Origin of the sequence: Cupriavidus sp. AU9028 (assembly GCF_019795295.1) — a bacterium.
Taxonomy (GTDB): Bacteria; Pseudomonadota; Gammaproteobacteria; order Burkholderiales; family Burkholderiaceae; genus Cupriavidus.
The window spans coordinates 115344-173014 of record NZ_JAIMCG010000008.1; the positions used below are offsets into that span (position 1 = coordinate 115344).

The 57671-nt window shown below is 67.2% G+C and carries 40 protein-coding genes and 3 tRNA genes (2 of these 43 cut by a window edge); 25 read left to right on the forward strand and 18 right to left on the reverse strand.

From position 1 onward, the window contains the following. The 3 genes in view from tssM to K6V06_RS11070 are tightly spaced (each overlapping or abutting the next) and all read left to right on the forward strand, a layout consistent with a single transcriptional unit that may run on beyond the window. Nucleotides 1-530, forward strand: partial view of a type VI secretion system membrane subunit TssM gene (tssM, locus tag K6V06_RS11060; protein ID WP_222243290.1) — the final stretch only. Its footprint begins 3376 nt before the window's first position; 530 of the gene's 3906 nt are visible here — the last part of the coding sequence; the start codon falls outside the window, past its left edge; its stop codon occupies nt 528-530. Continuing rightward, nucleotides 527-1543 carry a type VI secretion system-associated protein TagF gene (gene tagF / locus K6V06_RS11065; RefSeq protein WP_222243292.1) on the forward strand — a complete coding sequence of 339 codons (1017 nt, stop codon included), beginning with the start codon at nt 527-529 and terminating at the stop codon, nt 1541-1543. The genes tssM and tagF overlap by 4 nt, the downstream gene beginning before the upstream one ends. Next, the gene (locus tag K6V06_RS11070) at nt 1540-2382 is read left to right on the forward strand and encodes an OmpA family protein (RefSeq protein WP_370637445.1); all 843 of its coding nucleotides are present in this window, start codon (nt 1540-1542) and stop codon (nt 2380-2382) included. Before tagF ends, K6V06_RS11070 begins: the two co-directional genes overlap by 4 nt. Before the next feature lie 75 nt (nt 2383-2457). On the opposite strand, the gene tssA is transcribed toward K6V06_RS11070, so the two are convergent. From tssA to K6V06_RS11090, 4 genes are all read right to left on the reverse strand, one after another. Continuing rightward, nucleotides 2458-3546, reverse strand: coding sequence for a type VI secretion system protein TssA (gene tssA, locus K6V06_RS11075; protein ID WP_222243303.1), 1089 nt, complete (start codon nt 3544-3546; stop codon nt 2458-2460). Between the two features lie 129 nt (nt 3547-3675). Then, nucleotides 3676-7722: a phosphoribosylformylglycinamidine synthase gene (gene purL, locus K6V06_RS11080; RefSeq protein WP_222243305.1), complete on the reverse strand. Its 4047-nt coding sequence runs from the start codon at nt 7720-7722 to the stop codon at nt 3676-3678. A gap of 372 nt (nt 7723-8094) precedes the next feature. Then, nucleotides 8095-11742, reverse strand: a complete 3648-nt coding sequence (locus K6V06_RS11085; protein WP_222243307.1) for a hydantoinase B/oxoprolinase family protein — start codon at nt 11740-11742, stop codon at nt 8095-8097. Nucleotides 11743-11819: 77 nt separating this feature from the next. Continuing rightward, nucleotides 11820-12446: a winged helix DNA-binding protein gene (locus K6V06_RS11090; RefSeq protein ID WP_222243309.1), complete on the reverse strand. Its 627-nt coding sequence runs from the start codon at nt 12444-12446 to the stop codon at nt 11820-11822. A 327-nt stretch (nt 12447-12773) separates the two neighbouring features. Between K6V06_RS11090 and K6V06_RS11095 the strand changes: the two genes are divergently transcribed. From K6V06_RS11095 to pgi, 8 genes are all read left to right on the forward strand, one after another. After that, on the forward strand, nt 12774-14129 hold the full coding sequence (locus K6V06_RS11095; protein WP_222243311.1) for an amidase: 1356 nt from the start codon (nt 12774-12776) through the stop codon (nt 14127-14129). Between the two features lie 86 nt (nt 14130-14215). Beyond that, nucleotides 14216-15205 carry a TRAP transporter substrate-binding protein gene (locus K6V06_RS11100; RefSeq protein ID WP_222243313.1) on the forward strand — a complete coding sequence of 330 codons (990 nt, stop codon included), beginning with the start codon at nt 14216-14218 and terminating at the stop codon, nt 15203-15205. Between the two features lie 135 nt (nt 15206-15340). Continuing rightward, nucleotides 15341-15853 carry a TRAP transporter small permease gene (locus K6V06_RS11105; RefSeq protein WP_222243315.1) on the forward strand — a complete coding sequence of 171 codons (513 nt, stop codon included), beginning with the start codon at nt 15341-15343 and terminating at the stop codon, nt 15851-15853. A 92-nt stretch (nt 15854-15945) separates the two neighbouring features. Then, complete coding sequence (locus K6V06_RS11110; RefSeq protein WP_222243317.1) at nt 15946-17244, forward strand: TRAP transporter large permease; 1299 nt, start codon at nt 15946-15948, stop codon at nt 17242-17244. Nucleotides 17245-17251: 7 nt separating this feature from the next. Further along, complete coding sequence (locus K6V06_RS11115; protein ID WP_222243319.1) at nt 17252-18553, forward strand: D-amino acid dehydrogenase; 1302 nt, start codon at nt 17252-17254, stop codon at nt 18551-18553. Between the two features lie 113 nt (nt 18554-18666). Continuing rightward, entirely contained in the window at nt 18667-20268 is a 1602-nt protein-coding gene (locus K6V06_RS11120) for an NAD(P)H-hydrate dehydratase (RefSeq protein ID WP_222243321.1), read from the forward strand. Further along, nucleotides 20265-21221, forward strand: a complete 957-nt coding sequence (locus K6V06_RS11125; RefSeq protein ID WP_222243323.1) for a DMT family transporter — start codon at nt 20265-20267, stop codon at nt 21219-21221. Before K6V06_RS11120 ends, K6V06_RS11125 begins: the two co-directional genes overlap by 4 nt. Nucleotides 21222-21314: 93 nt before the next feature. Continuing rightward, nucleotides 21315-22946 (forward strand): glucose-6-phosphate isomerase, encoded by a 1632-nt coding sequence (pgi, locus tag K6V06_RS11130; protein ID WP_222243325.1) that lies wholly within the window; start codon nt 21315-21317, stop codon nt 22944-22946. Nucleotides 22947-23098: 152 nt separating this feature from the next. Here pgi and K6V06_RS11135 read toward each other — a convergent pair whose 3' ends face one another. Continuing rightward, nucleotides 23099-23797, reverse strand: a complete 699-nt coding sequence (locus tag K6V06_RS11135; RefSeq protein ID WP_222243327.1) for an ABC transporter ATP-binding protein — start codon at nt 23795-23797, stop codon at nt 23099-23101. Here K6V06_RS11135 and K6V06_RS11140 point away from each other — a divergent pair. After that, nucleotides 23796-24488: an arylesterase gene (locus tag K6V06_RS11140; RefSeq protein WP_222243328.1), complete on the forward strand. Its 693-nt coding sequence runs from the start codon at nt 23796-23798 to the stop codon at nt 24486-24488. The two genes, K6V06_RS11135 and K6V06_RS11140, sit on opposite strands and share 2 nt — an antisense overlap. 66 nt (nt 24489-24554) lie before the next feature. On the opposite strand, the gene K6V06_RS11145 is transcribed toward K6V06_RS11140, so the two are convergent. The 8 genes from K6V06_RS11145 to mnmC form a co-directional block, all read right to left on the reverse strand. Beyond that, the gene (locus K6V06_RS11145) at nt 24555-26516 is read right to left on the reverse strand and encodes a SurA N-terminal domain-containing protein (protein WP_222243330.1); all 1962 of its coding nucleotides are present in this window, start codon (nt 26514-26516) and stop codon (nt 24555-24557) included. Nucleotides 26517-26688: 172 nt separating this feature from the next. Further along, nucleotides 26689-26765 (reverse strand) — tRNA-Asp (locus tag K6V06_RS11150). A 60-nt stretch (nt 26766-26825) separates the two neighbouring features. Beyond that, nucleotides 26826-26901, reverse strand: a tRNA-Val gene (locus tag K6V06_RS11155). 256 nt (nt 26902-27157) lie between these two features. After that, on the reverse strand, nt 27158-29569 hold the full coding sequence (gene lon, locus K6V06_RS11160; RefSeq protein WP_222243332.1) for an endopeptidase La: 2412 nt from the start codon (nt 29567-29569) through the stop codon (nt 27158-27160). Nucleotides 29570-29815: 246 nt separating this feature from the next. After that, nucleotides 29816-31090, reverse strand: a complete 1275-nt coding sequence (gene clpX / locus K6V06_RS11165) for an ATP-dependent Clp protease ATP-binding subunit ClpX (protein ID WP_222243334.1) — start codon at nt 31088-31090, stop codon at nt 29816-29818. Between the two features lie 236 nt (nt 31091-31326). Beyond that, the gene (clpP, locus tag K6V06_RS11170) at nt 31327-31977 is read right to left on the reverse strand and encodes an ATP-dependent Clp endopeptidase proteolytic subunit ClpP (protein ID WP_222243336.1); all 651 of its coding nucleotides are present in this window, start codon (nt 31975-31977) and stop codon (nt 31327-31329) included. A 55-nt stretch (nt 31978-32032) separates the two neighbouring features. After that, a complete protein-coding gene (gene tig, locus K6V06_RS11175) occupies nt 32033-33391 on the reverse strand; it encodes a trigger factor (RefSeq protein WP_222243337.1) in 1359 nt (452 codons plus the stop codon). A gap of 172 nt (nt 33392-33563) precedes the next feature. Beyond that, complete coding sequence (mnmC, locus tag K6V06_RS11180; protein WP_222243339.1) at nt 33564-35624, reverse strand: bifunctional tRNA (5-methylaminomethyl-2-thiouridine)(34)-methyltransferase MnmD/FAD-dependent 5-carboxymethylaminomethyl-2-thiouridine(34) oxidoreductase MnmC; 2061 nt, start codon at nt 35622-35624, stop codon at nt 33564-33566. A gap of 212 nt (nt 35625-35836) precedes the next feature. Here mnmC and K6V06_RS11185 point away from each other — a divergent pair, with 212 nt between their 5' ends. From K6V06_RS11185 to K6V06_RS11195, 3 genes are all read left to right on the forward strand, one after another. Further along, complete coding sequence (locus K6V06_RS11185) at nt 35837-36703, forward strand: 23S rRNA (adenine(2030)-N(6))-methyltransferase RlmJ (RefSeq protein ID WP_222243341.1); 867 nt, start codon at nt 35837-35839, stop codon at nt 36701-36703. Between the two features lie 129 nt (nt 36704-36832). Beyond that, the gene (locus K6V06_RS11190) at nt 36833-37810 is read left to right on the forward strand and encodes a diguanylate cyclase (RefSeq protein WP_222243343.1); all 978 of its coding nucleotides are present in this window, start codon (nt 36833-36835) and stop codon (nt 37808-37810) included. Nucleotides 37811-37999: 189 nt separating this feature from the next. Next, on the forward strand, nt 38000-39055 hold the full coding sequence (locus K6V06_RS11195; protein WP_222243345.1) for a hypothetical protein: 1056 nt from the start codon (nt 38000-38002) through the stop codon (nt 39053-39055). A 97-nt stretch (nt 39056-39152) separates the two neighbouring features. On the opposite strand, the gene K6V06_RS11200 is transcribed toward K6V06_RS11195, so the two are convergent. After that, complete coding sequence (locus K6V06_RS11200) at nt 39153-39347, reverse strand: hypothetical protein (protein WP_222243347.1); 195 nt, start codon at nt 39345-39347, stop codon at nt 39153-39155. 181 nt (nt 39348-39528) lie between these two features. After that, a tRNA-Leu gene (locus tag K6V06_RS11205) sits at nt 39529-39615 on the reverse strand. A 688-nt stretch (nt 39616-40303) separates the two neighbouring features. Here K6V06_RS11205 and K6V06_RS11210 point away from each other — a divergent pair. The 7 genes from K6V06_RS11210 to K6V06_RS11240 all read left to right on the forward strand — a co-directional run bounded on the left by K6V06_RS11210 (nt 40304) and on the right by K6V06_RS11240 (nt 47824). After that, nucleotides 40304-41944 (forward strand): ABC transporter substrate-binding protein, encoded by a 1641-nt coding sequence (locus K6V06_RS11210; protein WP_222243541.1) that lies wholly within the window; start codon nt 40304-40306, stop codon nt 41942-41944. 110 nt (nt 41945-42054) lie between these two features. Next, nucleotides 42055-43005 carry an ABC transporter permease gene (locus K6V06_RS11215; protein ID WP_222243349.1) on the forward strand — a complete coding sequence of 317 codons (951 nt, stop codon included), beginning with the start codon at nt 42055-42057 and terminating at the stop codon, nt 43003-43005. A gap of 52 nt (nt 43006-43057) precedes the next feature. Then, a complete protein-coding gene (locus K6V06_RS11220; protein WP_222243543.1) occupies nt 43058-43957 on the forward strand; it encodes an ABC transporter permease in 900 nt (299 codons plus the stop codon). Further along, on the forward strand, nt 43954-45090 hold the full coding sequence (locus K6V06_RS11225) for an ABC transporter ATP-binding protein (protein ID WP_304524123.1): 1137 nt from the start codon (nt 43954-43956) through the stop codon (nt 45088-45090). Before K6V06_RS11220 ends, K6V06_RS11225 begins: the two co-directional genes overlap by 4 nt. Beyond that, on the forward strand, nt 45087-46157 hold the full coding sequence (locus tag K6V06_RS11230) for an ABC transporter ATP-binding protein (protein WP_222243351.1): 1071 nt from the start codon (nt 45087-45089) through the stop codon (nt 46155-46157). The genes K6V06_RS11225 and K6V06_RS11230 overlap by 4 nt, the downstream gene beginning before the upstream one ends. Nucleotides 46158-46214: 57 nt before the next feature. Then, a complete protein-coding gene (locus tag K6V06_RS11235; RefSeq protein ID WP_222243353.1) occupies nt 46215-47405 on the forward strand; it encodes an amidase in 1191 nt (396 codons plus the stop codon). Then, a complete protein-coding gene (locus K6V06_RS11240; RefSeq protein WP_222243355.1) occupies nt 47402-47824 on the forward strand; it encodes a DUF3830 family protein in 423 nt (140 codons plus the stop codon). The genes K6V06_RS11235 and K6V06_RS11240 overlap by 4 nt, the downstream gene beginning before the upstream one ends. 46 nt (nt 47825-47870) lie before the next feature. Here the strand turns inward: K6V06_RS11240 and K6V06_RS11245 are convergent, their stop codons facing one another. The 3 genes from K6V06_RS11245 to K6V06_RS11255 all read right to left on the reverse strand — a co-directional run bounded on the left by K6V06_RS11245 (nt 47871) and on the right by K6V06_RS11255 (nt 54346). Beyond that, nucleotides 47871-49484 (reverse strand): hypothetical protein, encoded by a 1614-nt coding sequence (locus K6V06_RS11245; protein WP_222243357.1) that lies wholly within the window; start codon nt 49482-49484, stop codon nt 47871-47873. Between the two features lie 614 nt (nt 49485-50098). Next, nucleotides 50099-53221 carry an efflux RND transporter permease subunit gene (locus K6V06_RS11250; protein WP_222243359.1) on the reverse strand — a complete coding sequence of 1041 codons (3123 nt, stop codon included), beginning with the start codon at nt 53219-53221 and terminating at the stop codon, nt 50099-50101. Between the two features lie 18 nt (nt 53222-53239). Then, the gene (locus K6V06_RS11255) at nt 53240-54346 is read right to left on the reverse strand and encodes an efflux RND transporter periplasmic adaptor subunit (protein ID WP_255581772.1); all 1107 of its coding nucleotides are present in this window, start codon (nt 54344-54346) and stop codon (nt 53240-53242) included. 387 nt (nt 54347-54733) lie between these two features. Here K6V06_RS11255 and hpnC point away from each other — a divergent pair, with 387 nt between their 5' ends. The 3 genes in view from hpnC to hpnE are tightly spaced (at most 25 nt apart) and all read left to right on the forward strand, a layout consistent with a single transcriptional unit that may run on beyond the window. Further along, complete coding sequence (gene hpnC, locus K6V06_RS11260) at nt 54734-55624, forward strand: squalene synthase HpnC (RefSeq protein WP_222243363.1); 891 nt, start codon at nt 54734-54736, stop codon at nt 55622-55624. A 25-nt stretch (nt 55625-55649) separates the two neighbouring features. After that, entirely contained in the window at nt 55650-56486 is an 837-nt protein-coding gene (hpnD, locus tag K6V06_RS11265; RefSeq protein WP_222243365.1) for a presqualene diphosphate synthase HpnD, read from the forward strand. Next, a protein-coding gene (gene hpnE / locus K6V06_RS11270) for a hydroxysqualene dehydroxylase HpnE (RefSeq protein WP_222243367.1) crosses the window boundary here: on the forward strand, nt 56459-57671 show its 5' portion. It continues 221 nt past the right edge of the window; only the first 1213 of its 1434 coding nucleotides appear in the window; it begins with the start codon at nt 56459-56461; the stop codon falls past the right edge of the window. Before hpnD ends, hpnE begins: the two co-directional genes overlap by 28 nt.

The window sequence follows — 57671 nt, forward strand, 5'->3', positions numbered from 1 at the left end:
CCGCGGCTGCGGCGCCGCAGACGGTGTTCCAGATCCTGCCCTCGCCGGCGGCCGGCACCACGGAGTACACCATCGAGATCGACGGGCAACAGCTGCGGTACCGCAATACGCCGCCGCAATGGGCGAACTTCGTCTGGCCCAACCCGCAGGGTACGCCGGGCGCGCGTATCACGGCGACCACCTTCGATGGGCGCACGGTCGAGGTGCTCAGCGAGCCGGGCCGCTTCGGTCTGGAAAGGCTGATCGCGACCGCAACACGCAAGCGCCGGCCCGATGGCGCCTTCGAGCTGTCGTGGACGCAAGGCGGCACCACGGTTGCAGTGGCGCTACGCATCGTCAGCAGCCCGCAGACGAGCGCAAACTCGGACGCGCCGCAAGGCCAGGGCCTGCGCGGCCTGAAGCTGCCGCAGACCGTTGCCGACGCCACGGTCCCCGCCGCCGCGCCGGCGCAGCCGCCCTCCGCAGCCTCCCCGGCTTCCGCCCCGCTGGCGCACGCCGCCGACGCTGTCCGCTCGGGAGATGCGCGATGAACCAGGCCACCCAGTTGCAGCTCGCCTATTTCGGCAAACTCCCGTCCCGTGGCGACTTCGTCAAGAGCCCGAACCAGACCCGCCTGCTCGACACGCTCGATCGCTGGCTGTCGCAGGCCATGGAGCTGCTGGCCGAGGACGCGGGCTGGAAGACGCTCTACGATGCGTGGCAGCCGGTGCAGTTCGCCTTCCTCGGTTCGCAGAGCCGGCTGGCGATCGCCGGCGCGATAATGGCCAGCAGCGACCAGTCGTCGCGCCGCTTTCCCTTCCTGGCCGCCGCTGCGCTGGAGATCGACCAGCCGCTGCCGTTCATCGCCCGCAGCCCGATGGCGCTGACGCGGCTTTGGACGCGCGCCAGCCAGCAGATGCGCCAGTTGGTGGACGCGGCCGATCCCACCGAGGATCTGCGCAGCCTGGCGCAAACCCAGTTCGCCGTGGAGATTGGCGCCGGCGCGCAGGCCTACGACGCGAGCTTTCGCGATTTCACCGAATTCCAGACCGTGGCGGGACTGGAGCAGTTGCTGCGCGCGGACGGAAGGTCGCTATCGCTGCGCCGCCTGCTGCTGGCGCTGGGCATCCTGCTCGAGCCGGTGATGACGGCCGGCACCGCGCGCCTGGACAAAGGCCTGACGCTGCCGCTGCCGGCCGATCCGCTGTACCGGAGCCTGGTCGCCAGCTTCTGGCTCGAACTGGTCTCTGGTTTCCTGAAACGGGGGGACTTCGAGCTCGCGCTGTTCCTTGGCAAATTCGGCGGCACCGCCGCCCCTGGTGGGCATGCGCCCCGCGACCGGCTGGTAATCGGCTTCAACGGCGCGTCGTCGCGGACCTTGCACGGCGTGATGTCGCCGCTCGCCTATGGCGATGTCAATATCGACATCGACGATGCGCAGTGGGTCGATCAGCACGCGACGTCGCGCTACGGCGTCGCCAAGCTCGCCAGCTATCTGGAACAGCCGCAACTGTCGCTGCGCGCGGCGCTCGACACGTTCCGCGAAGTCTTCCTCGGAGAATGAACATGTCCTCGGAACTCATGGCAGGCGCTGCCGCGATCCTCGCCGTGTCCCTCGGTCTGCTGACGGCCACCGGCGCACTCGCGCAGACCGGCCCGGCCCCGGCCACGCCGGCTGCGCAGCCAGCCATTGCGCCCAGCAGCACCAGCGGACGCGTGGTGGCTGGCGGCGCCGTACCGGACGAAGCCACCAAGGCGGAGGTGCTGGCGCGCCTGCGCGAGCTGTACGGCGCGGCGAACGTGGTGGATCAGATCGAAGTCGGGGGCGTGGTGTCGCCGCCGAACTGGAGCGCCAACGTGCGCAAGGTGCTGTCCCCGCAAATCAAGCAGGTTCGCCGGGGCCAGCTGAGTGTCAACGGGACGCAGATCGCCGTTTACGGCGATGTCGCCGACGAGGGACAACGCCAGCAGATCGTCACGGAGATGTCCGCGGGGCTCGGGCAGACGTATACCGTCAAGAACGGTCTGCGCGTCCCTGCCACGAACGGGCAGGATCTGCTGGACAAGACGCTGGCCAACCGCATCATCGAATTCGAGACCGGCAGTGCGACGCTCACGCCGAAGGGCCGGCTGATTCTCGACGAGATGGCCGGCGTGCTGCCCAGGTTGACCGGTCGCAAGATCGAGATCGTCGGACACACCGACAATTCGGGCAATCGCGCGCTGAACCTGACGCTGTCCCAATCGCGTGCCGAAACGGTCAAGAGCTATCTGGCCGGCAAGGGGGTCGACCCGGCGTCGCTGTCCGCCGTGGGCGTGGGGCCGGACCAGCCGATCGCGCCGAACGACAAGGAAGAGAATCGCGCGCGCAACCGCCGCATCGAGTTCAGGGCAAGCCAGTAACGGAGCTGGCGAGGCGGGGCCGGACGACATCGCCGCGGCGCCGCTGCCGGCCGCCCCGCCCGATCGCCGGCCCGCTCAATCGCTGCCTTCGGTGTCGGGCATCACGCCCAGCAGTTCCTCGATCTGCGACAGCGTCGCATCGTCCTTGACCACCGTGCGCAGCCATGCGTGCAGCGGCATCTCGCCCCACTTCGCGGCGCGGGCGGCCAGATACGCCACCGGGCTGTGCGGCTCGGTACGGCGGAAGAAGTCGGCCACCTCGCGCAATTGCGCCAGCGCCTGCTGGCGGTTGCGGATGGGGCCTCCGCCCACTGCCGCCGATTCGGCCGGAACGGCGGCAACGGCGGTCTTCATCATCGCTGCGTGCCCCATCGCATCGCCCTCCTTCTGCTGACCGGCGCCCCCGAGGGGCTTGCCGACAAAACGTTCAAGCAGCGCCCTGACCGCCTCCAGCGCTTCCCTGGCCTGGCGGAAGGTGGGCGAATCGTCCCCTGCCCTGGCGTCCAGGACATCGGCCAGCCGGCTCAGCGCCTGCTGGCAGCCGACCACATCCTGCAGCAGCCCGGCATGGACGCCGGCCGCCGTCGCCTTGCGCGCGGCCTCGAAGGCGTCCTGCGTGACCTTGCCTTGCGACAGCTCGTCGGCATGGTCCGGGTCGCGCCGGATCGCCTCGGTCAGCGCCGTCGCTACCTCCCAATCCACATAGCCATAGCCGCCGGCCGTCTCGTCCACCAGCGGAATCTCGCGAATCAGCGCGCGGGAGCGCGCCGCCAGCCAGGCGACGCTGCCCGTGCGTACTTCGAGGTCGTCGTCGTCGGCGCGGGGATGCAGCCGGTCCCAGAAGCTTTCGCACAGCCTGGCGCACAGCGTGTAGCCATCGGCGAGGCCAGCGAAGCCGCGGGTCCTGGCCAGTGCTTCGGTCAGCCACACCGCCAGGCGCAGGTCCTTGGTGCGCTCGGCCAGCAACTGCGAAGACAACTCGACCACCAGCCGCCAGTCCGCCTCCTTCAGCTCGGTCACCCATTCGCCCTGGTCCAGCGAGGGGTCGTCGAAGCGGCGGGCCTCCTGGATGCGGTCGAACTCGGCGGAAAAGAGCAGATCCTCGCCGCACGGGTCGGCGCCGGCAATCGGTTGAAGCAAACGGTCGAAAGGAAGAGTCGCCATATCAGCCAGCCAGGATGGAATTGGCGGCTAGTGTAGCGTGCGCGTGCTGTGCAGCCAACGCCATGAAAAAACCCCGGGGCCTGTCGGCTCCCGGGGTCGGATACGGCAAGCGCGTCGCGGCGCCGAGCCTTAGCCCACGAACTTGCGGGCGTTGCGGAACATCCGCATCCACGGACTGGAGCCGTCGGCGATCTGCTTCCACTCCTGCGGCGCCCAGCTCATCGTGGCGGCGCGGAACACGCGCTCGGGATGGGGCATCAGCACGGTGAAGCGTCCATCCGGCGTGGTCACCGAAGTGATGCCGTCCGGCGACCCGTTGGGGTTCAGCGGGTAGGTCTGCGTCACCGCGCCCCGATTGTCGACGAAACGCAGGGCGACCGCGACCTGCTCCTTGTTGCCCTGCTGCGAGAAGTCGGCGTAACCCTCGCCGTGCGCAACGACGATGGGGATGCGGCTGCCTTCCATGCCGGCGAAGAAGATCGACGGCGACGATTGCACTTCGACCGTGACGAAGCGCGCCTCGTACTGCTCGCTCTGGTTACGCGTGAACTTCGGCCAGGCCGCCGCGCCGGGGATGATCGGCGCGAGATTGCTCATCATCTGGCAGCCGTTGCAGACGCCCAGCGCGAAGGTATCGGCCCGGTTGAAGAAGGCCGCGAACTGCTCGGACAGCCCCTGGTTGAACAGGATGCTCTTGGCCCAGCCCTCGCCCGCGCCCAGCACGTCGCCATAGCTGAAGCCGCCGCAGGCGACGAAGCCGGCGAAGTCGTCCAGCCTGGCGCGGCCGGCGATCAGGTCGCTCATGTGAACGTCGTGCGCATCGAAGCCGGCCTTGTCCATGCTGTAGGCCATTTCCAGGTGCGAGTTGACACCCTGCTCGCGCAGGATCGCCACGCGCGGCCTCGCTCCGGTGGCGATATACGGCGCGGCAATGTCCTCGGCAGGATCGAAGGTCAGCGACGGCGACAGCCCCGGATCGGCGGCGTCCAGCAGCAGCTCGTACTCGCTGTCGGCGCAAGCCGGGTTGTCGCGCAGACGGGCGATGCGCCAGCTGACTTCGGTCCAGACGCGCTGCAGCTCGGCACGGGATGCGCCGAACACCTTCTTCGCGTCGCGGTAGATTTCGATCTGGTCGCTTCCGTTCGGCTTGCCGACCACATGGCTGCACGCCGACAGGCCGGATTCGCGCAGCGCCGCGAACACCGCGTCGCGCTCGTCCAGGCGCACCTGGATGACCGCGCCCAGTTCCTCGGAGAACAGCGCCCGCAGGGTCTGGTCGTTGCGGCGCTCGGCGATCTGCTGCGCCCAGTTCTTGGCGTCGCCGAAGTCCTGCTCCTGCACGGGATCGAGCGCCAGCATGTCGACGTTCAGCGACACGCCGCAATGGCCGGCGAAGGCCATTTCCGCCAGCGCCGCCATGAAGCCGCCATCGGAGCGATCGTGATAGGCAAGCAGCTTGCCTTCGCGGTTCAGCCGCTGGATGGCATTGAAGAAGTTGCGCAGGTCGTCGGCATTGTCGACGTCGGGCGCGGCATCGCCGACCTGCTGCGTCACCTGCGCAAGGATGCTGCCGCCCATGCGGTTCTTGCCGCGGCCCAGGTCAATGGCGATCAGCACGGTATCGCCGCAATCGGTACGCAGCTGCGGCGTCAGGGTGCGGTTGACGTCGTCCACTGCAGCGAAGGCCGAGACAATCAGCGAGACCGGCGCGACCACTTCCTTCGCCACGTCGCCGTCCTGCCAGCGCGTGCGCATCGATAGCGAATCCTTGCCGACCGGGATGCTGATGCCCAGCGCCGGGCACAGTTCCATGCCGACCGCGCGCACGGTGTCATACAGCCGGGCGTCCTCGCCTTCGACGCCGCAAGCCGCCATCCAGTTGGCCGACAGCTTGACCTTGCCCAGGTCCTTCACCGGCGCGGCGGCCAGGTTGGTGAGCGCCTCGCCCACCGCCATCCGGCCCGAGGCGGGCGCGTCGATCACGGCCAGCGGCGTGCGCTCGCCCATCGTCATTGCTTCGCCAGCAGTGCCGCGGTAGTCCAGCGTGGTCACGGCGACGTCGGCCACCGGCACCTGCCACGGGCCAACCATCTGGTCGCGGGCGTTCATGCCGCCCACGCTGCGGTCGCCGATCGTGATCAGGAACGACTTGCTCGCCACCGTCGGATGACGCAGCACATCGCGCACGGCCTGCTCCAGCGCGATGCCGGTAACGTCCACCGGCGGCAGCGACTGCTGCACGCGGCGCACGTCACGATGCATGCGCGGCGGCTTGCCCAGCAGCACGTCCATCGGCATATCGACGGGGAAGGCGTCCTTGCTGCCCTGCTGCGCGTCGGTATCGATCAGCTGCAGCTGCTTCTCTTCGGTCGCGACGCCGACCACCGCGAACGGCGCGCGCTCGCGCTCGCACATCGCGGCGAACTGCGGCAGGGATTCGGGCAGGATCGCCAGCACATAGCGCTCCTGCGACTCGTTGCACCAGATTTCGGCCGGGGACATGCCCGACTCTTCCAGATGGATCTGACGCAGCTCGAAGCGGGCGCCACGGCCGGCGCCGTCTACCACCTCCGGGAACGCATTGGACAGGCCGCCCGCGCCCACGTCGTGGATCGACAGGATCGGGTTGTCCTCGCCCAGCTGCCAGCAGGCGTTGATCACTTCCTGGGCACGGCGTTCCATTTCGGGGTTGCCGCGCTGCACCGAGTCGAAGTCCAGGTCGGCGGTATTGGTGCCGGTGGCCATCGAGCTGGCGGCGCCGCCGCCCATGCCGATGCGCATGCCGGGGCCACCCAGCTGGATCAGCAGCGCGCCCGGGGGCAGCGGCTCCTTGTGCGTGTGCGTGGCGTCGATATTGCCGATGCCGCCGGCGATCATGATGGGCTTGTGGTAGCCGCGCACCATGCCCGCGACGTTCTGCTCGTAGACGCGGAAGTAGCCACCCAGGTTGGCGCGGCCGAACTCGTTGTTGAACGCGGCGCCGCCCAGCGGCCCCTCGATCATGATCTGCAGCGGCGAGGCGATCCGGTCCGGCTTGCCGGTAACGCCGGCGCGCTCGTCCGGATTGCGGTGCGCCAGCGGCTGCGCGGCATCGCGGGCGTTCTCCCACGGCTCGATCGCATCGGGCAGCATCAGGTTCGACACCGTGAAGCCGGTCAGGCCAGCCTTGGGCCGGGCGCCTCGGCCCGTCGCCCCCTCGTCGCGGATTTCGCCACCGGCGCCGGTCGAGGCGCCCGGGAACGGCGAAATCGCGGTCGGGTGGTTGTGGGTCTCGACCTTCATCAGCGTGTGGGTCAGCGCCTCGTGGCGGCCATACTGCTGGCTGTCGCCGCGGGGGAACCAGCGCTCGGCGACATCGCCCTCCATCACCGCCGAGTTGTCCGAATAGGCGACGATCGAGCCTTGCGGGTTCAGTTGGTGCGTGTTGCGAATCATCGCGAACAGCGACTTGTCCTGCTCCTCGCCGTCGATGCTCCAGGTGGCATTGAAGATCTTGTGCCGGCAGTGCTCGCTGTTGGCCTGCGCGAACATCATCAGTTCGACATCGGTGGGGTTGCGGCCCAGTTTGGCGTAGGCGTCGACCAGATAGTCGATCTCGTCGTCGGACAGCGCCAGGCCCATCGCCACATTGGCTTGCGCCAGGGCGTCGCGGCCGCCAGCCAGATCGACGAACTGCAGCGGTTTGGCGGGCAACTCGGTGAACAGGCCGGCTGCCTCATCGCGCGAAGCGACCACGATTTCCGTCATGCGGTCGAACAGCGTGGCCGCAACCGCCTCGCGCGTGGCGGCGTCCAGCGTCTTGCGGCCGCGCAGCAATCCCTTCTTGCAGACCACGGTGAATTCGACGCCGCGCTCGATCCGGTGCACATGCGGCAGGCCGCAGTTATGCGCGATATCGGTGGCCTTGCTCGCCCAGGGCGAGATGGTGCCGAAACGGGGGATCACCACGAAGCGGTCGCCGTCCGGCTGCGCGGCGAACGGCGCGCCATAGGTCAGCAGTGCGCGGACACGCTCGCTGTCGGCTTCGCTCAGCGGCTGATCGCTGTCGACGAAGTGCAGGAATTGCCCGTGCACCGATTCGATATCGGCATCGATCTGTTGGAGGGTGGCAAGCAGGCGTTGCTGACGGAAGGCCGACAAGGCCAATGCGCCGGGGAAGCACGAGAAATGCGCCATGATTCGAGCGGTCGGGAGGCGATGGAGGTGGGACTGCGGCCGGGGGACCGGCCGTGGCGCGGGTGGTGATCCGGCGGATCGGACCCCTGCGCCAGCCGGCGGAGCCGGCAAAACCGCTATTGTACCCTGCCGGGGGGAATCGCTGCCGGGGGCGAGGTGGAGGGAAGCGGCGGGGGCGGCACGTGTGGTGCTGCCATGGGGCTTGCTTGAGCGCCGTGCGGGGAATGGGCGCCCAATGCCCTCTCCCCCGCCCCCTCTCCCGCAGGCGGGAGAGGGGAGAACACCGGCGGTTAAGCGCAACGCTGGCGGTTCGCTCCCCCCTCCCGCTTGCGGGAGAGGGGCCTGGGGAGAGGGCAACGGGTGCCCGCCACCCTACTGCGCCCCGTACCCCCCGCCGCCCGGGGTTTCAATCACGAATACATCCCCCGCCGCCATCTCCGTGCGCGCCACGTGCGGCAGCACTTCCTCCCGGCCGTCCGCGCGTACCACCAGATTGCGCCCCAGCGCCCCCGGCTCGCCCCCGGCCATGCCGAACGGCGCATAGATCCGGTTGTTCGACAGGATCGACGCCGTCATCGGCTCCAGGAACCGCACGCGCCGCACGCCGCCATTGCCGCCATGCCAGCGCCCCTTCCCGCCCGAGCCGTGCCGGATCTCGTAGCTGTCCAGCCGCACCGGGAAGCGCCATTCCAGCACCTCCGGATCGGTCAGCCGGGAGTTGGTCATGTTGGTCTGCACCACATCGCAGCCGTCGAACCCGTCGCCCGCGCCGCTGCCGCCCGAGATCGTCTCGTAGTACTGGTAGCGATCGTTGCCGAAGGTGAAGTTGTTCATGGTCCCCTGGCTGGCCGCCACCACGCCCAGCGCGCCGTACAGCGCGTTGGTGATGCACGAGGACGTCTCCACGTTGCCTGACACCACCGAGGCCGGGTAGCGCGGATTGAGCATCGACCCTTCCGGAATGATGACGTGCAGCGGCTTCAGGCAGCCGGCGTTCAGCGGAATATCCTGATCGACGAGCGTGCGGAACACATACAGCACCGCCGCCATGCACACCGCCCTGGGCGCGTTGAAATTGTTGGCAAGCTGCTCCGAGGTGCCGGTGAAGTCGACCACGGCCTCGCGTCGCTCCCGGTCGACGCTGACCTTCACGCGAATCTGCGCGCCGTTGTCCAGCGGATAGCAATACTCGCCGTCCTTCAATGCCGTGATCACGCGCCGCACCGCCTCCTCGGCGTTGTCCTGCACGTGGCCCATGTAGGCGCGCACCACGTCCAGCCCGAAATGGGCCACCATCTTGCGCAGTTCCTCGACGCCCTTGGCGTTCGCTGCCACCTGGGCGCGCAGGTCGGCCATGTTCTGCTCGGCATTGCGGGCCGGGTAACGCGCGCCGGCCAGCAGCGCGCGCATGCCGGCGTCGTTCAGCACGCCGCCATCGACCAGCAGGAAATTGTCGATCAGCACGCCCTCCTGCTCGACCTCGGTGGAATCCGGCGGCATCGAGCCCGGTGTAATGCCGCCGATGTCGGCGTGATGCCCGCGCGAGCCGACGTAGAACAGCACCTCGCGCCCGCCCGCATCGAAGACCGGCGTGATGACGGTGACATCGGGCAGGTGGGTGCCGCCGTTGTACGGGTCGTTGAGCACGTACACGTCGCCGTCCTTCATCCGTCCGGCATTGCGCGCGATCACCGTCTTGATGCTCTCGCCCATCGAGCCCAGATGCACGGGCATGTGCGGCGCATTGGCGATCAGGTTGCCATCGCCATCGAAGATGGCGCAGGAGAAATCCAGCCGCTCCTTGATGTTGACCGAATACGCCGTGTTCTGCAGGCGCAGTCCCATCTGCTCGGCGATCGACATGAAGAGGTTGTTGAACACCTCCAGCATCACCGGGTCCGCACCGGTACCGATGGCACGCCGCTGCGGGCGGGGCACCACCCGGGTCAGCACCAGGTGATCGAGCGGCGTGACCTCGGCCAGCCAGCCCGGCTCGACCACGGTGGTCGCGTTCTGCTCGGCGATGATGGCCGGCCCCGGCAGCCGGTCGCCCGGACGCAGCGTCTCGCGCAGATACAGCGCGGTGTCGTGCCATTGCCCGCCGCTGAACATCCGCACGGTGCTGGTGGCGGCTGCCTCCCCACTGCGCGGCGACTGCGCCGCCGGGCGCTCGTCCGGTGCCTGCGCCACGCCGATCGCTTCCACCGACACCGCCTCGGCGATCAGCGCCTTGTCCGGCATCAGGAAGGCGTAGCGCTGCCGATAGGCGGCCTCGAACGCGATGCGCATGGCGGCGGCATCGCCGAACGGCACTATCAGCGCGGAGTCGGTGCCGTCATAGCGCAGATGCACGCGGCGCAGCACCTCGATGCGTCCGGCCTCCTCGCCCTGCTCCAGCAGTTCGTCGCGCGCCTGCTGCGCAAGGATGTCGAGACTCGACGCCAACGACGCGACCGCGTCCTGGTCCAGCCGCGCCTCGATGGTCAGCTCCCGCATCGCGGTGCGGTCGGCCAGCCCCATGCCATAGGCCGACAGAACGCCGGCAAGCGGATGCACGAACACCGTTTGCATGCCCAGTGCATCGGCCACCAGGCAGGCGTGCTGACCGCCCGCGCCACCGAAGGTGGTCAGGGTGTAGCCGGTGACATCGTGCCCGCGCTGCACCGAGATCTGCTTGATCGCGTTGGCCATGTTGCCCACCGCGATCTCGATGAAGCCCTCGGCCACCTGCTCGGGGGTGCGCGCGTCGCCGGTCGCCTCGGCGATCCGCGCCGCCAGTTCCTCGAATCGTGCCACGACGGTGTCGCGGTCCAGCGGTGCATCGGCGGCCGGTCCGAACACCGAGGGGAAGTGCGCCGGCTGGATCTTGCCCAGCATCACGTTGCAGTCGGTCACCGCCAGCGGCCCGCCGCGGCGGTAGCTTGCCGGTCCCGGATTGGCACCGGCCGAATCCGGGCCGACACGATAGCGGCTGCCGTCGAAATGCAGGATCGAGCCGCCGCCGGCCGCCACCGTATGAATGCTCATCATCGGCGCGCGCATGCGCACGCCGGCTACGCTGGTCTCGAACACCCGCTCGAAATCGTTGGGGTGGCTGCCGCTGAAGTGCGACACGTCGGTGGAGGTGCCGCCCATGTCAAAGCCGATGATGCGCCCGAAGCCAGCGCGCTGCGAGGCCCGCACCATGCCGACGATCCCGCCCGCCGGGCCGGACAGGATGGCATCCTTGCCCTGGAAGCGGTGGGCATCGGTCAGGCCGCCGCTGCTCTGCATGAATTGCAGGTTGACGCCAGGCATCTCGCGCTCGACCTGCTCGACATAGCGCCGCAGGATCGGCGACAGGTAGGCGTCGACGACCGTGGTGTCGCCACGCGGGACCAGCTTCATCAGCGGCGATACTTCATGCGACACCGAGACCTGGCCAAAGCCAAGCTCGCGGGCGATCCGCGCCGCCGCGGCCTCGTGCTCGGTATGGCGATAGGCATGCATGAACACGATGGCAATCGAACGGATGCCGCTGGCGAGCACCGCCTGCATCCGTGCACGCAGCGCGCTCTCGTCGAGTGGCTGCACCACGTCGCCATGCGCGCCCACGCGCTCGTCGACTTCCACCACCTCGCTGTAGAGCAGCTCGGGCAGCACGATATGCAGATCGAACAGGCGTGGCCGGTTCTGGTAGGCGATCCGCAGCGCGTCGCGAAACCCGCGCGTGATGAAAAGCGCGGTCGGCTCGCCCTTGCGCTCCAGCAGCGCATTGGTCGCCACCGTGGTGCCCATCTTGACCGCCGAGACCCGTGCCGGCGTGATCGGCTCGTTCGCCTGCAGCCCCAGCAGATGACGGATGCCGGCCACCGCCGCATCGGCGTACTGCTCGGGGTTCTCCGACAGCAGCTTGTGCGCCACCACGGCGCCATCGGGCCGCAGCCCGACGATATCGGTGAAGGTGCCGCCACGGTCGATCCAGAACTGCCAGCGGGGATCGGGCAAGGATGCGGACGACGAAGCAGAAGAAGGCGCCATGGGCGATGCGGAATGGGACACGCGGATAGTCTCTGTGGTGGTTCAGTCAAGCCTGGATGCGGCGACGATGTGGGCGGCTACAACGACGTTGCCGATCTCGCCGCCTGCTCGTATAGCCCGGTCAGCACGCGCAACAGCCGCGCCAGTTCGCCGATCTCGTCGTTCTCGGCGCTGCCCGCGGTGAAGTTGCTGGTCAGGCATTGCTCGCGGATTTCCCGATAGCGGGCACAGGCCTCGCTGCCGGCGGCGGTGGTCAGATAGGTCGCTTCCTTGCCGATGCGCTCGCCGGCGACCAGTCCCATGCCTTGCAGCTTCTTCAGCGAGTAGGTGACCAGGTGCGTGTCCTCGACGTTCAGGACAAAGCAGATGTCGGCCAGGCGCTTGGCGCGGCCGCGATGGTTGACGTGATGTAGCACCAGCACGTCGAGGAAAGTCAGGTCGCGCACCCCCGCCGCTCCCATGCAGCGAACCACCCAGCGGCTGTAGGCGTTGTAGGCGGTGTTCAGGCCGAACTCGAACTCGGACAGCTCCGGGCTGCGGGGCGACACCAGGTGGGACGAGGAGACGATGCTGGGGCCGCGCCGGGGCGCCGCCGCGGTAGCGGTGGCGGTCGTGTTGGCGGTCGTGTTGGCGGTCGTGTCGGCGGTGGTGGCGTCAGCCTCGGGGGCGCCGGCTTCGTCGCGACTGCTGGACTTGCGAGCCATGGGACAACACTCCTGCAATCGGTGGTTGCTGGCACAGGCGGCGGGTCGCCACGCTGGGGATCGGTGTCGCCGGCCGGCGCCTCGTAGGTAGTTCCCCGGAGGGCACAGCCGCAATTTCGGCTTGACAGTTTATAAACAAATTATGAGGATGAATACCCGGCAGCGACAGAATTTTGCTGCGGCCTCGCGGAATAATTTCCCGGCGTTTTCAGGTGCATTTCATGCACAAAACCCGGGCCGGTTTCGTCGGCCGCACCTTGAAGGGGCGCGGCGCCGACCCAGCGCTATCGCCCTGCTGCCCAATCCATCCGCTTCAACCCGGAGACCATGCCGATGTCCGCAGCCATGCTGCACAGTATCGAGGACCTGAACCGCGCCCTGCGCGAGACGCGCTGCACGCGCGCCGCCCTGCTCGACGAGGCGGCCCAACGCGCCGCGCAGCCCGAGGCCGACGCGGTCTTCCTGCAGACATCGTTCGACTCGGCGCGCGCCGTTTGCGCGGCTGCCGACGCGGCGGCGCTGGCCGGCAAGACGCTGCATCCGCTGGCCGGACTGCCGGTATCGGTCAAGGACCTGTTCGACATCGCGGGCGACGTGACCCGCGCGGGTGCCGTGGTGCGCGACGACGCCGCACCGGCAAGCCGCGATGCGCCGGTGATCGCCCGTTTGCGGGCGGTTGGCGCCGCGCTGGTCGGCCGCACCAATATGACCGAGTTCGCGTTTTCGGGCGTCGGGATCAACCCGCATTTCGGCACGCCGGTCAATCCGCACGACCGCGCCACCGCCCGGATCTGCGGCGGCTCGTCCTCCGGCGCGGCCGCCTCGGTCGCGCTCGGCACCGCCGTCGTGGCGCTGGGCAGCGATACCGGTGGGTCGATCCGCATTCCCGCCGCCCTCTGCGGCCTGACCGGCTTCAAGCCGACCGCGCGTCGCGTGCCGCTGCAGGGCGCCTTCCCGCTGTCCTACTCGCTCGATACCGCCTGCGCCATGGCGCGCACCGTCGCGGATTGCGTGGTGGTCGATGGCGTGATCGCGGACGCGCCGGTCCTGCCGGAACTGCGCCAGCCTCGCGCGCTCCGGCTGGCGGTACCCAGGCAACTGATGCTCGACGATATGGACGACACCGTGGCCGCGGCATTTGACCGCGTCATGGCACGGTTGCAGGCGGCGGGCGTGACGGTGGAGTCCGTCGATCTGCCCGAGTTGCTGGAGCTGTCGGTCCTGAATGCACAAGGCGGCCTGACCGCCGCCGAAGCGTATGCGATTCACCGCGGCACACTGTCACAGCGCCGCGCCGGCTACGATCCACGCGTAGCGGCCCGGATCGACCGCGGCGCGTCGATCGGCGCAGCCGACTATGTCGACCTGGTCCGTGCGCGCGCCGACTGGGGCCTGCGCATGCAGGCCAGGCTCGCGCCCTACGACGCGCTGATCTGCCCGACGGTGCCGGTGATTGCGCCGGAGCTGGCCCCGCTGATCGAGGACGACAAGCTATTTGCCCGCACCAATGCGCTGCTGCTGCGCAATCCGTCGGTGATCAACTTCTTCGACGGCTGCTCCATTTCCATACCGTGCCACGCGCCCGACACGCTGCCAGTCGGCGTCATGCTGAGCCACGGGCCGATGCAGGACGGACGGCTGCTGGGCACGGCGCTTGCATTGGAATCACTGATTCGCCACTAGGCACGCCGGCATCCCGCCCGCCTTGCCGTCAGCCGGGACCGGAACACAACGACGGCGCAAGCCGCATCGAACCAAGGAGAAACACCATGCAGCGCAGGGGATGGCTCAAGACAATGTGGGCGGGCGGCGTGATGGCCGGCGCCATCGCGCTCGCGGCGCCAGTACAGGCGCAGGTCAAATGGGATCTGCCGACCGGCTACCCGGTCAACAATCCGCATACGGCCAACCTCGAGCAGCTGGTCAAGGACGTCAACACCGCCACGCAGGGCAAGCTCGTCATCACGCTGCACCCCAACGGCTCGCTGTTCAAGGCCAACGAGATCAAGCGCGCCGTGCAGAGCAACCAGGCGCAGGCGGGTGAAGTCCTGATGTCGCTGCTGGAGAACGAGAATCCGCTGTTCGGTGTGGACGCCGTGCCGTTCCTCGCTACCGGCTTCGATGCCTCGTACAAGCTGTGGCAGGCCCAGCGGCCGGTCCTGGAGCGCCTGCTCGACCGGCAGAACCTCAAGCTGCTCTACGCCGTCGCCTGGCCGCCGCAGGGCATCTACGCGAAGAAGGAAATCCGCTCGGCGGCCGACATGAAGGGCCTGAAATGGCGCGCCTACAATCCGGCCACGACAAGGATCGCACAGGCCGTTGGCGCGCAGCCGATGACCATCCAGGCCGCCGAACTGTCGCAGGCGCTGGCCACCGGCGTGGTGGACAGCTTCATGTCCTCGGGCGCCACTGGCGTGGACAGCAAGGTCTGGGAAAGCCTGACCCACTTCCACACGGTCGATGCCTGGCTGCCGAAGAACATGGTGATCGTCAACAAGCGCGAGTTCGACAAGCTCGACAAGGCGAGCCAGGACGCGCTGCTGAAGGCCTCGCGCGAGGCCGAAACGCGCGGCTGGCAACGGATGCGCGAATACACGCAGCAGTCGCTCGATACGCTGGCCAAGAACAAGATGACCATCGTCAAGCCGACGCCGCAGCTGCAGGCGGACATGAAGAAGATCGGCGACGAGCTGCTGGCCGAATGGGAGAAGAAGGCCGGCGCCGACGGCAAGGAAATCATCGCCGCCTACCGCAAGTAAGCCGCGTGGGGGACGCCGGATCCCCAGCGCCAGTCCGCGCCGTACCGTACCGCGCAGCAGCCCGGTCCGGTACGGCGCGATTGCGTATGCCGGCGCCCTCCGCTTTCCTGCCCAACCCTTGCCCGTATCCCCGACATGATCTCGCGCTTTCAATGGCTGTACCAGGGCCTTGCGGCATTGGCCGGCTTCTTCATTTTCCTGACACTGGCGATCGAGATCGCCATCATCGTCGGACGCTTCGCCAACTTCCAGATCGATGGCGGCGATGCCTATGCCGGGTACTTCATGGCCGCGGGCTCCTTCCTCGCACTGGCCGCGACGCTGCGCCAGGGCGACCATATCCGCGTGACGCTGTTCCTGCAGCGCCTGCACGGCAAGCCGCGCGTCTATGTGGAGATCTTCTGCCTGGCCGTCGCCACGCTGCTCTCCGCGTACTTCACCTACTACGCCGGCAAGCTGGTCTACGACTCGCACCTCTACCATGACATCTCGCAGAACACTGATGCCACGCCGCTGTGGATTCCCCAGCTGTCGATGGCGATCGGCCTGTTCGGGCTCTTCGTCGCCTTCGCGGAAGAGCTGGTCTACGTGCTGCGCACCAGACGGCTCGCCAAAGAGGACAGCGACGAACTGGCCCGCACCGAATGACGCCGGCACAGAACGATGCCTGCACCGCAACTGCCCGCCCTGACAACTGATCGGCGCCCGGCCACGCAGCCCGGCGCCCTGGAATGACCGCCATGGATCTCTGGATCACCCTCCTCCTGATCGTCGCCATCTTCGCCGTGCTTGGCTCCGGCGTCTGGATCGGTATTGCCATCCTCGGCGTCGCCTGGGGGGCGATGGAGCTGTTCACGGACCGGGTCGCGGGCGAATCGATGGCGCTGACGGTATGGGGCTCGCTGTCCAGCTGGACCCTGACTGCGCTGCCCCTCTTCATCTGGATGGGCGAGATCCTGCTGAAGTCGCGCCTGTCCGAAGGCATGTTCCGCGGTCTTGCGCCCTGGCTGCAACGGCTGCCCGGGCGCCTGCTGCATGTCAACGTGATCGGCTGCACCATCTTCGCCGCGGTGTCCGGCTCCAGCGCGGCCACCTGCGCGACCATCGGCAAGATCTCGCTGCCGGAACTGGCGCGACGCGGCTATCCCGAATCGATCGCAATCGGCTCGCTGGCCGGCGCCGGCACGCTGGGCCTGCTGATTCCGCCGTCGATCATCATGATCGTCTACGGCGTCACCGCCGATGTATCGATCGGCAAGCTGTTCATCGGCGGCGTGCTGCCCGGCATCCTGCTGGCGGCGCTGTTCATGGGGTATGTCGCCTTCTGGGGATGGCGTCACCGCGACCAGATTCCGGTACCGGAACATCGTCTGGACCTGCATGCCAAGCTGGTCGAATCGCGCCACCTGGTTCCGGTGGTGCTGCTGATCGGCGCGGTGCTCGGCTCGATCTACGCCGGCTTTGCCACCGCCACCGAAGCGGCGGCGGTCGGCGTGGTGGGCGCCCTGATCCTCGCTGCCTGCCAGCGTACCCTCAGCTGGCAGACTTTCCGCGACTCGCTGATGTCGGCCACGCGCCTGTACTGCATGATCGCACTGATCCTGGCCGGTTCGTCCTTCCTGACGCTGGCGATGGGCTTCATCGGCCTGCCGCGCAACCTCGCCGAGTGGATCGTCAGCCTGCAGCTGTCGCCCTTCATGCTGATCGTCGTGCTGACGGTCTTCTTCATCCTGCTGGGCTGCTTCCTCGACGGCATCTCGATGGTGGTGCTGACCATGGCGGTGCTGCTGCCGACCATCCAGGCGGTCGGCATCGACCTGCTGTGGTTTGGCGTGTTCATCGTCATCGTGGTGGAGATGGCGCAGATCACGCCGCCGGTCGGCTTCAACCTGTTCGTGCTGCAGGGGATGACCAGGCGCAATATCACCTATATCGCCTGGGCCGCCTTCCCCTTCTTCCTGATGATGGTGGTCGCCGTGCTGCTGATCTGGACTTTCCCCGGGCTGGTGACATATCTGCCCGCGCAGATGAAGATGTAGGCAAACCATGCATGCCATCGTGATCGGCGCCGGCGTGATCGGCGTCTGCTCGGCCTGGTACCTGCGCGAAGCCGGCTTCGAGGTGACGGTGATCGACCGTCGGCCGACGCCGGCGCAGGAGACCAGCTTCGGCAACGCGGGCGTGATCGCCCCCGGCTATGTCACCCCCTGGGCGGCGCCCGGCATGCCGGCCAAGATACTGCGCACGCTGTTCGCCAGCGCCTCGCCGGTGGTGTTCCGCCCCAGCGCCGACCCGGCGATGTGGCGCTGGATCGCGCGCTGGCTGGGCGAGACGCGGCTCTCGCGCTATCGCGTCAACAAGCTGCGGATGCAGCGGCTCGCCTTCTACAGCCGTACCTGCCTGCACGAGCTGCGCGACCGTCTGGGCATCGACTACGAGCAATCGCGCGGCTACCTGCAGCTGTTTCGCACCGAGCGCGATCTGGCGATGGCGCAACCGGCGCTGGCGCTGCTGCGCGAGAACGGCGTGGCGCACCAGCTGCTCGATGCCGCGGCCTGCCGCACCATCGAGCCGGGCCTGGCCGCCGGCACGCCGCTGGCCGGGGGGCTGCATCTTCCCGAAGACGAGTCCGGCAACTGCCCGATGTTTACCCGGCGCTTGCGCCAGCATGCGGAAGCGGCCGGCGTCCGCTTCCTGATGGAAACGACGGTCCAGCGCATCGAGGTGCAGACCGACGGGCGAATCACGGTACAACTGCGGCCCGCCGAACCCGCGCAAGGCACCGAGCCGCATGCGCTGACAGCCGAGCGCGTCGCGGTCTGCGCCGGCGTGGACAGCGCCGCGCTGCTGCGCCCGCTTGGCCTGCGCGTGCCGCTGTATCCGGTCAAGGGTTACTCCGCCACGGTGTTCGTGCGCGACCCGTTGCAGGCACCGCTTGCCGCGCTGATGGACGAGTCGTACAAGGTGGCGATCACGAGGATGGGCAACCGGCTGCGGCTCGCCGGCACCGCCGAGCTCGGCTCGCGCAAGCTGGACCTTCGCCCCGCGGCGCTGCATACGCTGCTCAAGGTCGGACGCGACTGGTTCCCCGGTGCCGGCAACTACAATGAGGCGACGCTGTGGGCAGGCGCCCGCCCCATGCTGCCCGACGGCCCGCCGTTGATCGGCCCGACCCGCATCGCCGGGCTGTATCTGAACCTGGGACATGGCTCCACGGGCTGGGCCATGGCTTGCGGCTCGGGACAACTGCTCGCCGCGCAGATGGCGCACGCCAACGGGCAAGGCCCCGGGCCGCAGATCGATATGGAGGGCCTGACACCAGCCCGCTACGGGCTCGGCCCCGCCTGACGAACTTCCGCGCGGTTCGGCAACCCAACAGAATCCGATCCGGTACGATGCGCAAACGCCTGCTTTCGCCGCGCTGCCGTCCGGCGTCCAACCTCAAGCCCGAACCCTCTGCCATGACCGAACGCGACGATCTTCCCCCTGTTGATGGCGACGAGCTGTTCGACCACACGCCGCAATGGCTGGCCCTCGATGCCCAGGCGGACCGGCCGGTTCCCCTGCACGACACCGCCGCCATTCGCGCGCTCGAACAGGCCGCAATGGCCGATCTGCCCCCCTTCACGCTGATGGCGCGCGCTGGCGCCGCGGCGGCTGCCTGGCTGCGGCACCATGAACCTGCCGGCCCCCTGCTGCTGCTCGCCGGCGGCGGCAACAATGGCGGCGATGCGCTGGTCGCCGCCACGCTGCTGCACCACGCGGGCCGCACCGTGGACGTGTGGCTGACTGCCGATCCCGCCCGCCTGCCCGACGATGCGGCACGCGCCTGGCGCGAAGCCGACGAGGCCGGGGTGCCGATGCGCACCGTGTACGAAGAGGAGAGCCCGCCGGCGTGGCCGGACGACGTGACGGCGATCGTCGATGGCCTGCTCGGCATCGGCCTGCGCACCGGCCCCGGGCGGCCGCCGCTCGACGGTCCGGTGGCGCAGTGGATCCGTCGCCTTGACGAGGCCGCGGCATCTGGCAAGCGCGTCTATGCGCTCGACGTGCCCAGCGGCCTGTCGGCCGACACCGGCGCCGCGCCGCTCGCCGTGCGGGCCGTGCGTACGCTGACGTTCCTTGCCGCCAAGCCCGGCCTGCTGACCGCGCACGGCCGCGACCGCGCAGGCGCCATCGACGTGGCGCCACTGGGTCTGCCCGGCCCGGGCGCGCGGACCCCGGCCGCCTGGCTGAACACGCCGGCGCGCTTTGCCGGCCTGCTGCCGAGGCGCCGGCATGACAGCCACAAGGGCAGCTTCGGCACGGTCGGCGTGCTCGGCGGCAATACCGGCATGGTGGGCGCGCCGCTGCTTGGCGCCCGCGCGGCGCTGCATCTGGGTGCCGGCCGCGTCCACGTCGGATTCCTTGCCGCCGGTGCACCCGCCTTCGATCCGCTGCATCCGGAACTGATGCTGCATGCGGCGGCGGAGCTGCCGCTGCATGCGCTGTCCGCCATCGTCGCCGGCCCCGGACTGGGCAGCGGCGAAAGCGCCGTGGCCGCTCTGCTCGCCACATTCGATACGGACCATCCGCTGGTGCTCGATGCGGATGCGCTCAATCTGCTCGCGAGCGATACGCAGCTGGCGGCACGACTGCGGCAGGCATCGCAGCCTCGCGTGCTGACGCCCCATCCGCTCGAAGCGGCACGACTGCTTGGCTGCGACGTCGCGGAGGTACAGGGCGACCGGCTCGGCGCCGCACGCCGGTTGGCGCAGGACTGGGCAGCGGTGATCGTGCTCAAGGGCTCGGGCACCATCGTTGCCGCGGTCGATGACGACGCGCCGGCACTGAACCCGACCGGCAACGCCGGCCTGGCGACCGCCGGCACCGGGGACGTGCTGGCCGGCATGATCGGCGCGCTGCTTGCCCAGGGCATGCCGCCCGCCGCCGCCGCGCAGGCCGCGGTGTGGCTGCACGGGCAGGCCGCCGACGATCTCGTTGCCGCCGGCCAGGGGCCGGCCGGTCTTGTCGCCAGCGAGCTGTTCCTTGCCGCCCGGGCCCGCCTGAACCGGCTCGCATGAGCACAGGCGCCCCGCCCTACGTCGCCACCCCCGATCGGCGGCAACTGCTGACCGGCATCGCGCTGCTGGTGCTCGGCCAATGGATCCTGACGCTGCTCGATGCCACCGGCAAGACCCTGACGCAGCAGGGCGTGCCGGTCGTCGCCGTGGCATGGGTCCGCTATCTGATGCATGTGGTCGTGATCGTGCTGCTGCTAGGCCCGGTGCGCTTCCGTGCGCTGGTGCGACCCGCGCAGCCGGCGCTGCAATGGCTGCGCGGCGGCGTGATGCTGCTTTCCACGCTGGTGTTCTTCTCGGTGCTCAAGCTGATGCCGCTGGCCCAGGCGACTGCGCTCAACTTCTGCGCCCCGCTGTTCGTCGTCGCGCTGTCGCCGTGGCTGCTGGGCGAACGGCCCGGCCGCCACGCGCGCCTGAGCCGCTGGGCCGGCGTGCTGATCGGCTTCGCCGGCATGCTGGTGGTGGTGCGCCCCGGCGGCGAACTGACGCCGCTGGGCGTGGCGCTCGGCCTGTTCTCCGCGTTGCTGTTCGCGATCCTGCAGATGCTGACGCGGCGCATTGCCGCGCACGATGCGCCGATGACGACGCTGATCCAGAGCGGCATCACCGGCGCCTGCCTGACCACCCTGCTGGCGCCGTTCTTCTGGTTCGAGGCGATGCCCACCACGCTGCAATGCGTGCTGCTGCTCTCCTCCGGCGTGACCGGCTCGCTCGGGCACTACTTCGTGATCCGCGCCTTCCAGTACGCCGACGCGTCCTTCCTCAGCCCCTTCCTCTACCTGCAGATCATCTCGGCCACCACGGTCGGTTACCTTGTCTTCGGACAATTGCCGGACTGGACCACGGCGCTCGGCATCGCGGTGATCTGCGTCGGCGGCGTCTGCGTTGCGGCCGGCGAAAGCGCGCTGCGTGCCGTCGCGCGCGGGCTCAAAGGCGCGCGCCGATCCGGGCAGTAACGCGCGCTGGCGCACCGATTGCGGCGTTGTCTGACATTCCCGCCACGGGCCGGCGGCTATACTAGGCCGTCGCAAATCCAGCCTGTTTTCCCGATGCTCAATGACTTGCCCGTCTGGCCCCGCCTGCTGCAGCACCACCGCACCATCCGCTCGTTGCGGATGCGCGACTGGTTCGATGGCGCGCAGGGCGAGGACCGGGTAGCGCGCTTTACCCTCGAGGCAGCCGGGCTGTACCTGGACTACTCGAAGAACCGCATCATCGAGGAGACCATCGGCCTGTTGCTGCAGGCGGCCATCGAGGCTGGCCTGCCGGCACGGCGCGACGCGCTGTTTGCCGGCGAGCTCGTCAACGTCACCGAGCGCCGCGCGGCACTGCATATGGCGCTGCGCGCCGGCCCGGATGCCGACTACCGGGCCGACGGCAAGCCGGTGATGCCGCAGGTGCATGCCGTGCTCGCGCGCATGCGCACGTTCTCGGAACAGATCCGCGACGGCAACTGGCGCGGCCACGGCGGACAGCCGATCACCGACGTGATCAACCTCGGCATCGGCGGCTCCGACCTCGGACCGCGCATGGTCTGCCGCGCGCTGGCGCACCTGAGCGTCAGCGGCACCGGCAAGGGTCCACGTCTGCATTTCGTCTCCAATGTCGATGGCACCGAGCTGGCCGAAACGCTGGCCGCGCTCGATCCGCAGCGCACGCTGGTGATCGTCTGCTCGAAGACCTTCACCACGCTGGAGACGATGGCCAACGCCCATAGCGCGCGCCAGTGGTTCGTGGACCGCGGCGTGCCGGAGGATGGTCTGTCGCGCCATTTCGTCGCCGTTTCGACCAATACCGATGCCGTGCGCGCGTTCGGCATCGATCCGGCCAACATGTTCGAGTTCTGGGACTGGGTCGGCGGACGTTTCTCGCTATGGTCTGCGGTAGGGCTGTCGATTTCGCTGGCGCTGGGCCACGATGCCTTCGAGGCGCTGCTCGCCGGCGGCCGCGAGATGGACGAGCACTTCCGCTCGGCGCCGCTGGCGGAGAACATGCCCGTGATCCTGGGCCTGCTGGGGGTCTGGTATCGCAACGTCTGGTGCATGCCCACTGCCTGCATCGCGCCCTACTCCACCGTGCTGGAGCTGTTTCCCGCCTTCCTGCAGCAGCTGGAGATGGAGAGCAACGGCAAGTCGGTGCAGCTGGACGGCGAGCCGGTCCGTGGCGACACCGCGCCGGTGGTCTGGGGTACCGCCGGCACCAACGGCCAGCATGCCTATTTCCAGCTGATCCACCAGGGCTCGCAGATCGTTCCGGTCGACTTCATCGCGCCGCTGTCCACGCCGCGCTCGCTGCCGGGTCATCACGCCAAGCTGCTTGCCAACTGCTTCGCGCAGGCCGAAGCGCTGATGCGCGGGCGCAGCGAGGAAGAACTGCGCCGGGCCGGTGTGCTCGACCCCGCCCGCATCCCTCATATGCGTTTCGAGGGCAACCGGCCCAGCAATATGCTGCTGATGGACAACATCACCCCACGCTCGCTCGGCGCGCTGATCGCCCTGTACGAGCACCGCACCTTCGTGCAGGGTGTGCTGTGGAACATCAATTCGTTCGACCAGTGGGGTGTGGAGCTGGGCAAGCTGCTGGCCAGGCCGATCGAGGCGGAACTGAGCGGCGGCGAGGCCGGCAGCCACGACGCATCGACCAGCGCACTGATCGAGCGGGCGCGGGCGGTGCTGAAGTAGCGTCCCTGCCCTCTCCCCCGGCCCCTCTCCCGCAAGCGGGCGAGGGGAGCGAACCAGCAGAGTGCCAAACGGCGTCGGTGTTCCCCCTCTCCCGCTTGCGGGAGAGGGCCGGGGAGAGGGCCAGCGAGCGCCCGCCTCCTCTCAACGCCCCCTCAAACCTCCGCCCCCATCCACTCGTCCGAAGCCACCCTGCCCGCCTCGATCGTCAGGATGCGGCCACACCGTGCCGCCACCGAGCGGTCGTGCGTCACCAGCACCAGCGTCGAGCCCGCGTCGCGGTTCAGCTCGAACATCAGCGCGATCACCGCCTCGCCCGTCGCCGTGTCCAGGCTGCCGGTCGGCTCGTCGGCGAACAGGATGTCCGGACGCGTCACGAAGGCGCGTGCCAGTGCGACACGCTGCTGCTCGCCGCCCGACAACGTGCGCGGATAGTGCGACAGGCGCCTGCCAAGGCCGACGCGCTCCAGCATCGACTGCGCACGCTCGCGCACCTGCGCCGTCTCACCGCGCAACTCCAGCGGCAGCATCACGTTTTCCAGCGCAGTCAGATGTCCGACCAGCTGGAACGACTGGAAGACGAAGCCGACATGCTGGCCCCGCAGCGCCGCGCGCTCGTCCTCGCCCATGGCGAACAGATCCTTGCCGTGCAGCGTCACGCTGCCCTCGCTTGGCAGATCGAGCCCGGCCAGCAAGCCCAGCAGCGTGGATTTGCCCGAGCCAGACGCCCCGACGATGGCGAGCGTCTCGCCCGGGGTGACGGAAAAGGACACGTCGTGCAGAATGGTCAGCGAACCCGACGCGTCTGTCACGGTCTTTCCCAACGACTGGACAGCAAGAATGGATGAGGACATGAGCAAGCGTTTCCCGAACGGTCTTTGGCGCAAAATCGGAATGGCGTGGCGCGGCATCGCGCTCGGCACCCTGATGGGGCTGGCGCTGCCCGGCCTGGCGGTACCGAAGCAGGCGCAGGCAGCGGCTCCCGCGATCCTGATACTTGGCGACAGCCTGTCGGCGGAATACGGCATCGCCCGCGGCGCCGGCTGGGTCAAGTTAATGGAAGACCGCCTGCGGGCCGAAGGGTTCGATTATAGCGTCGTCAATGCGAGCATCAGCGGCGAGACCACCGTCGGCGGCAAGACCCGCCTGCCGGATCTGCTGGCGCGACACAAGCCCGAGGTGGTGGTGGTGGAACTGGGCGCCAACGACGCCCTGCGCGGCTTGCCGCTGCAGAACACGGAGGCCAACCTGCGCGAGATGGTGCAGCGTTCGCAGAAGGCCAAGGCCCGCGTGCTGCTGGTCGGCATGCGTATCCCGCCGAACTACGGGCAGGACTATACCGAGCGCTTCTTCAATATCTATCCGCGGCTGGCCAGCGAAGCGAAGGTACCGCTGGTGCCGTTCCTGCTGGAGGGCATCGTGAGCCGGCCGGACTGGTTCCAGTCCGACCGTGTCCATCCGACCGCACAGGCCCAGAAGACCCTGCTCGACACCGTCTGGCCGCAACTCGAGCCCCTGCTCAAGTCGAGCGCGAGCAGGCGCTGAACACCGGGGCGGGGCCGCCCCGCGTCACCGCCCCGGCATTGCGGCCCTGGCCCCCTTCTGCCGGGATCAGCCGGCCTGGCCCTGGGTCTCGCCCCCTTCCTGCGCGTCCCCGGCCGGTTGAGCCGCCGGCTTCAGCATCTCCACCTCCGAACGCGCCTTCAGGCTCTGGTAGAACGCCTCCAGCTCCGCCTGACCGGCCAGTTGGGCAAGCTGGCCAGCTTCGGCCTGGCGCTCGGCCGGGTTGGCGGCCGGGGGCTGCGTCACCTTGGTGATGCGATAGATGCCGTAACCCTGCGCACCCAGATCCACGCCTACCACCGCAGGCAGCTTGGCGGCATCGGCACGCAGGATCGCTTCCACGGCCTTCGGCGGCAGATTGCCCGCCGCACGGCGCGACACCGTCACCTCGGCGCCGAAGCCCTCTGCAGCACCGCCCTCGCGCAATGCCTTCAGGCGCGCTTCGCCGTCCTTCTGTGCCAACTGGGCCGCCTGCTCCGCCACGTAGGCCGTACGAACCTGCTCGCGCACCGCCTCGAACGGCTGCACGCTGGCCGGGCGATGCTCCACCATCCGTGCTGCCACCAGCGTTTCCGGCGCAACCTGGATTGCCTCGGTATTGCGCTTGTTGCGCAGCGAGTCGTCGCTGAACAGCGCCGCCAGCACCTTCTCGTTGTTGACTGGATTGGCGGCACCCAGCGCCGGGTTCGGCGTGCGGGTCACGTTATCGGCGGTCTGCACCGTCAGCTTGAAGCGCTCGGCGGCCGGCTTCAGGCTGTCCGCCTGCTCGTAGACCAGATTGCCGAACGCGTCCGCCTGCTCGTTGAACTGCTTGACCGCCAGCTGGTGGCGCAGCTCCTTCTCCAGCTCCCCCCGCACCGCTTCCAGCGGCCGGGTCTGCGCCGGCTGGATGCCCGTCAGCTTGATGATGTGGAAGCCGTAGTCCGTTTCCACCAGATCGCTGATCTGCCCGTCCTTCAGCGAGAACATCGCGTCCTCGAACGGCTTGACCAGCGCGCCGCGGCCCATGAAGCCCAGGTCGCCGCCCTGCTGCGCGGAGCCCGGATCCTGCGACTGCTTGCGCGCCACGTCGGCGAAGGTGTCCGGCTGCTGGCGCACCGCCTGCAGCAGGCCCTCGGCCTTCTGGCGCGCGGCGTCGCGCTCCGCCTTCGGTGCATCCTTCGGCGCGGAGATCAGGATATGGCTGGCGCGGCGCTGCTCTTCGGTGCCGAAGCGCGAGGCGTTGCTGTCGTAGTAGGACTTCAGCTGCTCGGGCGTGACGGTAATGCCGGCGGCGAGCGCATCGGCGGACAGCACCACGTACTCGACCCTGGCCTGCTCGGGCACGGCAAAGCGCTGCTTGTGCTGTTCATACCAGCCCTTCAGCGCCGCTTCATCGGCATTGACCTTGGCGGCAAAGGCGGCAGCGTTGATCACCAGCGGCTGCACCTGGCGCTGCTGGTCGCGAACGGCGATCAGGCGGTCCAGCAGCGACTTGGGCATGATGGCCGTCGCGCCCACCGACTGCCCCAGCTGCTGCTGCGCCAGGTCGTAGCGCAAGCGGGCGTCGAACTGCTCCGGGGTCATCCCCTGGGCTGCCAGCAGCTCCAGGTAAGCCTTGTCGTCCACCGAGCCATCCGCCTTGCGCGGGAGCTGGGCAATCGCCGGGATACCGTTGATCGTTTCGTACAGGCGCTCGTTGGACACCGTCAGATGCTGACGCTCGACCTCATTGGCGATCACGCGTTGCAACACCAGTTGATCGACGACGGCCTGGCGCGCCTCGGGGCCCTCGAACTGGCGCGGATCGTAGGCGTTGCCCAGCATCTGCCGCATCCGCTCGGACTGCTCGCGCAGCACGTTGTCGACGTCCTGCGCCGTGATGGTGCGGTCGCCGACCTTGGCGACATCCTGCGAGCTGTCCATGAAGCGCGAATAGCTCTCCACGCCGAAGAACACGAACGACGGGAACACCAGCACCAGCAGAAGCAGGAGCATCAGGCGCCGGTTGTTGCGGACGAAATCAAGCATGCGGACTCGGTAGAGAAATTGGAACGGAAGACAAACTTCGCGATTCTAGCAGGCGCGGGCCCCGTACCCGCTCTCTCGATGCCAGCCGATCGCCCAAAAGCAAACAGCCGCCCGAGGGCGGCTGTCTGGCGCTGCAGGCGTCCCTGTTCAAGGTGACGCTGCGCGAAATTCGTGGCGGAGTGGACGGGACTCGAACCCGCGACCCCCGGCGTGACAGGCCGGTATTCTAACCGACTGAACTACCACTCCGCTGTCGGTCTCGCTGCTGCACGATGCGGCGTGCCGGACCTCGAAAACGCTTCCTGCGGCTGGTGGGTGCTGAGGGGATCGAACCCCCGACCTACGCCTTGTAAGGGCGCCGCTCTACCAGCTGAGCTAAGCACCCGCACGGAATTACGTTCGCGCGGTAACGGCGCCAATGACCCTGCGCCGTCCGGCTGACACTGCATCGCTGCGCACGTTTCGATCGCTTGTTGCTGTTTGACCGCCGTTTGCGCTGCGAGGCCGCAAGTGTAATACAGCGGCTTTCGATTTGCCAAGCGGACTTCGCAATTTTTCTGCACTGCCAGGCCCGGCCGAAAAAAAACCGCAGGGCAAGCCCTGCGGTTCTTTCACCTGCCCAGCGATGACGCCGCCAGCGATCAGTGATGGATCATCTCGTGCGTCGGCGCGCCCTTGTCCTTCACTTCGGCCGGGCTGGCCACCTCTTCAGGCAGCGCCTCCGGCTTGCGCTCCAGCGCCAGCTCCAGCACCTTGTCGATCCAGCGGACCGGCACGATTTCAATGCTGTTCTTGACGTTGTCCGGGATGTCGGCCAGATCCTTGACGTTCTCCTCCGGAATCAGCGCCAGCTTGATGCCGCCCCGGTGGGCCGCCAGCAGCTTCTCCTTCAGACCGCCGATCGGCAGCACCTCGCCGCGCAGCGTGATTTCGCCCGTCATCGCCACATCGGCCCGCACCGGGATCCCGGTCAGCACCGACACCAGCGCCGTCGTCATCGCGATACCGGCGGACGGACCGTCCTTCGGCGTCGCGCCTTCCGGCACGTGGATGTGGATGTCGCGCTTCTCGAACATCTCGTCCGTGATACCCAGCCGGCGTGCCCGCGAACGGACCACCGACCGAGCGGCCTCGACCGATTCCTTCATCACGTCGCCCAGCGAACCGGTGCGGGTGATATTGCCCTTGCCCGGCATCAGCGCGGCTTCGATGGTCAGCAGGTCGCCGCCCACTTCCGTCCACGCCAGACCGGTCACCTGGCCCACCTGGTTTTCCTTGCCGGCCAGGCCGAAGTCGTACTTGCGCACGCCGAGGAATTTGTCCAGGTTGTCCGAATCGACCTTGACCGTGCCCGTTTCCTTCTTCAGCAGCAGCATCTTGACCACCTTGCGGGCGATCTTCGACACCTCGCGCTCGAGCGAACGTACACCGGCTTCGCGCGTGTAGTAGCGGATGATGTCGCGAATGGCAGCTTCGGTAACCTCGATCTCGCCCTGCTTCAGCCCGTTATTGCGGATCTGCTTGGGCAGCAGATAACGCTGGGTGATATTCACCTTCTCTTCTTCGGTATAACCCGACAGGCGAATCACCTCCATCCGGTCCAGCAGCGGCGGCGGAATATTCAGCGAGTTCGACGTGGCGACGAACATCACGTCGGACAGGTCGAAATCCACCTCGATATAGTGATCCTGGAACGTATGGTTCTGTTCCGGGTCCAGCACCTCGAGCAGCGCCGACGACGGATCGCCGCGGAAATCCATGCCCATCTTGTCGATCTCGTCGAGCAGGAAGAGCGGATTGCGCACGCCGACCTTGGTCAGGCTCTGCAGGATCTTGCCGGGCATCGAACCGATATAGGTGCGGCGGTGACCGCGAATCTCGGCTTCGTCGCGCACGCCGCCCAGCGCCATCCGCACGAACTTGCGGTTGGTCGCGCGAGCCACCGACTGCCCGAGCGAGGTCTTGCCCACGCCGGGAGGCCCGACCAGGCACAGGATCGGCGCCTTGACCTTTTCCACGCGCTGCTGCACCGCGAGGTACTCGAGAATCCGTTCCTTGACCTTCTCCAGGCCGTAGTGGTCCTCGTCGAGCACGCGCTCGGCGTTCGCCAGGTCATTGTTGACCTTGCTCTTCTTGCGCCACGGCAGGTTGACCAGCGTGTCGATGTAATTGCGCACGACCGTCGCTTCGGCCGACATCGGCGACATCAGCTTGAGCTTCTTGAACTCGGCCTCGGCCTTCTTCTTGGCCTCCTTGGGCATGCGGGCGCCCTTGATGCGTTTGTCGAGTTCCTCGAGATCCGCACCTTCCTCGCCCTCACCCAGTTCCTTCTGGATGGCCTTGACCTGCTCGTTCAGGTAGTACTCGCGCTGGCTCTTCTCCATCTGGCGCTTGACGCGGCCACGGATGCGCTTTTCCACCTGCAGGATATCGATCTCGCCTTCGAGCTGGGACAGCAGGCTTTCCAGGCGTTCGGTCACATTGACCATTTCCAGGATCTTCTGCTTCTGCTCGAGCTTGATCGGCAGGTGCGCGGCAATGGTGTCAGCCAGCCGACCCGGCTCGTCGATGCCCGACAGCGACGTCAGGATCTCCGGCGGGATCTTCTTGTTCAGCTTCACGTACTGGTCGAACTGCGAAACGATGGCGCGGCGCAGCGCCTCGGTTTCCGCGCTTTCGACCGGTCCGGGCGGCACGGGAATCGCCTCGCACATGAAATGCGATTCGTCCTCGGTCACCTCGGAGATATTGGCGCGCTGGGTGCCTTCGACCAGCACCTTCACGGTGCCGTCCGGCAGCTTCAGCATTTGCAGGATATTGGCGATACAGCCGACCTCATAGAGGTCCTCGGCAGTCGGCTCATCCTTTGCTGCCGTCTTCTGGGCCACGAGCATGATGCTCTTGCCCGACTCCATCGCGGTTTCGAGCGCCTTGATGGACTTCGGGCGACCCACGAACAGCGGAATCACCATGTGCGGAAACACCACCACGTCGCGCAGCGGCAACAGTGGCAGGCGAATCGGCTCAGCCGGGAGGAGTTGTGTTCCAGACATCAGTTTCCCCGTTCAGTCATTTAAGGCGTAAATTGGGTCGCACGAACCGATTACAAGATGGCAATCGCCGATCGGATCGCAGCGTCAGTCAAATGACGACCCCGACACTTCAGAAACACGCGCAAACAGCATACCCGCCTTTCATTTTCACCGCCGGGCGAATTAACGAAAAAAAGCCGCTCGCTTCTCGCGAACGGCCCTGGGGGCTGGTAGCCGGCGGCGGCCAGGCCGGCCGCCGGGTTCGCTTCAGTTGGACCCTGCCACCTTGGGTTGATCCTCGTACATCAGCAACGGCGGCGCGTCGCCATCGATCGTGTTCTCGTCGATGACCACTTTTTGCACGCCCTTGTAGTTCGGCAGGTCGTACATCACGTCCATCAGCGATTGTTCGAGAATCGAACGCAGGCCGCGGGCGCCGGTCTTGCGGCGAATGGCCTTGCGGGCGATGGCGGACAGGGCTGCCGGCCGGATTTCCAGTTCGACGCCTTCCATCGCCAGCAGTTTCTGATATTGCTTGACGAGCGCATTCTTCGGCTCGACCAGAATCTGCATCAGCGCCGCCTCGTCCAGCTTGGACAGCGTCGCGACCACCGGCAGACGACCGATCAGTTCCGGAATCAGGCCGAACTTGATCAGGTCTTCCGGCTCGGTCTGCGGCAGCACTTCGCTGGCATCCCGCTCTTCCTTGCTCTGCACCTGCGCGGCAAAACCGATGCCGGTCTTGTCCGAGCGCTGCATGATGACCTTTTCGAGGCCATCGAAGGCGCCGCCGCAAATGAACAGGATGTTGGTCGTGTCCACCTGCAGGAAGTCCTGATTCGGGTGCTTGCGCCCGCCCTGCGGCGGCACCGACGCCATCGTGCCCTCGATCAGCTTCAGCAGCGCCTGCTGCACGCCCTCGCCGGAGACGTCGCGCGTGATCGACGGGTTGTCCGACTTGCGCGAGATCTTGTCGATTTCGTCGATATAGACGATGCCGCGCTGCGCCTTCTCGACTTCGTAATTGCAGTTCTGCAGCAGCTTCTGGATGATGTTCTCGACATCCTCGCCGACATAGCCGGCTTCCGTCAGCGTGGTGGCGTCCGCGATCACGAACGGCACGTTCAGCAGCCTCGCGAGCGTCTGGGCGAGCAGCGTCTTGCCCGAGCCGGTCGGACCGATCAGCAGGATGTTGCTCTTGGACAACTCGACGTCGTCCTTCTTGCCCAGGTGCTTCAGGCGCTTGTAGTGGTTGTAGACCGCTACCGCAAGAATCTTCTTGGCCTGCTCCTGCCCGATCACGTACTGATCCAGGCTGTCGCGGATCTCGTGCGGCGTCGGGAGATCCGATTTCGCGGCCGAGGGGGCGTCCTTGTCGGCTCCCGCGGCTTCATCGCGAATGATCTCGTTACACAGGTCGATGCATTCGTCGCAGATGAACACCGACGGGCCGGCGATCAGCTTCTTGACCTCGTGCTGGCTTTTGCCGCAGAACGAGCAATACAGAAGCTTCTCGCTGGATGAACCTTTTTTGTCCGCCATAGGAATAAGTCACATTAGCAGGGTGCGTGCCGGGCCGGAGACGGCCTGGGCGATCCGCGTCAAACGCATCATACGCCAAAACCTTCGGCACAGCGGGCGGGCCACCACGGAGTGGGGGCAAACGCGACAAACGAGGCGCGAGGCCTCGTTCGGGTGTACGCTGGTTCGTTTCCGGAAAAAGAGACGCAACATTTGCTTCCCTTCCCCGGCGCCGGGTTTTCCGGCGATCCCGTGCCTTAGAGGCGGCGGGCGATCACCTTGTCGATCAGGCCATAGTCGACCGCCTGGTCACCGCTCATGAAATTGTCGCGGTCGGTGTCCCGGGCGATTTTCTCGACCGGTTGGCCGGTCACTTCCGCCAGGATGCTGTTCAGGCGCTCGCGCAGGTACAGGATCTCGCGTGCCTGGATCTCGATATCGGAGGCTTGGCCACGCGCACCGCCCAGCGGCTGGTGAATCATGATCCGCGAATTGGGCAGCGCGAAGCGCTTGCCCTTGGCGCCGGCGGCCAGCAGGAACGCGCCCATGCTGGCGGCCATGCCCATGCACAGCGTGGACACGTCCGGCTTGATGAACTGCATGGTGTCGTAGACCGCCAGACCCGCCGAGACGGAACCGCCCGGCGAGTTGATGTAGAGGAAGACATCCTTGTCGGGATTCTCGCTCTCCAGGAACAGCAGCTGCGCCACCACCAGGTTGGCGGTCTGGTCGTTGACTTCGCCGACCATGAACACCACACGCTCCCTCAGCAGGCGCGAATAGATGTCATAGGCGCGCTCGCCCCGGCCAGACTGCTCGACCACCATCGGCACCAGACCCAAACCCTGGGTTTCCAGCGCAGAGGCCTGGGTGGTGGCGAGACGTTCGAGCAAATCGTTGCGGGTCATGCAGGTTCTCCAGTGTGGTGTGCAGCGGTGCCCCGGCAAGGGCACCGCGTCGCCATCAGGCGGCTTGCGGGCCGTTGCCTTCGGCGGTCAGCTCTTCGAAGGACACCTGCTTGTCGGTGACCTTGGCGTGCTGGCACACGAAATTTACCACGTTGTTTTCCAGCACGTAGGCTTCCATCTCGGCCAGGCGCTGCTGGTCGCCGTAGTACCAGCGCATGACTTCCTTCGGATCCTCGTAGCTCTTGGCGAACTCCTCGATCTCGGCCTTGATCTGGTCGGCCTTCGCTTCCAGGCCATTGGCCTTGACGATCTCGGCCAGGATCAGACCCAGCTTGACGCGGCGCTCGGCCTGGCCGGCGAACATCTCGGCGGGGATCGGCATGTCCTTGGCGTTCGGCATGCCACGCTGTTCCAGGTCACGGCGCGCCATTTCCACCAGGCGCTCCTGGTCCTGTTCGACCAGCGCCTTCGGCACGTCCAGTTCCGCCGCCTTCAGCAGCGCTTCCATCACCTGGTCCTTGAGCATCGAGTGCGTGCGGCGCTTGACCTCACGCTCCAGGTTCTCGCGGATGTCGGCGCGCATCTTCTCGACGCTGCCTTCGGCGATGCCCAGCGAACGGGCGAACTCTTCGTTCACTTCCGGCAGGTGCGCCCACTCGATCTGCTTCATCGTGATGGTGAACTCGGCCGTCTTGCCCGCCACTTCCTTGCCGTGATAGTCCTCGGGGAACGACAGCGGGAAGGTCTTGCTCTCGCCGACCTTCAGGCCCAGCGCGGCCTGTTCGAATTCGGCCAGCATGCGGCCCTCGCCCAGCACGAAGGCGAAGTCTTCCGCCTTGCCGCCTGCGAACTCGACACCGTCGATCTTGCCGACGAAGTCCACCGTCACGCGGTCGCCATTCTGGGCCGCGGCCTCGCCGCCGCCGTCGCCATGCTCGCCGGCTTCGCCGCGCGGATGGTAGTGGACGCGCTGCTTGCGCAGGATGTCGATGGTCTTGTCGATCTCGGCGTCGCCGATCTCGGTCTTGGTGCGGGTGACTTCGGCCGCCGACAGGTCGCCGATCTTCACTTCCGGATACACCTCGAAGGTGGCGTCGAACGCCACTTCGTCCTCACCCACGCCTTCGGTGCGGATCTCGAACTTCGGCTGGCCGGCGACCTTGACGTCCTGCTCGCGCGTGATGTCGAAGAACTTGCGGGCGGCCTTGTCGAAGCGCACTTCGAATTCGACCTGCTGGCCGTACTGCTTCTCGACCATCTTCATCGGCACCTTGCCCGGGCGGAAGCCAGACATCTTCACCGTCTTCGACAGGCGAACCAGGCGCTCCTGCTTTTCCTTTTCGACTTCGGCCTTCGGAATGGCCAGGGTCACCTTGCGGTCCAGTTTGCCGAGGTTTTCAATCACATTCGACATGGTCGTCAATCCAATCCAGAAATGTTGTCGTGTTCGTCAGCGCTCCGCTTGCGTGCCCGACGGGCTGGTGGCCGGTTCGCCCACCAGGCCTGGCAAGCAGGCGCGAACAGCGAACTCCGCGCAAACGGAAAACGCGGATTATCGCACGGTTTTGATTCGCTTCCGTCAGTTTTCACCCCGAATGCGGGTAATCCACGTCGGCGGGCGCACCGCCAGAGGCGCCGTCGCCGGTCGCGCCCAGGCCAAACTCCCCATGCCGTAGCGCGCGCAGCAGCAGCCGCGCGGGATCCAGCGCATCGGCCAGGTCCGACTCCACCGGTAGTGGCTCGCCTTCGATGCGGCTTGCGACCAATTCCGCCCCCAGCGCGGCCCACGTCAGCCCGCGCGAAGCCAGCGCCAGCAGGCCATAGAGGCCCGGCAGCCGCGGAATGTCGCGCAGGTGAGCGCCGCGCAGCGAGGCCGCGCGCACGGCGCAGGCGTCCTCATCGGGCAACGCCCCGACCCATGGCAGCCGGTTGTAGGAGACGCTGCGCACGCCCACATAGCCGCGCAGCGCGGCGAGGTCGAGCTGCTGCAGCGCTGGCGCCAGCGGCGGCAGCAGCGCCGACAGGCGGGCCAGGTTGGCGGCGTGCGTTGCCGTTCGCTCCACCAGCGGCCCCTCGTCCGGTTCGTAGCTCGAGCCGATCCTTGCCACGCCGTGCGCGTCGAGCGGCAGCAGATAGCCGGCCCCGCTGATCACGCAGTCGGGCCAGCCATGCTCCCGGCCGACGCCGACCGCCTGCAGCGTGGCGGGCGGCAATGTCGTCAATTGACCGCGGACCCGCCGGATCGGCATCGTCCCCAGCGGCAGCAGTTGCAGCGCGGCATCGGCATTGGCCAGCACCACCACCGGCGCGCTGGCGATCACGCCGCCTGCATCGTCGCGCAGCTCCCACAGGTCACCGCTGCGCCGAAGCGCGGCGACATGGCAGCCGAACCGGGTCGACACCCTGCCCCGCTGCGCGGCCATCGCCAGTTGCGCGGCACAGATATCCGGCGGCGCGGCCCAGCCGGAGAGCGGGAACCAGAGGCCGCCGCGCGGCACGGGAGCGCCATGCGCCGTCGCCGCTTCGTCCGCCGACATCCAGCGCAGGAAGGCCTCCGGCAAGGCAAGCGCGTCCAGCGCCTGCTTCTGCAACACCTCGTCCTCGTCGCTGCGACCGATCTGCAGCACGCCAGTGCCGTGCCAGCCCACCGGATGACCGGCGCGAGCCAGGTCTTCCCAATAGCGCCGGGCGTACAGATTGCCGGCGCGCGAGAGCCGCGACAGCGCCGCGTCGTCCACGGAAAGATGCGGGTGCATCGCCGCGGCGCGATGGGAAGAGGTGACGCCGGCAGGGCCCTCGCAGGCATCGATCAGCGTGACGTCCCAGCCCCGCGCGGTGAGGCGCTCCGTCATCGCGCAGCCGCTCAGGCCCGCACCGACCACAATGGCCTTCCGCCGGCTCCAGCTGCCGACCAGAGGCGCGGGATGCCGCCGGCGGCGACCGCCGGGCAATCGAGCGATGGTCATATCGCGCTTGGTGCCGAAGCCCGGCGCCTTGGCCACCTCGAAGCCGGCAGCCTGCAAGCCGCGGCGCACGAAGCCGGCGGCGGTATAGGTGGCAAGCGTAGCGTCGTCCCTTGCCAGACGGGCCAATCCCTTCATCACGCCCGGCTGCCACATCTCGGCGTTGCGCGATGGCGAGAAGCCGTCCAGATAGAAGGCGTCCGCGCCCAGGGACAAGCGCGGCAGCAGCGACTCGACATCGCCGAAGGCCAGTGTCAGCACCACCGCACCGCCGTCGAACGCCAGACGGTGCAAGCCCCCGATCGGCAGGGGCCAGTCCTCGCGCAGCGATGCGGCAAGCGGGGCGAGGTCCGCAGGCAGCGACGCATGCACGGTCGCCAGACCCTCCCGGGTGAATGGGTGCTTCTCGATCGAGACGAAATGCAGCGTGCCGCATCGGTCCGGATCCTCGCGCCAGGCTTGCCAGGTGGCGAGGAAATTCAGCCCCTGGCCAAACCCTGTCTCCGCGATGACGAACTGATGGCGGCCGCCCCAGCGCTGCGGCAGGCCGTTGCCACCGAGGAACACGTGCCGGGCCTGCGCCAGCCCGCCCTCGACACTGTGATAGACGTCGTCATAGCGGGGCGAATAGGGCGTGCCGTCGGCCGACAGGATCGGCTCGGCTGTCTCCAGGGCGCGGGACATCGGTGGGAATCGGCGGTAATCGGGGGAATCGGAAGCGAAGATGGGGAGCGGAGATCGGATCGGCGACCGGTGACTTGCGCCCTCCGGAGCGCACGGACGGTTCCGCCTTCGCCCCCGGGGCGTCGCCGCGGATGGTAGCATGGCGGCCCTGCCCCGCCCCTTCCCGATCGGCCCTCGATGCCAGGCCGGGGCACGCCGAATCTGCCGTCCCCATGCTCAGCTACCGTCACGCCTTTCACGCCGGCAACCATGCCGATGTCCTCAAGCACGCCATCGTCACCCACCTGCTCGACTACCTGACGCGCAAGGACAAGGCCTTCTGGTATATCGACACGCATGCCGGCGCCGGACTGTATGCGCTCGACGAGGGCTACGCGACGAAAAAGTCCGAGTTCGAGACCGGTATCGGGCCATTGTGGCGTGCCTGGCGCGCCAGCACCGGTGGCCGGCCGATGCCGCCGTTGCTGGAGGAATACCTGGAGCAGGTGCAGCAACTGAATCCCGACGGCAACCTGCGTCACTACCCGGGCTCGCCCTGGCTGGCCTGGCAACTGCTGCGCGATCAGGACCGGCTGCGGCTGTTCGAGCTGCACAGCACCGAGATCCAGGTGCTCGGCAACAATTTCCGCGGTGCCGGGCGCCGCGTGATGCTGTACGACGGCGACGGCTTCGGAGGCATCAAGGCGATCTTGCCTCCGCCCCCGCGCCGGGCGCTGGTGCTGATCGATCCGTCCTACGAGGACAAGCGCGACTACCAGCGCACCGTGCAGTGCGTCCGCGACGGCCTGGAGCGCTTCGCCACCGGCACCTATGCGGTCTGGTATCCACAGGTACAGCGGCGGGAGTCGGCCCAGTTGCCGGCGCAGCTCAAGGCATTGGGGGCCGCCAGCTGGCTGCATGCCACGCTGACGGTGAAGCATCCCGTTGCCGGCGGTCTCGGGCTGCACGGCAGCGGCATGTTCATCGTCAATCCGCCCTATACGCTACGCCCCTTGCTGGAAGCCGCATTGCCCGAGCTGGTCGCATTGCTCGGCCAGGACGACGGCGCCCGGTTCAGCCTGGAAGGCGAGCAGCAGTAGCCCCATGGCGCCCCGAGGCGCCGCACCGAGGTTGTGGGCTACCATATCGGCCGATGGCGGTGGCCACGGCCCAGGGGGCAGCATCACCTGTGTCGTCGCTGCCCACAGAGTGTAGAAACACCGAACTGCATGATTCCTGCCCCGATTCCGGCCAATGAGCCGCAACGGTTGAGCGCGCTTCGCTCGCTCAACTTGCTCGACTCCGACGTCGAAGAGCGCTTTGACCGCATTACCCGGCTCGCCAGGCGCCTGTTCGACGTACCCATCGCCGTCGTCAGCCTGGTGGATGCCGACCGCCAGTGGTTCAAGTCGTCTTATGGCATGGCCGTGCGAGAAACGCCGCGCGAGCACTCCTTCTGCGCCCATGCCATCCTTGAACAGAACGTGATGGTGGTCCCGGATGCCACCCAGGACGCGCGCTTTCACGACAGCCCGTTGGTCACCGGCAAGCCCCACGTGCGCTTCTACGCCGGCTGTCCGCTGACGGCCGGTCAGGGTGCCACCGTCGGCACGCTCTGCCTGATGGATGACAAGCCGCGCAAGATGGACGACCACGACCAGGCGCTGCTGCGCGATCTGGCGCGACTGGTGGAGCAGGAGCTGGTCGCCACGCAGCTGGCGTCAATGGACGATCTGACCCATCTGTCCAACCGCCGCGGCTTCACCATGCTGGGCGAACGGGCGCTGGAAACGTGCCGCCGCCATCAGTGGACGGCCGCCCTGCTGTTCTTCGACCTGGACCAGTTCAAGCCGATCAACGACCGCTACGGGCACGCCGAGGGCGACCGCGCCCTGCAAGGCTTCGCCAACCTGTTGCGTGCGAACCTGCGCTATACCGACGTCATCGGCAGAATCGGCGGGGACGAATTCGTGGTGCTGCTGGTCGCGACCACGCCTGCCGGCACCGAGAACATGATCGAGCGACTGCGCGAAAGCCTGGATACCTACAACCGTGACCAGCAGCGCGGTTACGAGCTGCGCTTCAGCGTCGGCGCGGTCAGTTTCGATCCGGCCCGCCATGCGTTGATGGCCGACCTTCTCGCCGAGGGCGACCAGCAGATGTACCGCAACAAGCGCGAGCGGCGCGCTGACACGTCCGGGCAGTAAGCGGGCACCGCTCCCAGCGCAATCCCGGCCCTTGCCCATCGTTGCCGAACAGGCTTTTACATTTCGCAACGCTTACAGGCATGCCGCCGGCGCCCTCCTTGCCAGAAGCAAAAGTGGGCACGCGTTTGCTGAAATCCTCGCCCCGTTGCTCGCCCACACTCTCCGAAGACCCACGGTCTGGAGGAAACCATGTTGGCGATTACCAAAGCGGGAGTAGAGGCTGCCCAACGGTCGGACGGGTCAACCACGACCGGGAAGGACTCGCCTATTGGGCAGGCGGTACAAGCCACTCGTACCGCTCTGAAGCGTTGCGGCGAAATGCGGTTCCCGCAGTTGGACGAGAACGGACATCTTCATCAGTACGGGTTCGTGGACGTCGAGCCGGCGCTGGCACTGCTTGACCATGTGGAAGCGATGATCCCAAAGTACCTGATTCTTCCCGGTACTCGCCAGCGAATCGCGGAAGCAATGATGGCGTTGTCGCGGTCCATCGACAACCTTTGCAAGGGAATCGATACCCTGAATACTCCGGGAGGGGCTGCCGAAGCGGTGAAGTTGCTCAACGCAGTCCAGTCGGATCAGCAGACGCTGATCAATCTGATCAGCAAGGAGATCCCGGACGAAAGCAAGATGCGGCATATCCGGGACGGCGCACAAGCCATCCTCCTGCTGATCGGCATCATCGCAGTTCTCGTTTCCGTGAGTCTGCCCCCCCTTGGCGTGCCACTGATTGCCATGGCAGCCATTTCCCTGTCTCCCTCGCTTGTCACGTTCCTGTGGAATCGCGCCTACGACTGGCGCACCACGCCGAATCCGGCCTGGAAGCCCCTCCGGGACCTGGTTTGCGAGATTCGCCAAAGCATGGAGAAAGCCACTATGTATGCCACAGCCATGATGAAGCGCATGGATGCGCGCATGGACCAGCTAGAGCAAACGCTGGGCGAAAGAGTCACCCGGCTAGAGCAGGCGCACACCAATAGCGTCCGCCGACTTGAATCGGAAATCGATGGAGTCAAACGGACCCTTGCGGATCAGCAGATCGAGCGAAGCTTGCAAGATCAGCAAATCAAGCAAACGCTCGAGGAGCACCAGAGGACGCAAGAACGGATGCTCGCGATGCTGGAAGCCCTGATGGGACAGCGCACCACCGCTCAGCATTCTGCGATCAACCTGACAACCACCAGCGCGCCGAAGGAAGCCGCCAATGAGAGAACCTGCAGCCTCGTGGTAAACAACCACCCCTGACAGGCGGCTGCAGCATCGCTGTGTTTCGCCGCCGCATAGCGGCGACGAAACACAGCTTTTGGCTCAACGGGCGGCTATCAGCCGCCCGTTCCGCTTTTTAATGGCGGCTGTCCGACGGCGGCGTCGCCTGCAACAGGTACGCTGCCATCAGCAGTCGCCACAGTCGTGCCGGCGGCTCCCGGTTCTGCAGCAGCGCCTTGCGCAGGGCCTCGGCCTTGCCCGGGTGCACGTCCATCTCCTCTTCCAGCGCGGTGACGGCCGCGACCGGGTCCATCTCCCAGTGCATCAACATGTTCCTGTCCTCCATGTAGTGGTTGACGGCAGGAAGGTGCCTTGTCTTGATGCGGGAAATAGCGGAGTTGGCGAGAAGCTGTGGGAAATTGCCCATCGGTCGCGCCGGAAGGCCGTCCAGGTGTACTCGAAGGCTCTTGTACAGGTCCAGGCGGCGGCTATGCGGCGTCGATGGAGAATGGTGGTGCGAGGGAGGGGACTCGAACCCCTACACCATTGCTGGCGTCAGGACCTAAACCTGGTGCGTCTACCAATTTCGCCACCCTCGCGGTCCGAAGCGCCCGGAGCCGGGCGCCGATTGCTTGTACGGGATTCCCGCGCGAGGACCGGACCGGCCGCGCGGGATTCCATCGGACCGCCGCTGCGATGAGGGCGGCCTCGGACAAGGCTGCGGATTGTAGCGCATGGCGCGGCGAGAATCCAGTGGCGTCGACTCGGGAGAACGTGGGGCATGGGGGGAGCCGCGCCGCCCCGATCTAGCCCGGCCGCCATTGCCCTGAAGGGCTACTGGCCCTCCCCTCCGCCATGCGTTCCCGCGCAGAGCGGGCCGCGACATGCACGCCTTCGTGCAGACCACCTCCATGGTGGTGCATGGCTTTCCCGTTCGTCCTTGCCGTTGAGGCACGTTGAGCAACCCGCTGCGACCCCGCTGCTGGTTCGCCCCGTGGTCCTCGGCTCCCGCAGCGCCCTCTCGCCTGTCTGCGCTGCCGCCCTCGCCCCCCGACTCCGCTCGCGTCGTGCCCGCGCCGGCTGCGGCGGCCTATCGCATTCCCGTATGCACCAATGCGGAGCCGTTTCTGCGTTTTTTCCATGGCACATCGATTGCTATTTCGCTTGCAAACGAATGGACGCCGATCCACGCAGGTTTCTCACCACAGGAGTCATGCAGTGAACCGCTTCGCTTCCGCTTTTGTCTCCCCGTCCGCTGCGAGTCCGCACGGCAACGCACAATGGGCGATGCCCGTGGCCGCGCTCTCGCTCGCGGCGCTGGCCGCGCTCTCCTGCTTGCCGGCCACCGCGCATGCGGAGAAGGTACTGCGCATCGGCATGACGGCGGCCGACATTCCTCGCACGCTCGGTCAGCCCGACCAGGGCTTCGAAGGCAACCGCTTTTCGGGCATCCCGATGTATGACGGCCTGACGCAATGGGATCTGTCGAATGCCAAGGGCCCGAGCCTGCTGATTCCGGGCCTGGCAACCGAGTGGAAGGTCGATCCGCAGGACAAGACCAAATGGGTGTTCAAGCTGCGACAGGGCGTTCGCTTCCATGATGGCTCGCCCCTGAACGCGGATGCGGTGGTCTGGAACGTGGGCAAGGTACTGGACAAGTCGGCGAAGCAATTCGACCCGAGCCAGGTGGGTGTCACCGCCTCTCGCATGCCGACGCTGCGCTCGGCCCGCAAGATCGACGACATGACGGTGGAGCTGACGACGTCCGAGCCGGACTCCTTCCTGCCGTACAACCTGACCAACCTGTTCATGGCGTCGCCGACGCATTGGGAGAAGAAGTTCGCGGCGGTCCCGGCTTCGGTCACCGATCCGGTGGAGCGCTCCAAGCAGGCATGGGTGGCATTTGCCGCCGATGCGTCGGGAACGGGGCCGTTCCGCATGACGCGCTTCGTGGCCCGCGAGCGGCTGGAAGTGGCCAAGAACGCCCAGTACTGGGACCCGAAGCGCGTACCGAAGATCGACAAGGTGGTGATGCTGCCGATGCCGGAGGCCAACGCGCGCACGGCGGCACTGTTGTCGGGCCAGGTGGACTGGATCGAAGCGCCGGCGCCGGACGCGGTGGCGCAGATCAAGAGTCGCGGCTTCGAGGTCTACGCCAACGCACAGCCGCACGTGTGGCCGTGGCAGCTGTCGTTCGCGCCGGGCTCGCCCTGGCTGGACAAGCGCGTGCGACAGGCCGCCAATCTTTGCGTGAACCGTGGCGGACTGAAGACGCTGCTGGGCGGCTATATGGCCGAAGCGAAGGGCATCGTCGAGGCTGGCAACCCCTGGTGGGGCAACCCCAAGTTCGACATCCGCCATGATCCTGCCGCCGGACGCAAGCTGATGCAGGAGGCTGGCTATTCCGCCGCCAAACCGCTGAAGGTCAAGGTGCAGGTGTCCGCGTCCGGCTCCGGCCAGATGCAGCCGCTGCCGATGAACGAGTATGTCCAGCAGAACATGAAGGAGTGCTTCATCGATGTCGACTTCGACGTGGTGGAGTGGAACACGCTGTTCACCAACTGGCGTATCGGCGCGAAGGACCCGAGCGCGCATGGGGCCAATGCGATCAATGTCAGTTTCGCGGCGATGGACCCGTTCTTCGCCATGGTGCGCTTCGTCAGCAGCAAGACGCAGCCGCCGGTGTCGAACAACTGGGGCTTCTTCAGCAATGCGGAGTTCGACAAGCTGATCGCGACGGCTCGCACGTCGTTCGACGAGAAGGGTCGCGATGCGGCGCTGGCGCAGCTGCATGCGCGCATCGTCGAGGAGGCACCCTTCGTGCTGATTGCGCATGACGTCGGCCCGCGCGCGATCTCGAAGAAGGTCAAGGGCGTCGTGCAGCCGCAAAGCTGGTTCATCGACATCGCGACGATGTCGATGGATTGACGGCTCGCCCCGTCTCACCGGTCGAGGTCCGCCGCGGATGGCGGCGAGCCTCGACTTCCGTGTTGCCTGTTCCAGGGCGTTACGCTGCCCCTACCTGACCTCGGCCTGCCATGTCCTATCTGCTGCGACGCGCGCTGTACGCCGTGCCGATCCTGCTCGGCGTCGCGCTGCTCTGCTTCTCGCTGGTGCATATCGCCCCCGGCGACCCCCTGGTGTCGGTGCTACCGCCCGACGCGTCGGAGGAACTGCGCCTGCAACTTGCTGCGCTGTACGGTTTCGACAAGCCCTTCGCCGAGCAATTCGTTCACTGGCTCGGCCGGGCGCTGCACGGCGACCTTGGCACCTCGATCGCGACCAGCCGGCCGGTGATGGCCGAGGTATCGACGGCGGTCGTCAATTCGGTTCGCCTCGCCCTTGTCGCCACGCTGATCGGCTTCGCCTTCGGCAGCCTGTTCGGCTTCGTCGCCGGCTATCTGCGCGACACGCCGATCGACCGCGCGGCCTCCTTCCTGTCGGTGTTCGGTGTCAGCATGCCGCACTACTGGCTTGGCATGGTGCTGGCCATCGTCTTCTCGGTGCTGCTCGGGTGGCTGCCTGCCACGGGCGCAGGCCCAGGAGGATCGAGCGACTGGCGGTGGGACTGGGAGCACGCGCAGTACATGCTGTTACCAGCGGTGACCATGTCGGTGATCCCGATGGGCATCGTCGCCCGTACGGTACGGGCGCTGGTCGCGGAGATCCTGTCCAACGAATTCATTGTCGGGCTGCGCGCGCGCGGCTTGTCGGAGTTTGCCGTCTTCCGCCACGTGGTGAAGAACGTGGCGCCGACCGCGCTGTCGGTGATGGGCCTGCAGCTCGGATATCTGCTCGGGGGCTCGATCCTGATCGAGACGGTGTTCGCCTGGCCCGGGACCGGTTTTCTGCTGAACTCGGCTATCTTCCAGCGCGACTTTCCGCTGCTGCAGGGAACCATCCTGGTGCTGGCGGTGTTCTTCGTGCTGCTCAATCTGCTGGTCGATGCGCTGCAGACGGTATTCGATCCGCGCATCCAGCGCAACTAGGAGTCAGACGATGCAAGCCACTCATCCTCCGGCGCCTGCCGTCCCGGCTTCGATGTCGTCGCCGCCAACGCAAGCCCCGCTGCAACCACAGGCCAATGTGAGGATACAGCGCTCACCCGGCTACTGGTCCACGGTCGGGCGCCGTCTGCTCCGCAATCGCCTGGCCATGCTGGCCGCCCTGGTGCTGCTTGCGCTGATCGGGATGGCGGTGTTCGCACCGCTGCTGATGCCGGCCGATCCTTACGCCTCGTCGATTCTCAAGCGGCTCAAACCGCTGGGCACGGAGGGCTTTGCGCTGGGCACGGACGAACTTGGTCGGGACATGCTGTCACGCCTGATCCTGGGCGCCCGGCTGTCGCTGTTCATGGGCATCGCGCCCGTGCTGATTGCCTTCGTCATCGGCAGCGCGCTCGGCATCCTGGCCGGCTACGCCGGGGGCTTCGTCAACACGGCCATCATGCGGGTGGTCGACGTGTTCTACGCCTTTCCGTCCGTGCTGCTGGCGATCGCGCTGTCGGGCACGCTGGGTGCGGGCGTGGGCAACGCGCTGCTGTCGCTGACCATCGTCTTCGTACCGCAGATCGTGCGCGTGGCGGAGAGCGTTACGACGCAGGTGCGGAATCGCGAGTTCGTCGACGCCGCGCGGGCCTCCGGCGCGTCGGCATTGACCATCGTACGGGTCCACGTGCTCAACAACGTGCTGGGGCCGATCTTCGTCTACGCGACCAGCCTGATTTCGGTATCGATGATCCTGGCATCCGGGCTGTCCTTCCTCGGGCTCGGGGTCAAGCCGCCCGAGCCGGAATGGGGGCTGATGCTCAATACGCTGCGCACGGCGATCTATAGCCAGCCGGTGGTCGCCGCGCTGCCCGGCGCGATGATCTTCCTGACCTCGATCTCGTTCAATCTGCTGGCGGACGGCATCCGCTCGGCGATGGAGATCAAGGAATGAGCGCCACCGTCACCGAGGAAACTGCCATGCTGCAACCCGAATTGGATCGCGATATCGGCGGCCCTGCCCAACCGCTGGTGATCGCGCGCGACCTGGTAAAGCACTTCCCGCTCAAGAACGGCATGCCCGCCCTGCCCTGGCGACCCAAGGCCGGCGGCACGGTGGTGCGGGCGGTCGACGGCATCAGCTTCGAGGTACGCAAGGGCGAGACGCTGGGCGTAGTGGGCGAATCGGGGTGCGGCAAGTCGACCACGGCTAGGTTGCTGATGCAGTTGCTGCGGCAGGACACTGGCGAGCTGATCTTCGACGCGCAGGGCGTCGGCTCGCACCAGTTGCCGATGAAGCGATTCCGCAGCCAGGTGCAGATGGTGTTCCAGGACAGCTATTCCTCGCTGAACCCGCGCCTGACCATCGAGGAGTCGATTGCCTTCACGCCGCGGGTGCACGGCGTACCGGCGCGCGAGGCCACGGAGCGTGCGCGGTATCTGCTTTCGCGCGTGGGACTGGAGCCCGCGCGCTTCGCCGGCCGTTATCCGCACGAACTGTCGGGCGGCCAGCGACAACGCGTCAATATCGCTCGTGCGCTGGTCCTGCGGCCGCGACTCGTGATCCTGGACGAGGCCGTGTCGGCGCTGGACAAATCGGTCGAAGCGCAGGTGCTGAATCTGCTGATGGACCTGAAGGCGGAGTTCGACCTGACCTACGTCTTCATCAGCCATGACCTGAACGTGGTGCGGTATCTGTGCGACCGCGTGATGGTGATGTATCTGGGCAAGGTGGTGGAGATCGGCGACACCGAGGCGATCTACCGCAACCCCGCCCACCCGTATACCCGGGCGCTGCTCGCCTCGATGCCATCGATGGATCCGGACCACCGGACCGAGACGGCGCCGCTGGCAGGCGATCCCCCCAATCCGATCGATCCACCTCCCGGGTGCAGCTTCCATCCGCGCTGCGCCTTCGCCGAGCCGGTCTGCACGCGGCGCATGCCCGTGCTGACCGATACCGTGGCAGGACATCCGGTCGCCTGTCTGATGGCCGATCCCGCCGGTGGCCACGGCCAGCGCATGCCGCCGATGCCGCACGCGCTCACGCAGCGCCCCGTCGACCTTTCCCAGGAGATCTGCTTGTGACAGCCGAACCCAATCTCGCCGTCCCAACCCGGTCGCACGCCCCGGCACCGAAGGCGATCTCGGTGCGGGATCTCCATGTCGCCTTCCGCGGCGGCGGCAAGACCATTCGCGCGGTCAACGGCGTTTCGCTCGACGTCGGCGCCGGCGAAGCGGTCGCGCTGATTGGCGAATCCGGATCGGGCAAGAGCGTGACGTTGCGCGCGCTGATGCGGCTGCATCCTCCGCGCCGTACCGAGATCCAGGGGGATATCCGGATCGAGGGCGAAGATTTGATGCGCCTGGACGCCCGTGGTCTGGCGAAGCTGCGCGGCGGCAAGATCGCGATGGTGTTTCAGGAACCGCTGCTCGCGCTCGATCCCGTCTATACCGTCGGTCAGCAGATCGTCGAATCGATCCGGGCCCATGCCGCGGTTTCTCCAGCGCAGGCCCGCGAACAGGCCTTGCGGTCGCTGCAGGCGGTGCGGATTCCCAGCCCCGAGCGGCGGCTTTCCGCCTATCCGCACGAAATGTCCGGCGGCATGCGGCAGCGGGCGATGATTGCGCTCGCCCTTGCGCCGAATCCCCGCATCCTGCTGGCGGACGAGCCGACCACCGCGCTGGATGCAACGGTGCAGATTCAGGTGTTGATCCTGCTGCGCGAACTGCAACGTGACCTCGGTCTGGCCATCGTCTTCGTCACCCACGACATCGGCGCCGCGGTGGAGATCGCCGATCGCGTCGCAGTGATGTACGGGGGTCGGATCGTCGAGGAAGCGCCGATCGGCACGCTGATGCGCGACGCGCGTCACCCCTATACCGTCGCGCTGCTCAACAGCCGCCAGCATGGCATGGAGAAGGGGGCGCGCTTGCAGACCATCCCCGGCGCGCCGCCCGACCTGTCCGCGCTGCCCCCAGGGTGCAGCTTCGCGGCCCGTTGCGCACACGCGCGCCCCGAGTGCCTGGGCGACACCCCCCCGACGATCGACCTGGGCGGGGGTCACCGGGTGGCATGCGTCCTGGCCGAGGGCGCGGCTGCTCGGCCCAGCCTCGACGTGTCGAATACCGAGCCGAATTTCGCCGCCGCCTGACGCCACCCGGCTTGCCCGCGCCTTTTTTTCCACGCTTCCCGCTACCGATCCGCTCACATGGCCCTTGCCACTCACCCGTCCCGGGCATTCATGCCCTACCCCTTCGTCGCCGTGCCGCACGCCGCCGATGGCCCTCTGCAGGGCTTGCGCTTCGCCGTCAAGGATCTGTTCGACGTCGAAGGCTATCCCACCGGTGGCGGCAATCCGCATGTCCTCGCGCGCTCGGGCATCCGCAGCTCGACCGCGCCGGTGGTGCGGCAGCTGCTCGACGCCGGTGCCGAACTGGTCGGCAAGACGCACACCGATGAACTGGCGTTCTCGATGAACGGAAAGAACGCCCACTATGGCGCCCCGGTCAACGGTGCGGCACCCGAACGGATCTGCGGCGGCTCCTCGTCCGGGTCCGCCTCCGCCGTGTCCCATGGTCTATGCGATTTCGCCCTGGGTACCGATACCGGCGGCTCGGTCCGGGCGCCCGCCAACCATTGCGGACTGTTCGGGATTCGCCCCACCCATGGGCGGATCTCGCTCGATCGGTGCCTGCCACTGTGCGACAGTCTGGACACCTGCGGCTACTTCGCCAGCGAGGCCGACGTCTTCGCGCGGGTGTCCGACGTGCTGCTCGTCGCCGACAAGATGCCACTGCCGCCGACGCCGCGATTGCTGCTGGCCGAGGACGTGTTCGCGCTGTGCCTGCCGGAGGCGCGAGACGCGCTGGTCCCGGCGCTGGGACGCGTGCAGGCAGCGCTTGGCCCGGCCTTGCCCGTGCGGGCGGCAGACCGCTCCTTCGAGGAGCTTTACTGGGCCTTCCGCTATGTGCAGGGTTGGGAAGCGTGGCGCAGTGACGGCGCGCTGATCGAATCGCATGGCCTGCAGCTCGGCGCTGACGTTGCGGCAAGGTTCGCCTTCTCCAAGGGCGTCAGCGAAGGGCAATACCGGGAATCGACAGCGGTGCGGCGAGGCTTCACCGCGCATCTTGCCGCCCTGCTCGGCAGCGACGGCGTGCTGGTGATGCCATCGATGCCGGACATCGCGCCGCTCGCCGAGGCCAGCGGCGACGCGCTCGAAACCTACCGCAACATGTCCGTGCAGATGCTGTGCCTAGCCGGGTTGTCTGGCTTTCCGCAGATCAGCCTGCCCCTCGCCGCGCGCGATGGCGCTCCCCTCGGCATCTCCCTGCTCGGCCCCGCGGGCAGCGACCGCTCGCTGGTCGCGCTCGCCGAGCGCATCCTCAAGGTACACGCATGACCCGTATTCGCATCACTGCAGGCGGCTATCGCTTCGTCGCCGAAACCCATCCTGATGCACCCGCAACCGTCGCCGCATTCCTCACTCTGCTGCCCTACCGGCAGAAGCTGATTCATGTACGCTGGAGCGGCGAAGGCTGCTGGATTCCACTGGGCGACTATCAGCTCGGCGTCGGTTTCGAGAACCACACCAGCCACCCGTCTGTCGGCGACATCCTCTTCTACCCTGGCGGCTACAGCGAGACCGAGATCATTCTGGCGTACGGCAGCTGCTGCTTCGCCAGCAAGATGGGGCAGCTTGCCGGCAACCACTTTCTGACGGTGGTGGAAGGCAAGGAACAGCTGCGCGCCCTGGGAACAAAGGTGTTGTGGGAAGGCGCGCAGGAGGTGGTGTTCGAACTGGAGGACAGCGGCGGTTAGGGAGAATTGGCCGGACAGGTCGGGGGGCGACGGGAAGCGGGCCCGTCTAGGGCTTGTCGAGGTCGTCGGCGGCAACAAGGACCGAGCAAACAACAACTTCGCCCGCCTGCACCGTGCCTTTTCTACCGACGATGACTTCCCCGCTCACCACGACGGATGAAAGCGGGCGATGCAGGACTGTCTCGGCGCCCGTTGAGGATACCAGCGCCCTGGCAGTACGGCGCAGCTCACTGCGCACCGAAACTCTGCCCTCCGGTAACGATTGGCAAAGATAGCCCTGCTCCCCGCCTTCTGCCTCGCAATCCAGACGGTGAGCCGCCCCCAGCCATCCGTGCAATCGCGGCGCGTCTGATTGGGAGGCCAGCGCGGTTGCAAGCGTTGGCCCGAATGTGGTGGTCAGCCGCGCCCACATTGCTTCGTCGAACACCCCATCGACTCGGCAGCATTGCGCGAGATTGGCAAGCAGGTGAAGCACAGCATCGACCGCCTCACGGGGTGCCTGGGTCAGGTGGATGCGGCTTGTGACAGGGCCGGCCGGTGAAGCCTGCGGCTCGATCGCGTAGCTGTGTGCAGCCGTCTCGTAGCCATCCCAGTCCTGCTTTCGCAGGTTCACATCCCAGCCCCGTACCGTGCTTGAAAGCAGCACGGCTAGCAGTGACGAAGGAATAGGAAGCGCGGACAACCGAACAGCGAGCGGTTCGTCGTGGTGAGTCAGGAGCACGCAATCGACCTGCTCTTCGGCGGCCGTGCCGGTCATCAGCGACTGCTCCCACTGCGCGGCCGGGACAGAGCGGTAATCCATCACCGCGCGCCGCGCCCGACCCTCTACGGCAACAAGGCAGCCAACGTTGACAAGGCGCGTCAGCTGCACCACGCCAGACTCGCGAACAACGGAGATGCCATACATCTTTCCTCTTGCCCCCTCGCCCCGGCCCTGGGCGCGGACGATCTGAAATTCGGTGCACAGGATATGAAAGGCCGCAGCCAGGACCGCGATCATGTCAAGCAGGCTTTGCCGGACCTCCAGCGTCGAGGCAGCCTGCAGCTGCGAGGAGAAACTTTCCGGTCCGACCCTTTCCAGAAGATCATGCATTTCGTGGACGGCATCGGCATTCTGGAGGAAGGCAGTGAGGCGTTGCCGCGCCTGCGGCTCCAGGCGCCGCGCTTCGGACCGCAGACACTCCCGCAGGACGTGGGCAGCGGCATGTGTAACGCGATGGAATGGAAGGGAACGTGGTAACTGCAGGGCGAACTGCAGCGATCTCAACACCAAAGCCTGCATCTTTGCCGTGAACTGCGTCCAGTCCCTTTCCTCGGCGAGAAGCGCCGCGCTCAGAACGCGGACCTGCTCGATCTCGCGGCACCGATCACGCACCGTCTCCGGCAGAACCGGGCACCTGCCCATCGCCGTCAGTTCCCGCTGCGCAATCCTGTGGGGCCACCTGATCAGATGCATGACGATGAAGTCGCCGACCAGATCGAGTTGCGCCTCGAACTGAGGGCGTAACTCGTTGTCCTCAAGCGCCCGCAGCGTATCAACGGCGTCCTCGAAGCAGCGCATCGACGCGTCGTCGAAAGTAGACAGCAGGTCTACGACCGCGGCAAGGACGGGATGTTGCTCGCTTGCTGCACGCGCCTGATTGGATTCGGTCTGTTGCACTGCACCGTGCGCAGCGGCGTCCTGCGCCTCGCGCCAGCCATCAGATCCGAGATTGAGGCCAGCAAGGCCGTCGGGCGCCGGACCACCTTGCCGCGCCTCCGTTCCAGCCAGAGATCCGGTCGCCCCCCGCTGCGTTATAAAGGAGGGAGCCGCCACTGAGTCCGAACGGATGGCTGGCGCCTTCCCTTGTGGGGAGGCCGATGGGTGGCGCTCCTGGCCGGCGGACCGCCTGCGCCTACCATGGCAAGGCCAACGGAACAGCAGATCGACCACGCGCCCCCAGCACTTGCATAGCGCGACCTTGAAGCGGACCCAAAGCCCGGCTTCCTGTCGCAACCCGCCCAAGAGCGGAACGTGGGCCTCCTTCCTGTCGGCATAGGCGAGCGGATTGGATGCATCAGGTACAACGCGAATGGCAAGCTTGTGCATGATGGCGCGGATCTCGGCTTGGTTGGATGCCCGTCGCGCTCGTGAAGCGCGCGGGAGCAAACTGCATGCGATCCCGCAAGCCTAGCTATCGTCGACCTGCTTGCCTTTCAATTACCTGCGCTGAAAACCGGTACCGATCCATACCGTGCTTGGGCGCCACGCTCGCGTCGGGACCACCCCTCGCATCATCCCGCCATCACCGCCGTCCCCCTCTCCGGCCGCCGCACCCGGAACCAGGCCGCATACAAGGCCGGCAGGAACAGCAGCGTCAACACCGTCGCCACGATCAGCCCGCCCATGATCGCCACGGCCATCGGCCCCCAGAAGGTCGAGCGCGACAAGGGAATCATCGCCAGCACGGCGGCGGCGGCCGTCAGCACGATCGGGCGGCAGCGGCGCACCGCCGCTTCCACGATGGCGGTCCACTGCGGCACGCCAGCCCGCACGTCCTGCTCGATCTGATCGACCAGGATTACCGAGTTGCGGATGATCATGCCGACCAGCGCGGTGATCCCCAGCTGGGCGACGAATCCCATCGGCGCGTTCAGCAGCAGCAGCGTTGCCGCGGCGCCGATCAGCCCCAGCGGCCCGGTCAGGAACACCATCACGGACCGGGAAAAGCTGTGCAACTGCAGCATCAGCAGCGTGAAGATCAGGAACACGCATAGCGGCAGCTGCGCGGCGATCGATGCACCGGCCTTGCCGCTCTCTTCTTCCGCCCCGGCAACGGTAATCAGGTAGCCGGGCGGCAGGTCGGCGCGCAGCTTGTCCAGCTGCGGGTCCAGCTGCGCCGTGACGGTCGGGCCCTGGACGCCGTCCACCACGTCCGCCTGCACGGTGACGCCGAAATCGCGGTTCTCGCGCCAGACGATGCCCGGTTCGGAGCGCACGTCGATGCGGGCCAGCTGCGTCAGCGGCACCACGGTGCCCTGGCTGGTCGGCACCTGGACATTGCGCAGGTCAGTCATGGCGTCGCGCTCGTCGAGCGGGGCGCGCATCACGATATCGATCAGCTTGTCGCCGTCGCGGTACTCGGCGACGGGCGCGCCGGTCATCACCGTCTGCGTGACCCGCGCGATCGCATCGGTGGTCACGCCCAGCGCGCGTGCCTTGTCCTGGTCGATCTCCAGGCGCAGCACCTTGATGTTCTCGTTCCAGTTGTCATTGACGCCGACGGTGTTGGGGTTCGCGCTCATGATCTCCCGTACCTGGTCGGCGATCCTGCGCACGCCGGCGGCATCGGGACCGATGACGCGGAACTGGACCGGGTAGGCGACCGGCGGCCCGTTCGGCAACAGCTTGACCCGGCCGCGCAACTGCGGGAACTGTTCTGCGAGCAGCGCGACGATGCGCAGCCGCAGGCGCTCCCGCACCTCGAGATCGACCGGCAACACGATCAGCTGCGCCACATTGCTCTGCGGGAAGATCTGGTCCAGCGGCAGATAGAAGCGCGGCGCGCCGGTACCGACGAAGGTGGTAATGCTGGCCACGTCGCGGGCGACATCGGGGTCGCCGCGCAGCGCGGCTTCGAAGCGCTTCGCCTCCTGCTCGGTCTGCGCGATGCTGGCGCCTTCGGGCAGCCACATCTCCACCATCAGCTCGGGCCGGCTGGAATCGGGAAAGAACTGCTTCTGCACGAAGCGGAACGAGAAGATGCCGAGGACGAAAGTCGCCAGCGTGACCAGGATCACGGTCTTGCGCCACTCCACGCACCAGTCCACCAGGCGCCGGAAGCGTGCATAGAACGGCGTGTCGAACACTTCGTGATGGCAGCCGTCGCCGCTGCGCGTCTTCAGCAGCAGATAGCCAAGATAGGGCGTGAAATAGACCGCGGCGAACCACGACAGCACCAGCGCGAGCGCGGTGACGGCGAAGATGGCGAAGGTGTACTCGCCCACCGTGGACCGTGCGAGGCCGACCGGCAGGAAGCCGGCGGCGGTGATCAGCGTGCCGGTCAGCATCGGCATCGCGGTGGAGGTGTAGGCAAAGGTCGCCGCCTCCATCCGCGACAACCCTTCTTCCAGCTTGCGCACCATCATTTCGACCGCGATGATGGCGTCGTCGACCAGCAGCCCCAGCGCGATGATCAGCGCGCCAAGCGATACCTTGTGCAGGCCGATGTCGAAGATGTTCATGAAGAGGAAGGTCACCGCGAGTACCAGCGGAATGGTCAGCGCGACCACCAGCCCCGGACGGACGTCGAGCCGCAGCGGGCGCGTATGCAGCCCGAGCGAGACGAAGCTGACCGCCAGCACGATCACCACGGCCTCGATCAGCACCTTGACGAACTCGTTGACCGAGCGCGTGACCGCCTGCGGCTGATCCTGGACCTGCTCCATCTCGATGCCGACTGGCAAGTTGCGGCGCAGCCTCTCCGCCTCGGCACGCAGCTGTTCGCCGAGTTCGATGATGTCGCCGCCCCGCTCCATCGAGATGCCCAGCCCGATCACATCCTTGCCGTTGAAGCGCATGCGCGGCGCAGGCGGATCGACATAGCCGCGATACACCCTGGCGATGTCGCCGAGGCGGATATTGGCGGCGCCATTGGGGCCGCGCAGCGCGATGTTGCGCAGATCGTCGACATTGGCGAACTGCCCGCTGACGCGTACCTGCACGTTGTCGGTGGGCGTGATCAGCACGCCGCTGGCGGCGAGGTCGTTCTGCTGGTGGATCTGGTCGGCAATTGCGTTCAGGTCCAGCCCCAGCTGCGCGAGCCGGCCCTGGTGGAACTCGATATAGATCTTTTCATCCTGCAGACCGATCAGCGACACCTTGGCGACCGAGGGCACGCGCAGCAGCTGCTGGCGCACCAGGTCCGCATACTCGCGCAGCTCCTTGTAGGTGAACCCATCCGCCGACAGCGCGTAGATGGTGCCGTAGACATCGCCGAACTCGTCGTTGAAGAACGGCCCCTGCACGCCAGACGGGAGCGTCGAGGCGATATCGCCGATCTTCTTGCGGACGGTGTACCAGATCTGCGCGGTCTCCCTGGCGGGGGCGTCGTCGCGCAGCTGGAAGATGATGGTGGTTTCGCCCGGCTTGGAGAAGCTGCGAATCTTGTCGGCATAGGGAACCTCCTGCAGCTGCCGCTCCATCTTGTCGGTGACCTGCAGGGCGATCTGTTCGGCGGTGGCGCCGGGCCAGTACGCCTGCACCACCATGACGCGAAAGGTGAACGGCGGGTCCTCGTCCTGGCCGAGCTGGAAGAACGCCAGCAGCCCGCCCAGCAGCAGCACCACCAGCAGATATCGGGTCAGCGGCTGGTGCTCCAGGGCCCAGCGCGACAGATTGAAACGCGAATGCTCCATGGGCGCCCCTGGACCTCGTCAGCCGCGCGCAGCGGAAGCCGCCGGGGCCTGCAGCGGCCGGACCTTTTGTCCGGGCTTGAGCAGATGCACGCCCGCGGTAACGATGGTCTGGCCCGGGCGCAGGCCGCTCGTCACTGCCATGTCGTTGCCCAGCGGCTCGCCCAGCTTTACCTCGACGGGCTGCACGGTACCGCTGGCGCCTTCGTAGACCCACACCAGGTTGCGGCCGCCCTGTTGCAGCAAGGCGGTCAGCGGGACCCGCACGCCCTGCTGCTGGCCGGGCCGCTGGAAGGTAACCGCGGCGGTCATGCCGAACTTGAGCTCGGCCGGCGCCTCCGGCAGCGAGATGCGCGCGGCGTAGGTGCGGGTGACCGGATCGGCCGCGGCGGCAATCTCGCGCACCCGCCCCGCCATCACTCGCTCGGGGCTGGCCCAGGTGCGGACGGTGACATCGCGCACGCTGCGCAGCCAGTCCACCTGATCCTCGGGCAGGCCGATCGCGACTTCCTTCTCCGCCGTCTGTGCCACGCGCACGACCGGTTGCCCCGCGCTGACCACCTGGCCCACTTCGGCCTCGATGGCGGTGACCACGCCATCGGCATCGGCCTGCAACACCGCGTACTGGGTCTGGTTGCGCTGCTCGCGCAGCGCGGCCTCGGCCTGCCGCAGGCGGGCGGCGGCGGCCTCGAGATTCGACTCTCGCCGGTTGTGCTCCGCGGCGCTGATGAAGCCCTTGTGATACAGGTCCGTGTAACGCCGCAGGTCGGCTGCAGCCAGATCCCGATCGGTACGAGCAGCCTCGTACTGTGCCCTTGCCCCGGTCTCCGCCAGCGCCAGGTCGGCGGGGTCCAGCCTGGCGAGCGGCTGGCCGCGGCGCACCGGCGCGCCGGCATCGACCAGGCGCGCGGCGATCTTCCCGCCCACACGGAAGCCCAGGCGCGATTCGATGCGCGGGCGGATCTCGCCAGAATATTCATAGGCCGCCGCTCCGGCCGCCGCTTGCAGCTGCATCAGCCGGACCGGCCGCACCACGTCGACCTGTTCAGGTTCGCGCCCGCATCCGGCCAGCAGCATCGCGGCGAGCAGCAGCATGAGGGCGAACGGCGCACGCGGCCAGGTCAGCATGGGACGCGGGGACAGGAAGGACGCAGGACGAAGGGCGGGAAACGCGCCGGCCGGCACGTCGGGCCTGGAGAGAGGCACTGGCATCGGGTGATCGAGATCGGGTCCACAACAGCCCGCGGCAGCGAACAAGGCGGGCAGCCTAACAGCCTGGAATCGGGGTTGCGCCAGCCTGCAGCGCCATGCCGGGTCGACTGGTCGCGCTCGCCTCGGGCAGCGCAACCGGGCGACTCCCCTCCTCAAGGAGGGAATAAATAACCCGCGGGTCAGTAACCCGACGGTCAGTAATATATCCACGCATCATGAGTGCGTCAAACACGACGCGACGGGCGGCAGAAACGCGGCGTCAAACGGTGCTGGCCGGGAGGCGAGCATGGTTTAATCCGGCCCATGCCAGCCCACCCTTCCCGCCCCGGCGCCACGCTCGATGCCGATGCACCGGTCACGCACTATGAGAACTTTCCTGTCGCCAGCCTGTTGCTGCCGGCAAGGTTGCGACGGCCGGTGGCGGTGATCTATCACTTTGCACGCACCGCCGACGATATTGCCGACGAGGGGGACGCGGCGCCCCCGGAAAGATTGGCGGCACTGGACGCGCTGGAGCAGGGATTGCACCGCATTGCTGCCGGCGCCGACCCCGGCGTGCCGTTGCTGCAGGCGCTGCAACGTGTGGTGGGCGACCATGCGCTGCCCCTCGCGCCCTTTCATTGCCTGCTGCAGGCGTTCCGCCAGGACGTGCTGTTCCGCCCCCATCCCGACTGGGACAGCCTGCTCGACTATTCGAGCCGCTCGGCCAACCCGGTGGGTCATCTGATGCTGCATCTGTACGGCACGGCCACCCCGGAACGCATCCTGCTGGCGGACCGCATCTGCACCGGACTGCAACTGGTCAACTTCTGGCAGGACGTGGCGATCGACCATGCACGGGGCCGCGTCTATCTCCCGGCCGACATGATGGCCAGGCACGGCGTCACCGAGGCGCAACTGGGCGAAGAACGGTGCGACGGGCGCTGGCGGGCCCTGCTGGCAGACCTCGTAAGCCGCACAAGGGCAATGCTACAATCCGGCGCTTCGCTCGCGCTGACGCTGCCCGCCGGACTGGAGCCACGTATCGGCTGGGAACTGCGCCTGGTAGTGCAAGGCGGTCTGCGCATCCTCGAACGGATCGAGGCGGCCGGCTACGACGTGTTCCGGCGCCGCCCGACGCTCGGTGCCGCCGACTGGGCGCTGCTGCTCTGGCGCGCCGCACGCATGCGCAAGCCGAACGAGCCCGATCATTGAGCCCCACCTCTCTCGCGAGACCGGCGTGACGCCCGACCAGTATTGCCAGGAGAAAGCCGCGCAAAGCGGCTCCAGCTTCTACTACAGTTTCCTGTTCCTGCCGCCCGAGCGCCGCCGCGCCATCACCGCGCTGTATGCCTGGTGCCGCGAGGTGGACGACGTGGCCGACGAGAATCATGACCTCGCCCTCGCGCAACAGCAGTTGCTGTGGTGGCGGGCCGAACTGCAACGCCTGTTCGCCGGCGATCCCACCCATCCCACCACACGCGCGCTGCAGCCGCATCTGGCTCCCTGCGGTTTGACGCTGCCGATGCTGGCCGAAGTGCTGGACGGCATGGAGATGGACCTGACGCAGACGCGCTATCTGGACGAGATCGCGCTGGACCGCTACTGCCATTGCGTGGCCGGCGTGGTCGGCACCATGAGCGCGCGCATCTTCGGCTACCGCAATCCGGCCACGCTGGAATTCGCCGAGAAGCTCGGCCGCTCGCTGCAACTGGTCAACATCGTGCGGGACGTCGGCGAGGATGCCCGGCGCGGGCGCATCTACCTGCCGGTCAACGTATTGCAGCGCTTCCAGGTTCCGGCCGCCGACATCCTGCAGGGCCGGCACTCGGAGCGCTTCGTCGCCCTGATGCAATACCAGGCCGAACGGGCGCGCACGCTCTATCGGGAAGCGCTGGCCGTGCTGCCGCCCGAGGACCGCCGTGCGCAGCGGGCCGGCCTGGTGATGGGCGCGATCTACCAGACGCTGCTCGACGAGGTCGAAGCGAGCGATTTCCAGGTCTTGAATCAGCGCATCTCGCTGACGCCGCTGCGCAAGCTGTGGATCGCATGGAAGACGTGGATGCGCAACGGTTAGCGCCGTTGCCCGACAGCGACGTCGCGATCGTCGGCGGGGGCTGGGCCGGCATGGCCGCGGCGCTCGAACTGGCCCAGGCAGGCCACCGCGTGCAGGTGTTCGAGGCCGGGCCGGTGCTCGGCGGCCGGGCCCGCCGCGTGGCCCTCACCCATGCCGATATGGCGGGGCCCCTGGACAACGGCCAGCATCTGCTGCTGGGCGCCTACCGGCACACCCTGGCGCTGATGCGCCGCGCCGGGATCGATCCGGAGCGCGCGCTGGTGCGCTTGCCGCTGCAACTGTGCTACCCGGATGGCTGGAATCTGTGCGCGCCGCGTCTGCCGGCGCCATGGCATCTGCTCGGCCTCGCCCTGCGGGCGCAAGGTCCGACGCTGGCCGAACGCCTCGGCCTCGCGCGTCAGCTGCTGCCCTTGCGACGCGCATCGAACAAGCACCAGGGACAACCGCACGACACCGTGAGCCAGTGGCTCGATGCTTGGCCAGCAGAGGCCGCGGGCCCTGGCCAGGGAGAAGACTCGCTCTGGCGCAGGCTCTGGGAGCCGCTGTGCGTGGCGGCAATGAACACGCCGGCCAATGAAGCCGACGCGGCGGTGTTCCGCCGGGTCCTGGCCGACGCGCTGTTCGGGCAGGACGGCGACAGCGACATGCTGATTCCCGCGCGGGATCTCAGTGCGCTGTTTCCTGAAGCCGCGGCGGAGGTCGTCCGCCGCGCGGGCGGCGCCGTCAGCACCGGCAGCGCCGTGCGCGGCTTCGCGGCCAGCGCCGACGGGTGGTCCATCGATACCGCACGCGGCCGTCATCGCAGCCGCGCTTTGGTCGTCGCCACGGCCCCACAGCAGGCGGCGCGTCTGCTGGCGGCGACCGGCCTTGCGGGCACCCAGGCCGCGGCGGCCATGCTCGCGGACTGGCGCTACGCGCCCATCGTCACGGTCCATGTGAACGTTGGCGGGCTGCGGCTGCCGCGTCCGTTCCTGGCGCTCTCCACGGGCGACGACCTGGGCCAGTTCGTGTTCGATCGCGCGGCACTGGCCCAGATCGCACCGGGCTGCGACAATGTATGGTCCGTCGTCATCAGCGCCGCCGACGATGCGGTCACGCTGGCGCAGGACGAACTGGCGCGGCGCGTCCGCGACCAGCTCGCGCGTCAGCTCCGGACCTGCGTGCCCGACGCCGGCACGCTGCGCG

Bases quoted from the DNA above. Each gene is read 5' to 3' on its own strand.
- purL (WP_222243305.1), bottom strand. From the start codon at position 7,722: ATGGCGCATTTCTCGTGCTTCCCCGGCGCATTGGCCTTGTCGGCCTTC.
- K6V06_RS11195 (WP_222243345.1), top strand. From the start codon at position 38,000: ATGTTGGCGATTACCAAAGCGGGAGTAGAGGCTGCCCAACGGTCGGAC.
- tssA (WP_222243303.1), bottom strand. From the start codon at position 3,546: ATGGCGACTCTTCCTTTCGACCGTTTGCTTCAACCGATTGCCGGCGCC.
- K6V06_RS11145 (WP_222243330.1), bottom strand. From the start codon at position 26,516: ATGCTTGATTTCGTCCGCAACAACCGGCGCCTGATGCTCCTGCTTCTG.
- clpP (WP_222243336.1), bottom strand. From the start codon at position 31,977: ATGACCCGCAACGATTTGCTCGAACGTCTCGCCACCACCCAGGCCTCT.
- K6V06_RS11085 (WP_222243307.1), bottom strand. From the start codon at position 11,742: ATGGCGCCTTCTTCTGCTTCGTCGTCCGCATCCTTGCCCGATCCCCGC.
- K6V06_RS11225 (WP_304524123.1), top strand. From the start codon at position 43,954: ATGAGCGCCACCGTCACCGAGGAAACTGCCATGCTGCAACCCGAATTG.
- K6V06_RS11235 (WP_222243353.1), top strand. From the start codon at position 46,215: ATGGCCCTTGCCACTCACCCGTCCCGGGCATTCATGCCCTACCCCTTC.
- tagF (WP_222243292.1), top strand. From the start codon at position 527: ATGAACCAGGCCACCCAGTTGCAGCTCGCCTATTTCGGCAAACTCCCG.
- hpnC (WP_222243363.1), top strand. From the start codon at position 54,734: ATGCCAGCCCACCCTTCCCGCCCCGGCGCCACGCTCGATGCCGATGCA.
- K6V06_RS11095 (WP_222243311.1), top strand. From the start codon at position 12,774: ATGCCGATGTCCGCAGCCATGCTGCACAGTATCGAGGACCTGAACCGC.
- K6V06_RS11250 (WP_222243359.1), bottom strand. From the start codon at position 53,221: ATGGAGCATTCGCGTTTCAATCTGTCGCGCTGGGCCCTGGAGCACCAG.
- K6V06_RS11220 (WP_222243543.1), top strand. From the start codon at position 43,058: ATGTCGTCGCCGCCAACGCAAGCCCCGCTGCAACCACAGGCCAATGTG.
- K6V06_RS11190 (WP_222243343.1), top strand. From the start codon at position 36,833: ATGATTCCTGCCCCGATTCCGGCCAATGAGCCGCAACGGTTGAGCGCG.
- K6V06_RS11070 (WP_370637445.1), top strand. From the start codon at position 1,540: ATGAACATGTCCTCGGAACTCATGGCAGGCGCTGCCGCGATCCTCGCC.
- K6V06_RS11255 (WP_255581772.1), bottom strand. From the start codon at position 54,346: ATGCTGACCTGGCCGCGTGCGCCGTTCGCCCTCATGCTGCTGCTCGCC.
- pgi (WP_222243325.1), top strand. From the start codon at position 21,315: ATGCTCAATGACTTGCCCGTCTGGCCCCGCCTGCTGCAGCACCACCGC.
- K6V06_RS11120 (WP_222243321.1), top strand. From the start codon at position 18,667: ATGACCGAACGCGACGATCTTCCCCCTGTTGATGGCGACGAGCTGTTC.
- K6V06_RS11140 (WP_222243328.1), top strand. From the start codon at position 23,796: ATGAGCAAGCGTTTCCCGAACGGTCTTTGGCGCAAAATCGGAATGGCG.
- tig (WP_222243337.1), bottom strand. From the start codon at position 33,391: ATGTCGAATGTGATTGAAAACCTCGGCAAACTGGACCGCAAGGTGACC.
- K6V06_RS11135 (WP_222243327.1), bottom strand. From the start codon at position 23,797: ATGTCCTCATCCATTCTTGCTGTCCAGTCGTTGGGAAAGACCGTGACA.
- K6V06_RS11100 (WP_222243313.1), top strand. From the start codon at position 14,216: ATGCAGCGCAGGGGATGGCTCAAGACAATGTGGGCGGGCGGCGTGATG.
- clpX (WP_222243334.1), bottom strand. From the start codon at position 31,090: ATGGCGGACAAAAAAGGTTCATCCAGCGAGAAGCTTCTGTATTGCTCG.
- K6V06_RS11105 (WP_222243315.1), top strand. From the start codon at position 15,341: ATGATCTCGCGCTTTCAATGGCTGTACCAGGGCCTTGCGGCATTGGCC.
- K6V06_RS11110 (WP_222243317.1), top strand. From the start codon at position 15,946: ATGGATCTCTGGATCACCCTCCTCCTGATCGTCGCCATCTTCGCCGTG.
- K6V06_RS11215 (WP_222243349.1), top strand. From the start codon at position 42,055: ATGTCCTATCTGCTGCGACGCGCGCTGTACGCCGTGCCGATCCTGCTC.
- K6V06_RS11185 (WP_222243341.1), top strand. From the start codon at position 35,837: ATGCTCAGCTACCGTCACGCCTTTCACGCCGGCAACCATGCCGATGTC.
- K6V06_RS11240 (WP_222243355.1), top strand. From the start codon at position 47,402: ATGACCCGTATTCGCATCACTGCAGGCGGCTATCGCTTCGTCGCCGAA.
- K6V06_RS11210 (WP_222243541.1), top strand. From the start codon at position 40,304: ATGCCCGTGGCCGCGCTCTCGCTCGCGGCGCTGGCCGCGCTCTCCTGC.
- mnmC (WP_222243339.1), bottom strand. From the start codon at position 35,624: ATGTCCCGCGCCCTGGAGACAGCCGAGCCGATCCTGTCGGCCGACGGC.
- K6V06_RS11090 (WP_222243309.1), bottom strand. From the start codon at position 12,446: ATGGCTCGCAAGTCCAGCAGTCGCGACGAAGCCGGCGCCCCCGAGGCT.
- lon (WP_222243332.1), bottom strand. From the start codon at position 29,569: ATGTCTGGAACACAACTCCTCCCGGCTGAGCCGATTCGCCTGCCACTG.
- K6V06_RS11125 (WP_222243323.1), top strand. From the start codon at position 20,265: ATGAGCACAGGCGCCCCGCCCTACGTCGCCACCCCCGATCGGCGGCAA.
- K6V06_RS11115 (WP_222243319.1), top strand. From the start codon at position 17,252: ATGCATGCCATCGTGATCGGCGCCGGCGTGATCGGCGTCTGCTCGGCC.
- K6V06_RS11200 (WP_222243347.1), bottom strand. From the start codon at position 39,347: ATGTTGATGCACTGGGAGATGGACCCGGTCGCGGCCGTCACCGCGCTG.